37 protein-coding genes, 6 tRNA genes and 5 pseudogenes are annotated in these 42,372 nt (G+C 41.8%); 7 read left to right on the forward strand and 41 right to left on the reverse strand.

The window, feature by feature from the left end; translation table 11 throughout:
* From A3GS_RS0103720 to A3GS_RS0103765, 10 genes and pseudogenes are all read right to left on the reverse strand, one after another.
* A partial coding sequence (locus A3GS_RS0103720) for an LXG domain-containing protein (RefSeq protein ID WP_018364080.1) occupies positions 1 to 1,173 on the reverse strand: 1,173 nt, incomplete at its 3' end.
* A 2-nt stretch (positions 1,174 to 1,175) separates the two neighbouring features.
* Positions 1,176 to 1,538 carry a DUF3958 family protein gene (locus A3GS_RS0103725; protein ID WP_018364081.1) on the reverse strand — a complete coding sequence of 121 codons (363 nt, stop codon included), beginning with the start codon at positions 1,536 to 1,538 and terminating at the stop codon, positions 1,176 to 1,178.
* Positions 1,532 to 1,813: a TIGR04197 family type VII secretion effector gene (locus A3GS_RS0103730; protein ID WP_018364082.1), complete on the reverse strand. Its 282-nt coding sequence runs from the start codon at positions 1,811 to 1,813 to the stop codon at positions 1,532 to 1,534. The genes A3GS_RS0103725 and A3GS_RS0103730 overlap by 7 nt, the downstream gene beginning before the upstream one ends.
* A 152-nt stretch (positions 1,814 to 1,965) precedes the next feature.
* Entirely contained in the window at positions 1,966 to 3,276 is a 1,311-nt protein-coding gene (locus A3GS_RS0103735; RefSeq protein ID WP_026216259.1) for an ABC transporter substrate-binding protein, read from the reverse strand.
* Positions 3,269 to 3,955 (reverse strand): response regulator transcription factor, encoded by a 687-nt coding sequence (locus A3GS_RS0103740; RefSeq protein WP_018364084.1) that lies wholly within the window; start codon positions 3,953 to 3,955, stop codon positions 3,269 to 3,271. The genes A3GS_RS0103735 and A3GS_RS0103740 overlap by 8 nt, the downstream gene beginning before the upstream one ends.
* A complete protein-coding gene (locus tag A3GS_RS0103745; protein ID WP_018364085.1) occupies positions 3,952 to 5,274 on the reverse strand; it encodes a sensor histidine kinase in 1,323 nt (440 codons plus the stop codon). Before A3GS_RS0103745 ends, A3GS_RS0103740 begins: the two co-directional genes overlap by 4 nt.
* Positions 5,274 to 6,260, reverse strand: coding sequence for a sugar ABC transporter substrate-binding protein (locus A3GS_RS0103750; RefSeq protein ID WP_205617701.1), 987 nt, complete (start codon positions 6,258 to 6,260; stop codon positions 5,274 to 5,276). The genes A3GS_RS0103745 and A3GS_RS0103750 overlap by 1 nt, the downstream gene beginning before the upstream one ends.
* Positions 6,257 to 7,051, reverse strand: coding sequence for a Cof-type HAD-IIB family hydrolase (locus A3GS_RS0103755; protein WP_026216261.1), 795 nt, complete (start codon positions 7,049 to 7,051; stop codon positions 6,257 to 6,259). Before A3GS_RS0103755 ends, A3GS_RS0103750 begins: the two co-directional genes overlap by 4 nt.
* 586 nt (positions 7,052 to 7,637) lie before the next feature.
* Positions 7,638 to 11,267: pseudogene (locus A3GS_RS0103760) on the reverse strand (GH32 C-terminal domain-containing protein); the annotation flags it as partial.
* Positions 11,268 to 11,547: 280 nt separating this feature from the next.
* Complete coding sequence (locus tag A3GS_RS0103765; protein WP_018364089.1) at positions 11,548 to 11,943, reverse strand: single-stranded DNA-binding protein; 396 nt, start codon at positions 11,941 to 11,943, stop codon at positions 11,548 to 11,550.
* Between the two features lie 76 nt (positions 11,944 to 12,019).
* Between A3GS_RS0103765 and A3GS_RS0103770 the strand changes: the two genes are divergently transcribed.
* The 4 genes from A3GS_RS0103770 (at position 12,020) to A3GS_RS0103790 (ending at position 14,252) form a co-directional block, all read left to right on the forward strand.
* Positions 12,020 to 12,739, forward strand: a complete 720-nt coding sequence (locus tag A3GS_RS0103770) for a class I SAM-dependent methyltransferase (protein WP_018364090.1) — start codon at positions 12,020 to 12,022, stop codon at positions 12,737 to 12,739.
* Positions 12,740 to 12,997: a hypothetical protein gene (locus tag A3GS_RS12005; protein WP_018364091.1), complete on the forward strand. Its 258-nt coding sequence runs from the start codon at positions 12,740 to 12,742 to the stop codon at positions 12,995 to 12,997.
* Positions 12,998 to 13,137: 140 nt separating this feature from the next.
* Positions 13,138 to 13,461 carry a CPBP family glutamic-type intramembrane protease gene (locus tag A3GS_RS12010; protein WP_018364092.1) on the forward strand — a complete coding sequence of 108 codons (324 nt, stop codon included), beginning with the start codon at positions 13,138 to 13,140 and terminating at the stop codon, positions 13,459 to 13,461.
* Positions 13,462 to 13,664: 203 nt separating this feature from the next.
* Positions 13,665 to 14,252: a DUF2785 domain-containing protein gene (locus A3GS_RS0103790; protein WP_018364094.1), complete on the forward strand. Its 588-nt coding sequence runs from the start codon at positions 13,665 to 13,667 to the stop codon at positions 14,250 to 14,252.
* 25 nt (positions 14,253 to 14,277) lie between these two features.
* Here the strand turns inward: A3GS_RS0103790 and A3GS_RS0103795 are convergent, their stop codons facing one another.
* The 5 genes and pseudogenes from A3GS_RS0103795 to A3GS_RS0103815 form a co-directional block, all read right to left on the reverse strand.
* On the reverse strand, positions 14,278 to 14,634 hold the full coding sequence (locus A3GS_RS0103795) for a rhodanese-like domain-containing protein (protein WP_018364095.1): 357 nt from the start codon (positions 14,632 to 14,634) through the stop codon (positions 14,278 to 14,280).
* Positions 14,627 to 15,049 (reverse strand): MarR family winged helix-turn-helix transcriptional regulator, encoded by a 423-nt coding sequence (locus A3GS_RS0103800; RefSeq protein ID WP_018364096.1) that lies wholly within the window; start codon positions 15,047 to 15,049, stop codon positions 14,627 to 14,629. Before A3GS_RS0103800 ends, A3GS_RS0103795 begins: the two co-directional genes overlap by 8 nt.
* A 93-nt stretch (positions 15,050 to 15,142) precedes the next feature.
* A pseudogene (ytpR, locus tag A3GS_RS11465) lies at positions 15,143 to 15,767 on the reverse strand (YtpR family tRNA-binding protein).
* 49 nt (positions 15,768 to 15,816) lie between these two features.
* Positions 15,817 to 16,140 (reverse strand): thioredoxin family protein, encoded by a 324-nt coding sequence (locus tag A3GS_RS0103810; RefSeq protein ID WP_018364097.1) that lies wholly within the window; start codon positions 16,138 to 16,140, stop codon positions 15,817 to 15,819.
* The gene (locus tag A3GS_RS0103815) at positions 16,137 to 16,427 is read right to left on the reverse strand and encodes a DUF4651 domain-containing protein (RefSeq protein WP_018364098.1); all 291 of its coding nucleotides are present in this window, start codon (positions 16,425 to 16,427) and stop codon (positions 16,137 to 16,139) included. Before A3GS_RS0103815 ends, A3GS_RS0103810 begins: the two co-directional genes overlap by 4 nt.
* Before the next feature lie 56 nt (positions 16,428 to 16,483).
* Between A3GS_RS0103815 and pepA the strand changes: the two genes are divergently transcribed.
* Positions 16,484 to 17,551 carry a glutamyl aminopeptidase gene (pepA, locus tag A3GS_RS0103820; RefSeq protein ID WP_018364099.1) on the forward strand — a complete coding sequence of 356 codons (1,068 nt, stop codon included), beginning with the start codon at positions 16,484 to 16,486 and terminating at the stop codon, positions 17,549 to 17,551.
* Position 17,552: 1 nt separating this feature from the next.
* Positions 17,553 to 18,323, forward strand: a complete 771-nt coding sequence (proC, locus tag A3GS_RS0103825) for a pyrroline-5-carboxylate reductase (protein WP_018364100.1) — start codon at positions 17,553 to 17,555, stop codon at positions 18,321 to 18,323.
* A 148-nt stretch (positions 18,324 to 18,471) separates the two neighbouring features.
* Here proC and A3GS_RS0103830 read toward each other — a convergent pair whose 3' ends face one another.
* The 13 genes from A3GS_RS0103830 to pbp1b form a co-directional block, all read right to left on the reverse strand.
* On the reverse strand, positions 18,472 to 19,665 hold the full coding sequence (locus A3GS_RS0103830; protein ID WP_018364101.1) for an acetate kinase: 1,194 nt from the start codon (positions 19,663 to 19,665) through the stop codon (positions 18,472 to 18,474).
* 52 nt (positions 19,666 to 19,717) lie between these two features.
* Positions 19,718 to 20,674 carry a class I SAM-dependent methyltransferase gene (locus A3GS_RS0103835; protein WP_018364102.1) on the reverse strand — a complete coding sequence of 319 codons (957 nt, stop codon included), beginning with the start codon at positions 20,672 to 20,674 and terminating at the stop codon, positions 19,718 to 19,720.
* A 303-nt stretch (positions 20,675 to 20,977) separates the two neighbouring features.
* The gene (gene comGG / locus A3GS_RS0103840) at positions 20,978 to 21,391 is read right to left on the reverse strand and encodes a competence type IV pilus minor pilin ComGG (RefSeq protein WP_018364103.1); all 414 of its coding nucleotides are present in this window, start codon (positions 21,389 to 21,391) and stop codon (positions 20,978 to 20,980) included.
* Complete coding sequence (gene comGF / locus A3GS_RS0103845; protein ID WP_040807380.1) at positions 21,369 to 21,815, reverse strand: competence type IV pilus minor pilin ComGF; 447 nt, start codon at positions 21,813 to 21,815, stop codon at positions 21,369 to 21,371. The genes comGG and comGF overlap by 23 nt, the downstream gene beginning before the upstream one ends.
* A 130-nt stretch (positions 21,816 to 21,945) precedes the next feature.
* Positions 21,946 to 22,239 (reverse strand): competence type IV pilus minor pilin ComGE, encoded by a 294-nt coding sequence (gene comGE, locus A3GS_RS0103850; protein WP_026216263.1) that lies wholly within the window; start codon positions 22,237 to 22,239, stop codon positions 21,946 to 21,948.
* Positions 22,193 to 22,648, reverse strand: coding sequence for a competence type IV pilus minor pilin ComGD (gene comGD, locus A3GS_RS0103855; protein ID WP_156808867.1), 456 nt, complete (start codon positions 22,646 to 22,648; stop codon positions 22,193 to 22,195). The genes comGE and comGD overlap by 47 nt, the downstream gene beginning before the upstream one ends.
* Positions 22,599 to 22,925, reverse strand: a complete 327-nt coding sequence (gene comGC, locus A3GS_RS0103860) for a competence type IV pilus major pilin ComGC (RefSeq protein WP_018364107.1) — start codon at positions 22,923 to 22,925, stop codon at positions 22,599 to 22,601. Before comGC ends, comGD begins: the two co-directional genes overlap by 50 nt.
* Positions 22,926 to 23,969 (reverse strand): competence type IV pilus assembly protein ComGB, encoded by a 1,044-nt coding sequence (gene comGB, locus A3GS_RS0103865; protein WP_156808868.1) that lies wholly within the window; start codon positions 23,967 to 23,969, stop codon positions 22,926 to 22,928.
* On the reverse strand, positions 23,893 to 24,834 hold the full coding sequence (comGA, locus tag A3GS_RS0103870; protein WP_018364109.1) for a competence type IV pilus ATPase ComGA: 942 nt from the start codon (positions 24,832 to 24,834) through the stop codon (positions 23,893 to 23,895). The genes comGB and comGA overlap by 77 nt, the downstream gene beginning before the upstream one ends.
* A gap of 98 nt (positions 24,835 to 24,932) precedes the next feature.
* The gene (locus tag A3GS_RS0103875) at positions 24,933 to 25,298 is read right to left on the reverse strand and encodes a DUF1033 family protein (RefSeq protein ID WP_018364110.1); all 366 of its coding nucleotides are present in this window, start codon (positions 25,296 to 25,298) and stop codon (positions 24,933 to 24,935) included.
* 241 nt (positions 25,299 to 25,539) lie between these two features.
* Positions 25,540 to 29,184 (reverse strand): DNA-directed RNA polymerase subunit beta', encoded by a 3,645-nt coding sequence (rpoC, locus tag A3GS_RS0103880; RefSeq protein WP_018364111.1) that lies wholly within the window; start codon positions 29,182 to 29,184, stop codon positions 25,540 to 25,542.
* An 84-nt stretch (positions 29,185 to 29,268) separates the two neighbouring features.
* On the reverse strand, positions 29,269 to 32,829 hold the full coding sequence (gene rpoB / locus A3GS_RS0103885) for a DNA-directed RNA polymerase subunit beta (protein WP_018364112.1): 3,561 nt from the start codon (positions 32,827 to 32,829) through the stop codon (positions 29,269 to 29,271).
* 321 nt (positions 32,830 to 33,150) lie between these two features.
* On the reverse strand, positions 33,151 to 35,451 hold the full coding sequence (gene pbp1b / locus A3GS_RS0103890) for a penicillin-binding protein PBP1B (protein WP_018364113.1): 2,301 nt from the start codon (positions 35,449 to 35,451) through the stop codon (positions 33,151 to 33,153).
* Positions 35,452 to 35,557: 106 nt separating this feature from the next.
* Between pbp1b and tyrS the strand changes: the two genes are divergently transcribed.
* Positions 35,558 to 36,814, forward strand: a complete 1,257-nt coding sequence (gene tyrS / locus A3GS_RS0103895; RefSeq protein WP_018364114.1) for a tyrosine--tRNA ligase — start codon at positions 35,558 to 35,560, stop codon at positions 36,812 to 36,814.
* A 305-nt stretch (positions 36,815 to 37,119) separates the two neighbouring features.
* Here tyrS and A3GS_RS13290 read toward each other — a convergent pair.
* From A3GS_RS13290 to A3GS_RS0103965, 13 genes and pseudogenes are all read right to left on the reverse strand, one after another.
* Positions 37,120 to 37,515, reverse strand: a pseudogene (locus A3GS_RS13290) (transposase); the annotation flags it as partial.
* Between the two features lie 135 nt (positions 37,516 to 37,650).
* Positions 37,651 to 38,466 (reverse strand): metal ABC transporter permease, encoded by an 816-nt coding sequence (locus A3GS_RS0103910; RefSeq protein ID WP_018364117.1) that lies wholly within the window; start codon positions 38,464 to 38,466, stop codon positions 37,651 to 37,653.
* Positions 38,456 to 39,166: a metal ABC transporter ATP-binding protein gene (locus tag A3GS_RS0103915; protein ID WP_018364118.1), complete on the reverse strand. Its 711-nt coding sequence runs from the start codon at positions 39,164 to 39,166 to the stop codon at positions 38,456 to 38,458. Before A3GS_RS0103915 ends, A3GS_RS0103910 begins: the two co-directional genes overlap by 11 nt.
* Positions 39,163 to 39,612, reverse strand: a complete 450-nt coding sequence (locus tag A3GS_RS0103920; RefSeq protein ID WP_018364119.1) for a zinc-dependent MarR family transcriptional regulator — start codon at positions 39,610 to 39,612, stop codon at positions 39,163 to 39,165. Before A3GS_RS0103920 ends, A3GS_RS0103915 begins: the two co-directional genes overlap by 4 nt.
* Positions 39,613 to 39,721: 109 nt before the next feature.
* Positions 39,722 to 39,854: pseudogene (locus A3GS_RS12235) on the reverse strand (IS3 family transposase); the annotation flags it as partial.
* A 34-nt stretch (positions 39,855 to 39,888) separates the two neighbouring features.
* Positions 39,889 to 40,754, reverse strand: a pseudogene (locus tag A3GS_RS13295) (IS630 family transposase).
* Between the two features lie 135 nt (positions 40,755 to 40,889).
* A complete protein-coding gene (gene ispE, locus A3GS_RS0103935) occupies positions 40,890 to 41,738 on the reverse strand; it encodes a 4-(cytidine 5'-diphospho)-2-C-methyl-D-erythritol kinase (RefSeq protein ID WP_018364120.1) in 849 nt (282 codons plus the stop codon).
* Between the two features lie 106 nt (positions 41,739 to 41,844).
* A tRNA-Leu gene (locus A3GS_RS0103940) sits at positions 41,845 to 41,928 on the reverse strand.
* A 12-nt stretch (positions 41,929 to 41,940) separates the two neighbouring features.
* Positions 41,941 to 42,012, reverse strand: a tRNA-Gln gene (locus A3GS_RS0103945).
* A 12-nt stretch (positions 42,013 to 42,024) separates the two neighbouring features.
* A tRNA-His gene (locus A3GS_RS0103950) sits at positions 42,025 to 42,097 on the reverse strand.
* 11 nt (positions 42,098 to 42,108) lie between these two features.
* Positions 42,109 to 42,179, reverse strand: a tRNA-Trp gene (locus A3GS_RS0103955).
* 6 nt (positions 42,180 to 42,185) lie between these two features.
* A tRNA-Tyr gene (locus A3GS_RS0103960) sits at positions 42,186 to 42,266 on the reverse strand.
* A gap of 16 nt (positions 42,267 to 42,282) precedes the next feature.
* Positions 42,283 to 42,355, reverse strand: a tRNA-Phe gene (locus tag A3GS_RS0103965).
* Positions 42,356 to 42,372 lie beyond the last annotated feature (17 nt).

Consider the following 42,372-nt stretch of genomic DNA (forward strand, 5'->3'; position numbering starts at 1 on the left):
CATCGTCTGCGTGCCTTTGTCAACTGCTTTTCCTGTAAAGGGATTAATACCTGTCTCATTGATGCCCTTAACATAATCCCCCATGAAGTCTTGACTGCGGACACTAACAGTTTCTTTGGACTCTAGATCATAATAACACTTGATAATATAGAGTTGCTTCGCCTTGGAGCTTTTGTCAAAATTGAACAAGACCTGATGAGCATAATAAGGATTGTAGCTACTGACATAGGGGTACTTTTCCTTAAGCTCATCAAGGCTCATAGCTTTGATTTTTGCTTGAAAGGCTTTTGATACATGGCTATCATCGGTATGCTGTTTAGCCTCTGCTTCATAGCGAGCAACAATCAGCCGATCGCGCTTGAGGTCATCTGCGCTTGACACCGCATAGCCAGAGCCTGTTTGACGACTTTGCTCTCTTGTTTTTACAATAGCGAGGTAGTTCTGTCTCAACTCAGACCACGGCATTTGCGCCACTTCCGTCTCTACGGTAGAAGCGGAGACATTCTTCACCATCGTGCTTGTTGGCTTTTCGAGGATTGCCTGACGTTTTTGCCAACCATCAGCGATAACCGTCCGCCAAGTAACGTCACAACTTGTTGGACTTGCGTAGGTTTTAGTGGACGACTGCCAGCTTCCTGACATTTCCTTTAACCCTGAACTTAAAGAAGCGTAAAGACTTTGGCTGTTCGTAAAATATCCAGTAGAGCTGGCATTAAAAGCCAGTAGATTGTCCAAAATAGTTTGCAGGGTATTTCTCACCCTTTGGGCGGAAGCTATTTGGCGGGAAAGAGAGTACCGGGTTGATTTCTTGCTAGCCCGCTCGCTCAGGTCAGCTAATTCTCTTAGCAAGGTGTCTTGATTGGCAATTTGTTGCCGCAAATCATCCTCTCGCCAACTCTTACTATCGACATTACTCTCATAAGCTGTTACATATGACTGACAGTCCTGCGCCAGTGCTTCATCAAATAAAATGGCACCTTGAAGCAGAGGAAGAACATAGTTTGTGCAATAGCCTTTGGCAGAAGTATAAGCCCGACCACTCAGACTGTCTTCAGCACAAAAAGCCTCCACCGCAGCAATCATGGCAGTATAAGAGGCTGTGTGAGTGCTGCTACGGGTAGAAACACCAGCGGCCTGTGTCTGGGCATCTCCCAAGTACATATCAATTCCCATCACTAGTCCTCCAAACTTAGTCGACGCTTGTCTAAGATGACTTGGGTAATCTCATCCTCTAGTCTCCCAATGTCTTTTTGCAACTGTTGGTCTTGCTCCGCTAAGGTTTCCATTAAGGTATAGAACTCCCTATGAACAGTTTCTTCTTCGCAAGCTATCTGATTGGCATATTGACTTCCCTGAAAATAGGTTGCGGTTTCTTCTACGTAACGGCAAGTCAATGAACCTGCATAACCATAATCAGCTTCAAATTCCTTTAAAAGTCGGCGCTCATGCCTTAAATCATATTCTTTTTCGGATAATTCTTGCTCCAAACGGTTCAACTCATCCCAACGTTTTTCTTTTTCAGTAGTGCTTCTTACCATTTACTTATTCCTTGAATGCTCTGGCTTAGGCCAGTATCTGTCACCTCAAATTCGGACGCCAGCGAATGGATATTTGCCACCATGTTGGTCAGCTGACTTTCGAGGGTTTGGCAGACGGTTGATTGATTGGCAATCAATGATTTTGCAGTGGCATTACCAACAACAGTGGTATTATCATCTAGTGTAACTGCACCAGATGATAGGCCGGAAATAGCGGCGGCTAAAGCATTGGCCCGTTGAGAAGCAAGGGATACATCACTCTTTATTTCTGTCATAAACATTCTCCTTTTAATCTTATGAGGATTATAAAAAATTTTCTGAAAACAACTAGTCAGAATGGGCTTTGACCATTAGAAATACACATCAAACTGTAGGTTCCTCTGCTTGTATTCACTACTGATTCTTGATGAATAAGTAGATCTATTACTCATTTCAACTGATCCTCGATTTGTCGCTGAATATCAGCCAAATCACTGTCAACTGTTTTGTTGGCCACAGCCCGGCTGATGAGATAATCCGCTTTTTCTAGAACGGCGTTGTAACGCTTAAACTTAGGCTGAACAGTCGCTCCAGACATCATCGAATCTAAAGTATCAACTGTCAAGGCCGTTGAGCCAAAGTCATCATTTTTCAGCAATTCCTTGCTCTCAGAACTCTTCATGACCTTTTTCAAAACAGATGAGCCCTGCGAGGTCTCAAAGAGCGCCTGCTGGGTCTCTTGATTATCCGTTAAAGTTTTTAAAAATTCCCAAGCCAGCTTGCTGTGATGCGTTCTGGAAGACAAGCCATATAGGGAAGTATCAACCTGCGTCGCGTTGATAGATGGACTGGCAGAGGGCATCTGCACACAAGTCCATGAAAAGGAAGAATACTTAGACACATGATAAGGATAAGGTTTGTAAGTTCTGTACTGAGCTAGAGTCATGGGAAGAAAAGCAACCTTGCCTTGGTCAAAATCTTCTGTGGTGACACTGTAATGAGGGTTAAGCTCATTTAACTTGATTAGAAAAGACAAGGCAGCTTTGGTGTTTTCCGTATTAAAGTAAGCCTTACTGCCATAGGTGTCAAATAGCGGAGCATCATAAGCTGCCAGAGCTTGCTGCCAAGAATAACCAACTAAGCCATACTGATCAAGCACACCATCACCATCTGTATCACGCGTTACTTGCTTGCAAATACGATAAAAATCCGACAAGGTCCAGCCTGACTTGGGAATACTGATTCCTTCTTTTTCCAACAAATCCTTATTAATACACATCATAGTTGGATTACTTTCGTAAGGCAGGGCATATTGATGTCCTGCATAAGAGCCTGCTTGATAGGCTGAATGGTAAAAATCCGATATTTTTAAATCAGAGGCAACAAAGCCATCTAATTTTTTTAGAGAACCTGTTGAGGCTAAGAGATTAAAATCATTTTCTGGCAAAACAAAAATATCAGGCTCTTGTCCATTGATCAGAGCATCCGATAACCAAGAGGAATAATCCTCCTTGCCAATACCGCTTTCGTAAACCACCTTGACACGCGGATGCTTTTTTTCAAAGACCTCAATGACCTGATCAATAAGCTTGTACTCATTGCCATTGGGAACACCCCAACTGCTACCTGTGTAAAGTCCCAGCTTGAGCGTGACTTGCCGAAAATAACGATCATAGGTAAACCAGCCAACCAGGCTAATAGCTAGCAAAAGCAGAGCTGACAAGCCTCCTATTTTTTGCCAAGTCCATTTTTTATTCATCATCACTGTCATCACCAAAATTTCTAGTCGTCACACCCGTTTGAACCGCCCATATAGCCAGTTGAGTACGATCACGCAAGCTAAGTTTGGATAGAATAGTTGACAAGTAATTTCTAACTGTCCCTTCAGACAAAAAAAGCTTGGCTGCAATTTCCTTATTTGATAGACCAAAACCAACCTGCTGAATGATTTTCCATTCTACCTTAGATAAATCATCCACATTATTTTCTTCAACTTGAATGGCAAAATTGGACTGAGCCATGCGAGAAAAAATCTTGAAAACCTTTGTAGCAATATCAGGGTTAATCATAGCTCCACCGCCATTAACCGTGTGAATGGCTTGATAGAGCTCATCTGTCGAAATCCCTTTTAGGATATAGCCTGACGCACCATATTTCAGAGCACTAAAAATAAATTCGTCATCATCAAAAGTGGTCAAAATGATGATTTTAATATCTGGATAGTGTTCCTTAACCTGCTTGGTGCAAAGAACGCCATCCATCTTTGGCATACGGATATCCATGAGAATGACATCTGGATGGCAGGATTTCAAGGCTTCCAAAACTTCCTGACCATCACCCACTGTCCCAACCACTTCGATGTCCTTGTAGGCTGATAAGACAATTTGTAAGGACTCACGGATTAAAGCTTGGTCATCTGCAATTAAAATTTTTATCATTCTTCTTCTCCCTTCACTTTTGGAATGGATACAACGGTTTTAAAGCCTTTGTCATTGTAAAATTCAACCCTGCCACCAATGATAGCCAGTCGCTCATTCATCTGTGTCAGCCCATAACCATAATGCAACTTGTCAAAACCAATACCATCGTCTTGAATCAGTAAGTGATAGGCTTTCGCATTATCATTTATCATCTTGATGTCTACATGCCTGGCGTGACCATGGCGAAGTGAATTAGTGATGGATTCCTGAATTACACGGAAAATGATGTCCTCCTTAGTCATGTCCATGTCAATCTCTCCCCAAGCGTAGTCAAAATCAATCTCTAATTTGGACAATTCTTGATAGTCCTTAATCATCTTCTCCAAAGCATCCTTGAGAGTTCGGCCTTCAAGAGCACCAGGCCGCATTTTCTCAAGCGACCGACGAACATCGCGAATACCTTCACGTACAACATTAGAAACACTCTTAAGCTGCTCCTTAGCCCGCTTAGGATCCAAATCAATCAAAACCATCACAGCGTCTATCCCGGCTGAAATCCCTGTTAAGGCATGTCCCAAAGTATCATGGATTTCTCTAGCAATGCGCTTGCGTTCACGATCCTCAACGATTTTCTCAGCTACTGCCACGTAGTTATTAAGTTCCTGATTAGCCCTAGCTGCCATGCGCAGCTCTTCTTCAATCTTATGATTCTCCGAAACAGAATACATAATGTAACTAATCAAGGAAACAATAAAGACCACCATATTCAAAGAAGTGAGGAAGTTCTTGATAAAGAGTGTCATCAACCTAGTGGTCTTTGGATAGAAATTCAGGTAACTATCCAAAGACGGAATCTTAACAACCAAGGATAAAATATCATAGTTAGATACAAGCAGCGCCCCAAAGCTCAGAACTAGAAAAACGAGCCAGTAACGCTTTTTCTGCAGGACATAAAAATCTGTAAAACTATAAAAGACATCCATGAAAACCAGTAGAATCAGGCCATTGTAAGAGGATTGCAGGAAAACAAAGGTCGTTAGGAGTAAAATAATTTCCAGCACCAACAGCCAATTCATGCTTGGAGATGATTTATCAGGGTAATAATTTCGCAAGGTCATAACCAGCAAAAGGCAGGCGAAAGAAAGGATAGAACCCCAGAAGACTAAGGTGGGCGTAGCTGGTAAGGAGCTCAGATTTTCCATGAGAGAATGACTGAGCCTTTTTTCCGTTATATATTTGGTCGCAAATAAATATAAAGAAGCATTGTAAATCACTGCGACAAAATTGATTAAAATCAAAACTCGTCTTAAAAAACGAATCGTTCTCATATTGTTCATTATTGCCACCCCGATAAATCAAATTGACTGATGTTATTCTTGTCAATTAAGGTAACAGGAATTTTGATAACTGTCTTGAACCGTTTACCTTCAAGTAACTGATAAGCAACCTGGATGGCTTTTTTCCCCATCGATACAGGTGACTGAGCGACGGTTGACTGGACATCGCTAGTATTGTTAATGAGGTTCTTCATATCAGGCGATCCGTCCACACCATAGACATAGATTTTATGTATCAGCTTCTTTTCCTTGATAGCAGCCAAAGCTCCGATGGCACTACGGTCATTCAAGGCCATGACCACATCAAATGTTATACCCGCATCAATAACTTTCTCAACCGCAGGCATGGCAATCTCAGTCTGTCCATAAGACTCCTGACGTGATACAACATGATACTTGGGTTGATTGGCAATGGTATCCAAAAATCCCTTAATTCGATCTTCTGCTGACAGGGTCTCCCTGTGCTCCAGCAAAAGAATATTGGCCTTATCTAGGTTAGCTATCATATTTTGAGCTGACAGAACACCTGCCTCATAATTATCTGAGATGATCGTTGCATCTGCTAGTCCCTTTTTCTCCAGCTGACTGTCAACAATCACAACTTTAATACCTTGAGCTTGAGCTTTCTTCAAAGCCGCATTGATACGGGAACTGTGGCTACTGACAGGATTGATGATAATCACGTTGACACCCTTGTCAATAAAATAATCAATCTGTTGACACTGCTTGTCAACACTGAGGGCTGGGTCACGTGTATAAACCACATCCCCACGCGCATCAGCTTCTTTTTCAATCTCTGCATTGACAATCTTGTAAAATGTATTATTCATGGTCATATAAGTCGTTCCGATTTTGACCTGACTGGGTGTCACAGGAGACAGCTTATACTGACCATAGATGCCCAGCACAAGAAAAATCCCCAGAGAAACCATAAGGCAGATTAACTTATGCTCTCTAATAGCTTGCCCTATTTTTCTAATCCTCATAGCACATCTCGCTCTAGTATTTGGGCAATGCCATCATGATCATGGTCTGCTGTCACATGACCGATAGCCTCCTGAACCTCCTTCGGACCATTGCTCATGACATAGGCTTTACCAACGGTCTGCAGCATATCCAAATCATTAAAATTGTCCCCAAAGGCCATAGTATCCGCCAAACTCAGACCCATGTAGGCTGTAAAGACCTCAACTGCATGACCTTTCCTAATACCTCTAGCCATAATTTCAATGAAATAAGGAGCTGATTTGGCGATGGACAGGTCTGGATAGCGTTTTTTCAAGTCAACTTCTAGCGGTCCAATCTTCTCGGGGTCTCCCATGAGCAGCACTTTGTGAACCTCTCCCAAGCCAGTCAAGCTTGAGAGCGCAGCCTCTTTTGCCACGACTCCAACGATGTTTTCCTCCCGCTTAATCCAATAATCCGAACGGTCTTTAGCATACCAATCGTGGTAACTGTAAATGTTCCAAACGATTTCTGGAGTTTCATTTTCAATCAATTGGCAGAGCTCCAAAGCCTGAGCTGTCGTCATCGGACTAGAGGCGATGGTCTCATCATTTTCATCTTGCAGCAGAGCCCCATTATAAGAGATAATGGGACTTGTGATGCCGATGCTGTCTATAATAGGCTTAATAGCCTCAGGCATACGAGCTGAAATCGGAATAAAACAATTTCCCTGGTCAACTACCCGACGAATAGCTTCTTTCGTACGTGGTGTGACAAGAAAGTCACTATTTATCAAAGTCCCATCAATATCGCTAAAAATTAAACGCATCAGCAATCCCTCTCAGTCTGTCATTTTCCTCTACATTATAGCATGTTTTAAGGGACAAAGAAAATCGTTTCCAAAAGCTTTACAGAACAGCAAAAGAGGAGGCAGAAAATGCCTCCTCCATGATGTGATGCCTAGTCATTTATACAAAGACTAAGCGCCTAAATAATTACCACCAATGTCTAGTATTGATGATAGGTGAAACTATCGGCTTTCCTAAAATCTGAATTTGAAGAGCAGAGGGCTGTATTAATTCTTTTAGCTGCATCAATTGATAAGATAAAATAAATATTTTTTGTTGAATTAATAGCTTAGACATTCGAGTTGACCGAGGAAAGGATATATCAATCACAACCTTGGCTGTCAATCTTTTTGATGCCTTGCTATCACCTGTTGCGTGATAGCTAACTTTTAAATTGACAAAGGAAGAAAGTCCTGTTTTATCCAAAATCGAGCGAATGTTTTCTACAAAATCCAGTAATTCCTTTTCCTCTTTCGGAACATCAGGATCTTCTGTCGGATGTAAATTTTTCACGGTAAAGTTTTGAACTTCCAGAGCACCATCCCAAAGACCGAGACCAACAAATGGCTTATTAAAGGAATCATCCACCGCAGTAAAAGTATAATCCATGACTTCTTGATTATCAATAAGAACCTTCACAGCAGAGTTAGTCTTAATCAACTTAATATGGTGGTACTTACCATCATTAAGCGCTGCCGTGAGAGGAGCTTCTGCAATGTTTTCCCCATAGAAACGGTAGAGACGAACTGATTTAGTATCACCAACTTGGATGGCATAAGCATTAGCAGGGTCACTGCTAGCAGAAGCGAGGAAGATATTGACAAGCCCTTTCGTATATTTAACGTCAACATCCATTTCATATTCGTTGAATGCTAGCTTGTCAGATGTCATGTAAGCATCGTTAGCACTTTGATTAGAATCATAAAGCGTTTCTCCGTCAATGTACCAGTTTCCTGATACCGACTTGAGATCTTTCAAATTGGTATTGAAATTATTTTCAAAAACTTCTATGCTAAATTCTTTATAAAGCGATGGGTTTTCTTTGGCTGTCGCCCTAATGATTGTTGTCCCTTTTTTAAGCCCTTTGACTGTTAGGTGATTTCCTTTAGTAACTAATGAAACCAAACTAGGATTGGCAACTGTCCAAAGGACATTCTGCGGTGCAGCCGCTGGCATAATATAGGCCTTCAAGTCCGTTTTGTCACCCACACTTAAACGGATTGTCTTAGGAGAGGATTGGATAACATCCAAAGCATAATTAACCGTGTTTTTGTCCTTCCAGATGCTCTTTAAAGGGTAAACAGCAATGTCTGCTCGGGCACTTGCTCCCTCAGCAAAGACTTTTAAGCCAAGACTACCTGGGGCAGGGAAAATTTGATTGGCTCCCGCAACCGTATTACCCTTAGCAAAAACTTCAACACTAGCTCTATCAACGAAGATATGCAAGTCAATGCTACCATCTGCATTTTTAGTGACTTTTTGACTGTTCACTTGTGAAAATAAATCACTTAAAATAATACCTGATTGACTGCGATCCAGTGACAAGGTCTCTGTTGTCAAATCATAGATAACCTTAGTCACCTCATTATCCCCGACACGAAGGTCAAATCCTACCTTGCTTGTCTTGGCTCCTGGTCTGAATGTCGCAACAATTTCATAAGTGTCAGAAGCAAAACCTTTAAATAGTCTATTAGTATTAGAAACCTTGACATTATGATAAACAATCGCATGTTTAACATCTCGTAAATCTTTATAAGCTTCGATTGGTGTTTGTGTCAACACATACTTGTTGCCTTCTTTGACCAAACCTAGAGTCAAGTTCAGGTTAAAGGTCCCGTTAAATTTTTGATTAACCGTATCTGCAACAAGATTACAGTAATCATCCCAAGTATTCATCCAGTTCAACTCAACCAACTTAGGCAGTGTCGGATTAGTGCTGTTGCCAAAATCTTGAACATAGTAGGTCATGGCTGCATAAGAATCTTTACCAAAATTCATGATAGCATCACGGTCTTGATAGTCTGCATCCGCAATAAAAGCCCATTTGCCATCAACTTGTTTAAAGTCTCCGACTTTATAGTATCGACCGCCGCGGGACAGCACCCATTTCACAGCGCCATCACTAGCCTTTATCGGGTAAAGATCTGGACATTCCGTATGCAAATCAGAATAGGTTGTCTCAACCGTCCAATCCTTCAAATTATCTGATGAATAAATGCGGAGCGGTCCACCAGCAACAACCATAAACCACTTATCTTCCCAACGAAAGACTTTCGGATCACGGAAGTCGCGGTTGTTGAGAGGATCATTTGACCAATCTGCCGCAATCTTGTCAGATTTAGTCCAAGTTTTACCTTCATCCGTGCTATAGGCCAATTTAATCCGTTGACCTTCACCGTCAGCAGTAATCAGAGCAACAAGGCCACCCTTGCCTTCCTCAAAGAAACCAGATGTGTTTTTGTCGTCTACCACAATACAGCCAGAGAACATGGCACCATTTTCATCTGGATAAAAAGCAATCGGTTCTTCTTTCCAAGTAACCAAATCTTTACTAGTTGCATGAGCCCAATGCATTGGACCCCATTTGGTATCATCGTAGAATTGATAGAACATATGGTAGGTACCATTGTAATAAACGAGGCCATTAGGGTCATTAGCCCAGCCATCCTTAACAGAATAGTGGTATTGGTCGCGGTAAAGTTCATTATAGTAAATATTATCGGCTTGTCTTCTATGAATATTGAGACGATAAGTTACGGTTACGACTTCTCCGCTAGCCGTTGGCAATTGGCTTGTAACAGTCAGATAGTTAGCGCCAACAGCCAAAGGAATATTTGAAAAGTCTTTGTAGATATTGCCCGCAGTATCCGTCACTGTGATGACCGCCCCCGGATTGCGAGTGGCAAAAGTCAAATCAACAGTTGTCGCATTATTTTTGACATACTGGATATGTGTTGCTTCTTTAGGGAAGAATTGTCCTTTTTGTTCTACTGTTCCTGTCTTAGACGTAACTGTAACATCATCAATAAGCGGTGTTTCTGTATCCTTGATTGGGGTATAGAAGGTATTTTGGAAAACCATTTCCCCATTCCAGTTGAGTAGGCCAAAGTAACCTTCTGGAATATAGGTAGTTTGTCCCCTGTCATTACGTTGCATGGTGTAATCGCTCAAATTAGCTACCAAAACATCGTTAACATAATATGAAATCCACTCATCTATGGCAATAACTTTTAGTTGGTAATGATTATCCTTAGTCGGAGCGATGTCTTTTTCGTCAATCAGATTAGCTTCTGCCCAACGCCATAGCTTGACTTTATGACTGCTAGCATCCACATTAACCGTATAATTTTTGAGGTCGTTAGGGTCATTATTAGAACGGAAGGTCAGAGAAGCTGCCCCTTCATTTTTTAAGAAGGTAACATCTGTTTGGAAAATAAAGTTCTTTCCCTTGGTCTGAGAATATAAGAAGTTATCCCCTTTTCCCACTGCATTGCTGTACAAGCCATCAGCTTGTGATTGCCATACAGCCTTATCATAGGATAAACCTTCAAGATTAGTCTTGTAACCTTCTGTCGCAGGGGTGACCTCCTTTTGTTCACGGACCTCATTTTTCAATAGATGAGGCTGATTTTCAGTAGGCTTTGCTAAAGAGGGCCCTGCCTCTGTTGACGTTGCCTCATTAGTAGGCTCTTCCTTGGCTGACATAGCTTCTACCTCTTTACTTGCTAAATCGGCAGTGGCAGTTTCCGCCATTTCATCACTGACTGCCATTTCTGACTCTGCTAGAGTGTCTGGGACTGCTTCTGCCGTGGTTACATCTTGCTCTTCCCCCTGAACTACTTCTGGCTGACTGGCTACGGTTTCTTCTTCAACAGGTTGGGATTCAGCCTGAACAGTGCTCTCTTGGGCACCTGACCTTGCTGCGGTTTCTACAAGAGGGTCTGCTAACTCTTCAGTCTTTGCAGAAAGATTGGACTCTGTAGAGCTAGACTGATTAGGGATAGCCTCCTCTGTTGGCGTCGTTTGAGTGCTATCTGCTACTATGACTGTCGAAGATACTGAGCCATCCTCTGCTTGGACGTCTTGCATCGCCCCCCCTAAGAAAAGACCTAGTAGAACCACCGAGCAACCAAAAATCCACTTCTTGCCGCTTTTTCGCATGTACCAATTGGTACAGTTTGTTTCCTCTGCTTGTTTCATAATAGCCTCCTTTTATTTTGTATCCTATAGTTTCTATTTATCGTTACCCTCGTTCCTCATTTGATAAAAAATCATCTGATCAAGACTCCCTCAAGCACCTCATCTCTAATACTAATTCTATTCTCAAACTTCTTGCTCTCATTTAAATTTATTATATAAAATTTAAAACCGCTTTCAAACTAACAAATGTAACCTCATTCAATGACATTCATCACCAAAATAAAAGACAGAAACAACCGTCTCTGTCTTTTAACATTAATATCAGAAATGAATAGCTACTTTAGAAGGGCAATTCTTCCTCATCTAAAACCAAATCTGTCAGGTCACCTGACACATTATTTTCACGCATGGCACGCTGGGCTCGGCTCTCCAAAAGTTGGAAAGACTGGGCTAAAACTTCGGTCACATAGTGAGTCTTCCCATCCTTTTCGTACTTACGGGTGCGCAATTCTCCGTCTAAAGAAATAAGGCTGCCCTTGCTACCATAGGACGCTAGGGTCTCAGCCAAGCGCCCCCAGACGACAACATTAACAAAATCTGCTTCACGCTCGCCATTTTGGTTCTTAAATCTGCGGTTGACCGCGACGGTCACGCGCGTGACTGACTTGTCGTTGGGTGTCTTGACCATCTCAGGCGTTGCTGTAAGGCGTCCGATAATAATAACTTTATTGTACATTTTTGTACCTCCTTATCTCTACTATTCGCAAGGCCTGTGAAAAATGTTACAATAAAGAAAAAATTTGGAGGTTATCATGACGATTGATTTGAAGGCTTATAGGGAAATGCTGGCGCAGCCTTGGGGAAAAATCATGTACGAGTTGATTTTTGCGCAACTCTCCCACGTCCAAAACCAAACCGTGCTAGACTTCGGTGCTGGTTTTGGCATCACTGCGCAGCATTTATCCCAAAACAATACCGTTACCGCCATTGAGCCAAATGCAGATCTGCTCTTTGCGGATGACACACAGAGTTTCACCAAAATCCAAGGCAGTCTTGAAACACTCAAAGCCTTGCCAGAGCAAACCTTTGATACCATCATCTGCCACAATGTGCTAGAATACATCCCAAAAACTGAGCATGCTGATTATCTATCCGAATTTGAGCGCCTCCTGAAAGTTGGCGGCGAGCTGTCGCTCATCAAGCACCACTCTGTCGGAAAAGTCCTTCACAGCGTGGTCTTTAATAATGACATCCCCACCGCTTTAGATACCTTAGCAGGAAAAGATAGCTACCAAAGCGCAGCTTTTACCCAAGGCGACACCTACTCCTTAGAAGAATTAGCCGCCCACACTGACCTCACCATTAAAAACTATCAAGGCATCCGAACACTCTACGCTCTACAGCCCAATAGTTTCAAGACCCAAGAAGGCTGGCTGGAAAATCTCACCAAGTTTGAGCTTGCTGTTGCCAACCAGAAACCTTACAAAGACATCGCCTTTTTCCACCACGTGACCTTGCGAAAGGAGTGTTAAATGGAAAAGCTACGACACTTCCTAATCAGCACCTTTACCTTCACTTGGATCTTCTGCTTGCTTACCTCTCTGCTAACACATGCTACAACCCTGAAGCGAGCTGACCTTCTGCCTACAAACCTTTTTTATATTGGCGGTTTCGGACCAGTAGTTGGCTTTTGGACTGTCGAAAAACCTTGCTTAGCAATATTGACTCAGAAATTATTTTCTTTGAAAAATGGCGGAGCTGCTTATACCTCATCAGCTTTCTTCTACTAGAATTAGCATTTATCGCGGTTTCATCTAGGCAGCTCAACCCAAGTCTTCCCCTCTCCTTAATACCACTCAGCCTTTTTCGTGCCCTTATTTGCGATGGAGGGCAGGAAGAAATCGGCTGGCGAGGTAGTCTGTAGCCACTCATGCAGCAAAAATACTCTCCCGTGCTAACTACCTTCCTATCAGGCTGTATCTGGGCTGTCTATCATATTCCTCTTTGGTTTATTGAAGGCAACTCACATCAGGAAACTTCCTTCTTGGCTTTTGCTATGCTAGCCATCGTCGTCTACTTTTGGAACACAGGCGTTTACAGTCGCACCAAGTCAATCTTTGCCAGCATGGTTTTCCATGCTAGTAATAACATCCTCATGTCAGCCTTAGTCATCAAGCTAAATCTGCTCTTCTTGTTAGGAATTATTGTACTGCTGGCAATAGCTATTAAGATGATAAGAACGGAGAAATTATGAAAGATCTCTTAAGCAAAAAATTAGAAGGCACTCAAGCCTACAACTGAAAAGAACTGCTCTGGCTGATTGACCACATTGGCGATACCAATCCTGCTGTCCGAGACCAACTCGTTTACAGTAGCTTTTGTCACGCGCTTTTGGATCATCTCATAGAGCCTGAACTTTTTTCTTATCTCTTTGACGAACTGAAGCAAAGAAACATCTTGTTCTACAAGATAGAGGAAAAGGGCGCAGCAACTTTGACTCGCTCTTTTACAGCCTTGGTCTTTGCCCTCATCCTTGATAGGGATGCCACAGTCAATAGTCCCTACTATCACTTATTATCCGAAAATGACCGGCAAACTCTTTTTGACGCTGCTTTTAATTACCTTGTCGCAGAAACTGACATAACTGACTGGCATACTGAATACGGCTGGGTCCATGCCCTAGCACATGGGTCAGAGTTACTACTCTCCGTTGGTCTGCATGACTGCTTTCCAAAAGAAAGAATAGTAGAAATCCTAGACACCCTCACTCACGTGCTGAAAAAACAGACCCAAGTTTTCACAGCAGGTGAAGACCGCAGAATAGCCATCCTGCTAGCTCAGCTCATTTTACAAAAAAAGCTCACACAAGAGCAGATCGCAGACTGGATAGAAGACCTAGACTTTCTAGACCAAAGTCCAGAAACCTATTTTACCTCTCTTAATTTCGAAAACGTCCTGATGTGCCTGTATTTCTCCTTGGAGAAAGAAAATATGCTGACAGCCAGATTAAAAGAAATACTTCTAAACAGCTGGAAAGGCTATTAAAAAAGACGGTTGCCCGTCTTTTTTCTTAACAAGTTTCTGTTGGTAAGCTCATCCCTTTCCAACCTTCAAAAGCTCCTGCTAACTCATAGGCTTTGAAACCAGCTTTTAGTAAGATAAACAAGGCTTGCTTGCCTAAAATTGTACCGCCATTCCAGTCATAAACGACATACGTTTTGCTTTTATCAAGATCAGCCAAGTGGTTTGCTAAATCCTTGGCTGGCAAAGCGATAGCTCCCTTAATTTGTTCTTTTTTCATCTGAGCAGGTGCATTGCGGATATCCAAAACAACGATATCTGATGCTTCCTTCTTCATTTCTTCTAACACCACAAAATGGTTCATATATAAGTCTAAGTACATTTCCAAAAAATCAAGTTTATTCATGTTCATTTTCCTTTAGCCTTTCTACTATGCTTAAAAGTGTTTCTTTTTGTCTATCGGGTAGTGTCTGGATAACCTCTACCTCAACAGCTTGCATCTTGTGCCACATCTCCCTGACCAAGTTTTGCCCTGCTTCAGTCAACTCCAACAGATTTTGGCGCCTATCCTTTGGATTTTTCTGCCTTTGCAAAAAACCTTTGGCTTCTAAATGATCAACAAGCTGACCAATGGTCGTGCGATCCAACTTATTTAACTCACCAATTTTCAGTTGTGTCAGTAAAGTCTGCTCATGTATTGTCAGTAGTACACCATACTCTCTAGAGCTTATAGCATAAGGTTCTAAGATTTTAGAAAATCGCCTGTCCATTTCCTGACCAATTTTACTAATTTGAAAGCCCCAAGACTCTTCTAGCCTCATTTAATCACCTCCTCTGATAATCAGTCGACTTGATTATATAACAAAAAATGATCTTTAGCAAGAAAAAACGACTTTTTCAAGCCGTTTAGTCTATTATGCTGTCCAGTGTTTTTTTGGAATCAAAGATATCACCAACAGTCGCGCTGTCAGCCAATTCAATAATGCCACGAACTTGCGGAGCGTTTGGCAATTCAAGCTCACGAGCCGAGCAAAGCATCCCAAAACTGTCTTCCCCGCGCAGTTTACCTGGAAAGATAAGGCTACCGTTTGGCATCATAGCTCCTGGCAGGGCTGCAACCGTTTTGAGCCCCTGCGCTGCATTTGGCGCACCACAAACGATTTGAACACATTGACCACCATTGATTTCCACTTGGCAAATATGTAAGTGGTCACTGTCTGGGTGGTCAACCATTTCGATAATCTGTCCGACAACAAATTTTGGAGTGTTATCATTTTCTAGTTGTTCTGCAAAGCCTTCTTTAGCCAACTCAGCATTGAGCGTAGCTACTTGGTAGTCTGTCAAGAAGACTTGACCACTGCCTGTCAGGTCAATCAAGCTTGACACATCAAAAATATTCCAAGCCAAGGTAGTGCCCTTTTCATCGAAAACACGTGCTACCTTCCCTTTGCGTTCAACATCGCGCTTGATGTCCTTAGTGTCTTGCAAAATCACCATGAGGACATCGCCAACATATTCTTTATTGTATGCAAAAATCATCTTCTTTTTCCCTCTTTATCAATAGTTAATTTTAAGCTTTTTTAGGCAATCAGTGGACATCACAGCCTGCTAAAAAACTGTTAATCTCCGTTTTAGTCTTACGTTGTTTATTGACCAAACGACCAATCTCCTTACCATTTTCCACTACAACAAAACTTGGAATACCAAAAATATTCCAACGCTGGGCAACCTCCATAAAATCATCGCGGTCCACGCGCACAAAGGTCAATTCTGGATTGTCAGCCTCAATCTCTGGCATAGCTGGATAGATAAACTGGCAATCAGGGCACCAATCGGCAGTGAAAAAGAAGACAACCTTGCCATCTCTCTCAAGATAGGATGCCAAATCTTCGTAAGTTTTCGGCTCAATCATACTTTCTCCTCCTCATAGGCAATCTGACCCTTTTCATAGCTGAATTGGTAGACTCTACCATCAGTCATAACCACGCCACCACGGGTGACCTGCGTGTCAGACTCTGTCTCATTCACGTAGAGGACTGCAATCTCTCCCAGTTGGTCAAAAAACTGGCGAAGCGTAGCCTTGATTTTTTCTGCTTTTCTTTCTGCTAGCTCTTTTTTAATAACCAGACTCAGGGCAAGCGCACCGCTGATCCCCACAATCCCTAAACCTAAGGCTAGCCGACTCTTTTTGTTTTTCATAAGCTTTATTTTACCATAAAACGTGCTAAAATAGGAGATATAGAATTGAGGTATTTATGACGGATTTATTTAGTAAAATCAAAGAAGTGACCGAACTAGACGGCATCGCTGGCTACGAGCACAATGTGCGCAACTACCTGCGCGGTAAAATCACGCCTTTGGTAGATGAGGTTCAAACAGATGGTCTTGGCGGTATTTTCGGTATCAAACACAGTCAAGCAAAAGAGGCTCCGCATGTCATGGTAGCTGCTCATATGGACGAAGTTGGCTTTATGATTAGCGAAATTAAGCCTGATGGCACTCTACGCGTGGTCGGAATCGGTGGATGGAACCCACTAGTTGTCAGCTCACAGCGCTTCACCCTCTACACGCGCACAGGTACTGCCATCCCAGTCATCTCTGGCTCTGTACCTCCCCACTTCTTACGCGGGAACAATGGCGGAGCCTCTTTACCAAAAGTGGAAGATATTGTATTTGACGGAGGTTTTGCGGACAAGGCAGAAGCTGAAAGCTTTGGTGTGCGTCCAGGTGACATCATCGTGCCAAAATCAGAGGCTATCCTGACCGCCAACCAAAAAAATGTTATTTCTAAAGCTTGGGATAACCGCTATGGTATTCTCATGGTCGCAGAACTCCTGCAAAGCCTACAAAATGAACAACTAGGCAACACTTTGATTGCTGGTGCCAATGTCCAAGAAGAAGTTGGCCTACGTGGTGCTCATGTGTCAACAACCAAGTTTGACCCAGAAATCTTTTTAGCAGTTGACTGTTCACCTGCTGGTGATGTTTACGGCAACCAAGGACATATCGGAGATGGCACTCTTATCCGTTTCTATGACCCAGGTCACATCATGCTCAAAGACATGCGCGACTTCTTACTGACAACTGCAGAGGAAGCTGGTGTCAAGTATCAATATTACGCAGCAAAAGGTGGCACAGATGCTGGTGCTGCTCATCTCAAGAATGGCGGTGTTCCTTCAACAACTATTGGAGTCTGTGCTCGCTACATTCATTCTCACCAAACACTCTACGCTATGGACGATTTTCTCCAAGCACAAGCTTTCTTACAAGCTATCGTTAAGAAATTGGATCGTTCGACCGTTGACTTGATTAAGGGGTACTAATATGAAAATTGGATTTATCGGTGTTGGTAAGATGGCGACTGCCATTATCAACGGCCTAAACAGCACAACACATGACATCATCATCTCAGGTTCATCTCTCGCTCGTTCTAGAGAAATAGCAGAGCAGTTAGAAGTTGAGGCTGCCCATTCTCATCAAGAACTCATTGAAGAAGCTGATTTGGTTATTCTTGGCATTAAACCACAGATGTTTGACAAGGTTCTCTCTGAGCTGACCTTCAAACAACCCATCCTATCCATGGCTGCTGGTGTGACCTTGGAACGTTTAGCAGATTTGACCAGCTCAAACCTGCCACTCATCCGTATTATGCCTAACCTAAATGCTCAAATTCTTAAGAGTACAACAGCTATCTGCACCAATGACAAGGTATCAGCAGAGCTATTGGCCACTGCTAAGGAAATCACGGATAGCTTCGGCTCGACCTTTGAAATCGCAGAAAAAGATTTTGACACCTTCACTGCTCTTGCAGGTTCTAGCCCAGCCTACATCGCACTCTTCATTGAATCCTTGGCTAAGTCTGGCGTCAAGCATGGTCTGACCAAGCAACAAGCGCTCGACATCGCCAGCCAAACAGTACTTGCCACCGCTGAAAATCTCTTGATAGGCAGCGACAGTCCCCACGATATGATTGATATGGTCTGCAGCCCTGGTGGCACAACTATAGCTGGCCTTCTGGATTTAGAAAAAACAGGTTTAACAGCCTCTGTCGTCTCAGCCATTGACGTAACAATTGACAGAGCAAAAGAGCTCTAAAAATCATTAATCCTAAAATCAAAACAAATGTTGCCATTGCCATCATTTGTTTTTTTTATTTTCTACACAAACTTCATTTTTCGAAACACACAAAAAAGCTGACCGATTGCTCAGTCAACTTTTCTGGTCTTATCAATTTTTTGATAACTTATTTAGTTTTAAGGCGTTCTACATCACGCGCGATGACAAGCTCTTCATCGGTTGGGATAACTAGAACCTTAACCTTAGCTGCATCTGTTGAGATAATACCGTTAGCGCCTGGAACATTCTTTTCAGGGTCGAGGTCAACACCAAACCATGTCAAGCCAGAAATCACCGCCTCACGTACCACGTCTGAATTTTCACCAATACCAGCAGTAAAGACAATGGCGTCAACACCATTCAACACGGCAACATATTGACCAATATACTTCTTGAGGCGATCAATAAACATGTTGAAGGCCAAAGTCGAATTATGGTCACCTTCATGCATACCTGCGATGATGTCACGCATATCGCTTGATTTTTCAGAAATACCTAGGAGACCAGATTCGCGATTGAAAACATTACGAATTTTTTCAGCGTCAGCTAGTTCTGGTTCGCGGTCTATCAAGAATGGGATAATAGCTGGATCAAGATCCCCAGAACGCGTTCCCATCATAACACCACCAAGTGGTGTCAAGCCCATTGAGGTATCCACTGATTTACCACCATCAACCGCAGTGATAGAAGCACCATTACCGATATGGCAAGTAATTAATTTCAGCTCTTCAAGCGGTTTATCTAAAATTTTAGCGGCTTCGCCCGCAACGTATTGATGGCTTGTACCGTGAGCTCCGTACTTGCGCACCTTGTAGTCTTCGTAGTAGCGGTTAGCAATTGGGTAACGGTAAGCTACTTCTGGCATAGACGTGTGGAAAGCCGTATCAAAGACAACTACACTGGTAATGTCCGGTAGCAACTCTTTAAAAGCACGGATGCCCAAGGCAGCGCCAGGATTATGTAGAGGTGCCAAGAGAGACAATTCCTCAACTTGCTCAATAACTTTTTCATCAACTAAAGCTGATTCCTTGAAATACTCGCCACCAGCTACGATACGGTGACCAACTCCTGTGATTTCTTCATAATTTGCAATAATATTGAGACGAATCAAATCGTCCAACAAGATTTTTACAGCTGCTTTGTGGTCTGGAATATCTGTTGTTTCTGATTCTGTTTGACCATTAAACTTAACAGTTGAAACACCATCCTCAAGCCCAATGCGCTCAATCAACCCCTTAGCAATCACCTCTTCTTGAGGCATTTTATATAGTTGCCATTTAAGGCTTGAACTGCCCGCATTAATTGAAATTGTTTTTGACATATATCCCCCTCTAAAGCGTTTTCAGAATATACCCCTATTCTATCATAAAATTTCACAAATGCCTATCTTCAGATTTCCATTTTGTGAAATTTTCAATGAAATCTGCCAAAACAGCCTTGTCTTGGAGATCCGTCAAAGGATAGACAAAAGCTTCAGGCTTGTGGTCGCTCTGCTTTTTCAGAACGAAAATAGACTTGGCATTAGCAGGATTACCAAAGATTTTATCTGGCAAGGTGATGACAGCGATAATATCCGCATAGCCTTGCAACCATTTTTTCAAGAGGGGACTTTGCTGGCTGGTCAAGAGGTTTGCTGGTGCTAGCAAGATAGCTAGGCCGTCCTTTTTGAGGTATTTAAGTGATTGTTCCATGAGCAGATGATGGGCATAAGTATGACCTTCTGAACTAGCCACCTGATAACGCTTTGCAATGTCATCATTGGGATAAAAACCAACTGGTAAATCACTGAGGATAACATCACTTTCCTTCAAAATCTGCGGGCGTACTGCATCTTCTTGTAGAAATTGAGCATTAGAACCCATGACCTCTGCAATACTAGCCGACAAGTCAATTAACAAGTCATCCACTTCAATTCCCAAATAATCCAACTGCTTGGAACTATTGTTCAGAAGTGTATAAGCCAGATTTCCAGTTCCACTACCAATTTCCAGAATGTCTAGCTTATCTGAATTGGTCAGCTGTTCCATGAGGTAAAGGAGGATAAAGCCGATAGCATCTGGGGTGAATTGATGATTTGCCTGAAGCTGTTCCGTTTGCGCAGCCTTGATAAAAAGAAATTGAAAGGCTCGACGCCATTCTTCCTTGGTCAAATCAAGCTGCCGCAGTTTATCATTATTGGCTTTTACTCTATCATCTGCACCGTCAGCCCCCAGATAAAAAGAATTCTGCTCAATCAAGGCGTCATAAATATGGGTTTTTAACTTATTTTCAATCAGCTGGCTATTTTCTAAAATTAATTCATAAGCCGCTTCAATTTTTTCAAAATTCATACCTAACCATTAAAGAAAGCTTTACTTTTCAAAAACTTTCTTCCTTTCCGCAACCTATCATATCAAAAATTGAGAAGAATGAAAAGCTAAGCCATTTCCAATCTGACTAAAAAAGTAGAGGCTTGAAGTCAAATCAGCATTATGAAAAGTGATGATTGCATCGCCTGAGAAAATTAAGAAGGCACATCAGAAAAGGAAAATTAACCTTTACGTTTTTGCGCAACATCGCTAAAATTTGGAAGCACACAAAGTAAACCACCCCAAGTGTATCACCTTGGAAATGGTTTACTTTTTTAGCTCTCTTCAATTTTCGCTTTCTAACAACAAATCATCATTTTTTTGTGAACCAGTATCACTAGGCTTACTTGCTTGAGATGTGGAATCTTGATTATTGACAGTTTGAGCTTGTCTTTGGGAAAGGAAAGTATAGTTGTAAACCTGACCATGTTTAAGTCTAACCTTGACTAGAAGATGCTCACCTTGCTTATGATAAGAGCTGCTCCCTTGGACAAAGGACAGCTGCCCATCTACCTGCTCTGCCATTTCCCGCGTCATCTGTGCCATGAGCTGAGCTTGACTAGAAAGCAGCTGAGCCTGACTTTGCCTTTGGGTAGCCAGCACTCGCCCCAGATAAAATTGTAAGAGTAAGGCAAAGATAGCTGACATCAATAGGGCATAGAGGAGCACACCAGCCTTAACTTTTTTGGTCAAAAGCATAGATAAATGTCCTCTCTAAACCATTATCGAATTGCAGCTGAATACGGACTTTTCCCTTTTCTTGAGAAATAGCAGAGCTCTTTAGGCCGTAAAGCATGGGCTGATAGCCTCGCCCATCTGCACTAGTTTTACGAAAATCATCACTCCTAGATTGCCCAAAAGCCAAAGCCTGACCAGCCTTAGTAACATAAAGTTTGCCGTCCTCAACCTTGTCCAACTGGCTGCCAGCTAGTTCAGCACTTAACTGCTGAGAAAAAAGGAGCCAATTATTCTGACGCGAATCCGACAAATAATGAACATTGCCAACTAAAGAACGACTCAAACCATTATAAACCAAAACCGAACCCGAAATAACTAGCAGAGCCATTAAACATTCCAAAAGTGTAAAGGCTGGCAGTCGTTTTTTAGGATCTAAGCTATCCATAAGTGCCTGATGTCCACTATATCTTCGTTTCCAATTTTTCATTGTCATTACCCAGCTGCACAAAGTCACCTGGACCTTTTGGGCAATCCGCATCTTGACAGCTCGTCTCTTTCTGATACCCATTGAGAATTTATTCCTTTTCAGCCTGCAGTAGTAGCTTCTCATTGTCATAAACGCTAATTTGTCCTCCCTTTTTTACTACTCTGACGCTGACACCATTCAAGGTCAAACTGTCTTGCCCGGTCTGCACTGCCATATTGGCCACATTTAAAACCTCCTGCCTGTGCAGGTTAGCTTGCAAGTCTTTGCGATTTAGATTAATTTCTGATAAAACCAGACTAACAATACTAGCCAAGATTCCTAAAGCAACTAGACTCTCAAGGAGAATGTAGGCTTTCACTTTCTTTTTTCTTATAGTTACCACTCCCCAAATATAATTGATAAGTCACCAACTTTTGCTTGGTTCGAAAACTGATCTTAGCTAGAGATGAATTTCCACCAGCCTTGTCAAAAACAATTTTATTGCTGTCTAGCACCTCAACGCTAGCAGGAACAGGTAGGCTAGTTGTAGTATTACTAATAGCCTTATCCGAAATAACCAAGGTTTGCTCCGACTGTTGTAAAATGCTCAACTTTTGGCTATCACGGTAAAGCGATTCAAAAGTCAGAAAAAAAATATTTTCTTCCATCCTGTCAAAGATTTGTTTGACTGAACCTGTCAAGCTTAGGGCTAGAAAAGATGTCACCAGTAGAACCAATAGACTTTCTAAAAGCGTAAATGCTCTAGTTGGACACTTGGCGTGCTTCATCTGGATGCTTGATGTAGTAGTCATTATAAGCCTTTTGCTGCTTAGCTGTGATGTTCCCTTCTTTTACCAGTTTATCCAGGGTAGCCTTCGAATTACCGTTTACTTCGTAAAGTTCTGCCTGACTTTCCACCACTTTGACTACAGCTGCATTACCTGTTTCTGTGATTTTCTCCTTCTGTTTGGCTAGATTAGGTATGAAGAGCAGCATCAGTACGCTGATAATAAGCAAAACAACTAGCATCTCAATTAGCGTAAAAGCTTTAACCCTAGTTTTCTGTAGTTTTTTCAACAATTTTTTCATTTATAGATTAACCTCCATATTTTGGTACATAGGCAAAAGCATTGCCGCATAAATCATCACAATAACCAGAGCAACGAGTAGAAAAATAATCGGTTGTATGAACTGGGTTGCTCGGTTTAAACGACTGAAAAAGGTCTCCCACGTTTCTGCCGCATAAATTTCCAACTCGCTGCCGAGTTTTGATTTTACTTCTCCGTACTCAATCATCAGGCTCAGCTCTCGGAGAAAAAATGGATAAGCTAAGACCTGTTGGTGAAAAGCTTGTCCTTTCATCAAGCCTTTTTCCATATCTCGACCAATTTCCTGAAATAGACTGGCCTTCTGATCCTGCATCAATTTAACAATCTGCGCTAATTCTACACCCTGTCCTAGTAGATTTCCCCATTCACGAGCATAGTAGGCCGTCAAATAGAGCTGAACAAACTTTCCAAATAGAGGAATCTGGCTGAGTTTACCGGCCAAGACAAGAGCAGGCACTCGCTTAGAAATCAGGTAAAGACCGCCACCTACCAATACATTGATAACAAGCCCTAGCAAGAAAAGGCTTGGAAAATGATTGATAAGCTGGGTAGCTAAATTGCCTTTTTCCAACTGAGGCAGTAAATAATTTTTCAGCCCCAACATGATAAAGACCAGAAAACTTAAAAGAATTATTGGATAGGTCGCCACTTCAATCAACTTTTTCTTGACAATCGCCATCTGAGCCAAATACTTCTCGATTTTTAAGAGACACTTTTGTGTATTGCCATGCACATCAGCTAAAGAAATTTGCGTCACAATAGCATCTGAGAAACCAATACCAGCCATCATGTCGGGCAAACCACGCCCACTAAGCAGGCTCGCTCGCATTTGTTCAGTATAATGATCCGCCAAAAGTTGACTCCGCTTGAGAAAATCAACCATTTCAGTCAATGTAAAACCACTCTGCATGAGATTGTTAAAGAGTTGAATGACCTTTCTTTGCTGCTTAAGCCCTAATTTTTTCGATTTTGGCTTGCTCAGCACTGATATATCCGTCTTGAGCCAAACCATCAATCTGTTCATTCCATGATGTGGGATCATATCTTTGGAAGTCTCTTTCGACAAAATCAATCACACCTCCTCCCCCAATCAAACGCTGATAACCTATCAAGCGCAAGCTATTATCCAACTCCTGCGGACTAACTCCAAGCTCAATCAAACGTGCATAGACACCCGAGATACTCTTAGCGTGAATTGTCGAAAAGACCATAGCTCCTGTTAAGCTAGCTCGAATAACTGCTCGCGCTGTTTCAGTATCACGAATCTCCCCTATAATGAGAATATCTGGCCGGTGCCGCAAGGAAAGCTTGATAAGATTGTCATAGGTCATGCCAATGCTCTCATTAAGTTGCAACTGCAACATGCTGTCCTGTTTAATTTCAACAGGATCTTCAATGCTGATAACCTGTTTGTCAGGAAATTTTTCCGCAATAAGCTGGTACATGAGAGTGGTCTTACCACTCCCAACTGGTCCCGAAAAAAGGTAAAGTCCTCTTCCGCCAATCACTTTCAGAATATTTTTCATTCCGTCAAAATAGTAACGCAACTCATGTCGCCTTTTATGGAGAACACGGATAACTAAACTCTCGCGACCACGATAGTCACCTACACTAGACAAGCGAAGCGATACTTTTTTACCATCCGCAAGAGCATAATCACATGATCCAAGCTGACTACGTCGTTTCTCTCCAACATTCATTCCCGCAACGAACTTAAAGTGGCTAATAAGACTAGACATATAGTCATTATCAAAAACATTAATAAACCTCCTTTCGTCACCAATCCGCATAAAAAGCTCATAGCGATCACCCTTGGGAATCACATAAATATCCTGGGCACTCACCTCCACGGCATCTGAAATCATTTTTCTGGCTAAGTCCTGAACCATATTTACCTCCTCACCTTAAATATTCGCAGGTAAAGAAAAAAACTCTACAAATTTGTAAAGTTTTTTTACATTATTTTAAAAATAGCTGCACTAAAAGATTAGCGATTCAAAGCACAGCTAGACGGAGTGATACTTTCATCATTACAACTTTCAAAGGAACTGATTCCATTTTGCCTTGAAAGCTCCTGCCAATCTTCCAATAACAAGAGAGAATGATACTGCTGCAAATGCTCATCACACTCTTCACACCACCTCTGATCCTCCTTGTCCCAAAAAGCCGCCAATAAATTTTGCTTACTCTGATAACTTGGATAAGCTTCCTTGAGCTTATCCCATTCCATTGAATAATAATCCAAAGCCTCCTCAAATTGATTAAAGGAGGAAACTTCCTGGATGCTTTCTTTCCAATCGTCTAAGAACCACCAAGGCTCCCAATCCCCATACATTTTAATTACCTGATACATAATATTAAATCCTCTTTGTGCACTATTATATACAAAATAAATGGATTTTTAAAAAATTTTGCTTGCTTATAATTATTATAAAGGAGATAATAACCGAAACATGTAAATCTAGGCTAGATAACTTATTTCTTAAATTCACAGGTCCTTCATTTTATGGTACCAATGTACTAAGCTTTACTTGCAAGGATGATTGGTCTGATATTAGCAAAAAAGCCTGAGATTACTCTCAGACTTTCAATGCTTATTCAACGTCAGTTGTGACAATTTCTTCACTTGTTCCAACTTCAGCTTCTTCTTGTGTTTCTACTTCATTAACGGCCAATGGTTCAATGTTACGGTAGCGAGCCATACCCGTACCAGCTGGGATGATTTTACCAATGATAACATTTTCTTTAAGACCAAGAAGGTGATCTTTCTTACCGCGGATAGCAGCATCAGTGAGGACACGAGTTGTTTCCTGGAAGGACGCAGCTGACAAGAATGAATTAGTTTCAAGGGAAGCTTTAGTGATCCCCATAAGTACTGGACGTGATGTTGCAGGAATACCACCAGCGATAACAATTTCCTTGTTAGCATCTGTAAAATCTGCGATATCCATAAGAGTACCTGGAAGAAGATCCGTATCACCTGGATCCATGATACGAACTTTACGAAGCATTTGGCGGACCATCACTTCAACGTGCTTATCACCAATTTCTACCCCTTGGCTACGGTAAACTTTTTGCACTTCAGCAAGGAGATAAGTTTCGACTGACAAGGTGTCACGAACTTCAAGGAGACGTTTAGGTTGAATGGAGCCTTCTGTCAAAGCATCTCCGCGATGCACTTCATCGCCAACTTCAACTTTCATACGTGCTGTAAATGGTACTACGTATTCGCCCATACCAGTCTTCCCTTGAACGAAGACTTTCTTAGTACGAGTTGCTGCATCTTCTTCAACCTCAATAACGCGTCCTTTAACCTCAGTAATAACCGCTTCCCCTTTAGGGTTACGTGCTTCAAAGATTTCTTGGATACGAGGAAGACCTTGTGTGATGTCAGTATTTGAAGCAACACCACCCGTGTGGAAAGTACGCATGGTCAACTGTGTACCAGGTTCACCGATAGATTGAGCGGCGATAGTACCGACTGCTTCACCGACTTCAACAGCATCACCAGTTGCCAAGTTGATACCATAACAGTGACGGCAAACCCCGTGACGTGTATTACATGTGAAGACTGAGCGGATAGTTACCTCTTCCACTCCAGCAGCTACAATCTTAGCAGCCATATCTTCGGTAATCAAGGTATCAGGACCAACGATAAGGTCACCAGTTTCTGGGTGTTTGACAGATTTCTTAGTATAACGTCCAACAAGGCGTTCTTCAAGTGTCTCAGTCACTTCTTTACCATCAGTGATAGCTGTGATAACTAAACCACGGTCTGTACCACAGTCGTCTTCACGAATGATAACATCTTGAGCAACGTCAACCAAACGACGAGTCAGGTAACCCGAATCGGCTGTCTTAAGGGCTGTATCGGTCATACCTTTACGCGCACCATGAGTTGAGAAGAACATTTCCAATACTGAGAGACCTTCACGGAAGTTTGAAAGGATTGGAAGTTCCATGATGCGTCCATTAGGCGCAGCCATCAAACCACGCATACCGGCAAGTTGAGAGAAGTTTGAAATGTTACCACGCGCTCCTGAGTCCATCATCATAACGATTGGGTTCTTAGGATCTTGTGTCTCAATCAGACGTTTTTCAAGTTCTTCCTTAGCTTCACGCCAAGTTGTTGTTACAGCAACATAACGGTCATCATCGGTCATGAGACCTCGACGGAAGGCTTTGTTGATATCCTCAACCTTGTGGTGAGCTGCATCAATAATTTCTTGTTTGTTATCGATGACTGGGATATCGGCGATACCCACTGTCAAACCAGCAAGTGTTGAATGGTAGTAACCAAGGTCTTTCAAGCGGTCAAGGAAGGCCGATGTTTCAGTCGTGCGGAAACGTTTGAAGGTTTCAGCAATGATGTTACCAAGATTTTTCTTTTTGAATGGAATATTGAGGTCCAAGCTGTCAATAACAGTTTGAATATCTTGTCCTGGTGCCAAGAAGTACTTATCTGGCGTTTTTTCAGTCAAGTTGGCGTTATTTGGCTCTTGAAGATATGGGAGATCTTCTGGCATAATGTCGTTGAAGAGAATCTTACCAACAGTTGTGACCATGATTTTATGGCGTTGTTCATCCGTCCAAGGTTTGTTTGGCATGCTGTCAACAGCGATACCAACGCGTGAATGCAGGTGAACGTAACCATTGCGATAAGCCATAACAGCTTCATCACGGTCTTTGAAGATCATACCTTCACCTTCACGGCCAGCATCTTCCATTGTCAAGTAGTAGTTACCAAGAACCATATCCTGAGAAGGGGTTACGACCGGTTTACCATCTTTAGGGTTAAGGATGTGTTCAGCGGCAAGCATAAGAAGACGAGCTTCTGCTTGTGCTTCTTCTGACAGTGGCACATGGATGGCCATTTGGTCACCATCAAAGTCCGCATTATATGCTTCACAAACAAGTGGGTGAAGACGAAGCGCCTTACCATCAATCAGAACTGGCTCAAAGGCTTGAATACCGAGACGGTGAAGAGTCGGTGCGCGGTTAAGAAGAACTGGGTGTTCTTTGATGACTTCTTCTAGGATATCCCAAATGCGTTCGTCTCCACGTTCAACCATACGTTTAGCAGCTTTGACATTTCCAGCATATTCGCGGGCAACGATTTCGCGCATAACAAATGGTTTAAAGAGCTCAATAGCCATCTCACGTGGCACACCGCATTGGTACATCTTAAGTGTTGGACCTACGGCGATAACAGAACGTCCTGAGAAGTCAACACGTTTACCAAGTAAGTTTTGACGGAAACGTCCTTGTTTACCTTTTAGCATTTGGCTAAGAGATTTAAGCGGACGGCTGCCTGGTCCTGTAATCGGACGACCACGACGACCATTATCAATAAGAGCATCAACCGCTTCTTGCAACATACGTTTTTCATTTTGCACAATAATGCCGGGGGCATTGAGTTCAAGCAAACGAGCCAAACGATTGTTACGGTTAATAACGCGACGGTAGAGGTCGTTCAAATCAGATGTTGCAAAGCGCCCACCATCCAATTGTAGCATCGGACGAAGATCTGGTGGAATAACTGGCAAGATATTCAATACCATCCACTCAGGTTTATTTCCTGATTTTTTAAAGGCATCTAAAATATCCAAACGACGGACGGCTTTGACACGTTTTTGACCAGTTGCAGATTTAAGCTCATCTTTAAGCTCTGCAATTTCTTGATCAAGGTCAACTTGCTTCAAGAGGTCTTGAATCGCTTCAGCACCCATTTTTGCAACAAATGAACCGTAACCGTATTCTTGAATTTTTTCGCGATATTCGCGTTCAGTCAAAAGTGATTTTGGTTCAAGCGGAGTATCTTTTGGATCGATAACTACGTAAGCAGCAAAATAGATAACTTCTTCAAGAGCACGCGGACTCATATCAAGGGTAAGCCCCATGCGGGATGGAATACCTTTGAAGTACCAAATGTGTGACACTGGAGCTTTTAATTCAATGTGTCCCATGCGTTCACGACGCACTTTAGCACGAGTAACTTCTACACCACAACGGTCACAAATAATTCCTTTGTAACGGATACGTTTATATTTACCACAAGCACATTCCCAGTCTTTTGTTGGTCCAAAAATGACTTCATCAAAAAGACCTTCACGTTCTGGTTTGAGCGTACGATAGTTGATTGTTTCAGGTTTTTTAACTTCACCATAAGACCATGAACGGACCTTACTTGGTGAGGCTAATGTGATTTGCATACTTTTAAAACGATTTACGTCAACCACTAGTTTTACCTTTCTTAGATTTATCTTTAGGCTAGCACTGCTGGGGGAAAGCCCCAGCACTAGCACAGCTTATTTATCAAATTTTTATTCTTCGGAGGAAGCCGCTTCCGCTGTTTCAACAGCTTGTTGTTCACGGACTTTTTCAAGCTCATCAACATGCATAACATCATCATCTTCGCCTTCATCAAGATCACGAAGCTCTACTTCATTGTCGTCTTCATCAAGAACACGCATGTCAAGGCCAAGTGATTGCAATTCTTTAACAAGAACGCGGAAGGATTCTGGCACACCTGGTTTTGGAATTGGTTTACCTTTAGTGATAGCTTCATAGGCTTTCAAACGACCAGTCACATCATCTGACTTGTAAGTCAAAATTTCTTGAAGAACGTTTGAAGCACCATAAGCTTCAAGAGCCCAAACTTCCATTTCACCGAAACGTTGTCCACCGAATTGCGCTTTACCACCAAGCGGTTGTTGAGTGATTGTTGAGTAAGGACCAACTGAACGAGCATGCAATTTATCATCAACCATGTGGTGAAGTTTGATCATGTACATGACCCCAACGGATACACGGTTATCAAATGGTTCACCGGTACGACCATCATAAAGGACTGTCTTAGCATCTGAGTCCATACCAGCTTCTTGAACAGTTGACCATAGGTCATCTGAAGTTGCTCCGTCAAAGACTGGTGTCGCAATGTGGATACCCAAGTTACGCGCAGCCATACCAAGGTGGAGTTCCATAACTTGTCCGATATTCATACGAGATGGCACCCCAAGTGGGTTCAGCATGATATCAACTGGTGTCCCGTCTGGAAGGTATGGCATGTCCTCAACAGGAACGATACGAGAAACAACCCCTTTGTTTCCGTGACGACCGGCCATTTTATCTCCGACTTTGATTTTACGTTTTTGTGCGATGTAAACACGAACAAGCATGTTAACACCTGATTGCAGTTCATCACCATTGGCACGTGTAAAGATTTTCACGTCACGAACGATACCATCTCCACCGTGAGGTACACGAAGTGATGTATCACGTACTTCACGTGACTTATCACCAAAGATAGCATGCAAGAGACGTTCTTCCGCAGAAAGGTCTTTTTCACCCTTAGGTGTTACCTTACCGACAAGGATGTCACCTTCTTTAACTTCAGCACCAATACGAATGATACCCATTTCGTCAAGATCTTTGAGGGCTTCTTCACCAACGTTCGGAATTTCACGAGTAATTTCTTCAGGACCAAGCTTTGTATCGCGCGTTTCTGATTCAAATTCTTCCAAGTGAACAGAGGTGTAGACATCCTCTTTCACAAGACGTTCAGACATGATAACAGCGTCCTCGAAGTTGTAGCCTTCCCAAGTCATGTAAGCGACGATTGGGTTCTGACCAAGAGCCATTTCTCCACCTTCCATAGAAGGTCCATCGGCAATGAAATCACCTTTTTCAACAATATCACCAACTTTAACGAGTGTACGTTGGTTGTATGCTGTACCTGAGTTTGAACGACGGAATTTAGTAATATGATAAACATCAAGGGAGCCATCTTCGCGACGAACTTCAACTTTTTCAGCATCTGAAAAGATAACGCGTCCGTCATGCTTAGCAATGACCGCAGCACCGGAATCATGCGCAGCTTGATATTCCATACCAGTACCAACGTATGGGGCATGTGGGTCAATCAATGGCACAGCCTGACGCTGCATGTTGGCACCCATGAGGGCACGGTTAGAGTCATCATTTTCCAAGAAAGGAATACATGCAGTCGCAACGGCAACTACTTGTTTAGGAGAAACATCCATGAAGTCAGCAAGACTTGCAGGGTACTCTTGGTTGACACCTTGGTGACGTCCCATAACGATTTCATTAGCAAATTTACCATCTTCAGTTAATGGTGAGTTTGCTTGGGCTACTGTGTATTCATCTTCTTCATCGGCTGTCAGCCAAACAATCTCGTTAGTTACAACACCAGTTGTACGATCAACTTTACGGTATGGTGTTTGGATGAATCCGTATTTATTCAGGTGACCATATGATGACAAGTTATTAATCAAACCGATGTTTGGTCCTTCAGGTGTTTCAATAGGACACATACGGCCATAGTGCGTGTAGTGCACGTCACGAACTTCATAACCAGCACGGTCACGTGTCAAACCACCAGGTCCTAAGGCTGACAAACGGCGTTTGTGTGACAATTCAGAAAGTGGGTTGTGTTGGTCCATGAACTGTGACAACTGAGAAGACCCAAAGAATTCTTTAACAGCAGCTGTTACAGGACGAATATTGATGATTTGTTGCGGTGTTAGGACTTCGTTGTCTTGAACAGACATACGTTCGCGAACATTACGTTCCATACGTGCTAAACCAATACGGAATTGATTTGCAAGTAATTCACCAACCGCACGGATACGACGGTTACCAAGGTGGTCGATATCGTCAACTTTACCGATACCTTCTGCAAGGTTGAGGAAGTAAGACATTTCAGCCAAGATATCAGCTGGAGTAAGAGCGCGTGCCTTATCATCTGGATTAGCATTACCAACAATAGTGACAACTCGATCTGGATCATTTGGTGCAACAACCTTGAATTTTTGCAAAACAACTGGTTCTGTTACCACCGCATAGTCGTTTGGGGTGTAAACAAACTTGTTGAGGTCGCCGTCAATATATTCAGCGATTGAATCAATGACATCACGTGTCATCTCAGTACCAGCTTCAACAAGGATTTCACCTGTTTCACCATCAACCAAATTTTCTGCAATCGTTTGACCTAGAAGACGTGTTTTAAGGTTGAGTTTTTTGTTGATTTTATAACGACCAACAGCTGCTAAGTCGTAACGACGTGGGTCAAAGAAGCGAGCTACAAGCAAGCTACGTGAGCTGTCAGCTGTTTTTGGTTCACCTGGACGAAGACGTTCGTAAATTTCCTTGAGCGCTTCATCAGTACGTGAATCATTTGGATTCTTATGAATATCTTTTTCGATAGTGTTACGAACAAGTTCGCTGTCTCCAAAGATATCCACGATTTCATCATCACCTGAGAAACCAAGTGCACGCACAAGTGTTGTAAATGGAATTTTACGTGTACGGTCAATACGTGTGTAAGCAATATCTTTTGAATCTGTTTCTAATTCAAGCCAAGCTCCACGATTAGGAATCACAGTTGAACCGTAACCAACTTTACCATTTTTATCAACTTTATCATTGAAATAAACACCAGGAGAACGAACCAACTGAGAAACGATAATACGCTCACCACCATTGATGATGAAGGTCCCCATTTCCGTCATGATTGGAAAATCACCGAAGAAAACTTCTTGAGTTTTGATTTCGCCAGTTTCCTTGTTAACTAGACGGAAAGTAACGAAAATTGGTGCAGAGTATGAAGCATCGTGTATACGAGCTTCTTCCAAAGTGTACTTAGGTTCTTTCAATTCATAGCCGACAAACTCAAGTTCCATAGTGTCGGTAAAGTTTGAAATGGGAAGTACATCTTCAAAAACTTCCTTCAGACCATTATCTAAGAAATCTTGAAATGAGTCTGTTTGAATTTCAATCAAATTTGGTAAATCAAGAACTTCTTTGATTCTTGAAAAGCTACGACGGGTACGATGTTTCCCGTATTGAACGTCATGTCCTGCCAAGTTATTACTCCTTTATATAAGATAGAGCGACTAAAGAGTTGTTCTTCAAGGCAGCTATTTAAAAGGCCTTTCAGATTACGCTCAAGTCATGGTTTATTGTCAATCTGTCTAGTTGAATATATCATTTATGATAATTTTTAGAATCTTTAAATATAGGTTACAAACTATATAAAATACTAAAAATGGGCACAAAAAGAGCAGCTAAATCTGACTTAAAAAGTATGATTTAACTGCTGTAAGCCTAGTTGGACAATATTTCAACTAGATCAGACGACAAATAGTTATTAAAATTATAACCTATTTGTCTCTAAAAATCAAGACTTATCTTCCACCTAGAAGACTTGCCCAAGCTTTTTGATAATCACTATCCGTTCCACCAATAGCAAACTTGTAAGTCATGGTTCCTGGACCGTTTTTGGCCCAATAACTAGTCGTGGTTTCCCCATTCAAGGTAATATTACGTCCGTTAACCGAAACCGAACCTGGCTGCAAGCCTGTTGATTTAAGTACATTAGCTTTGATAACACTAGAATCCAAACTGAATCGCGGCGCCGTATCAAAAAGGCTGGCGTCAGCTTGACTGATGGTATTGACTAAATTGGCCATGTAGTCGGCATTATTATTATATCCTGTCAAAGATTGCAAAGACGTGTTGTCATCGTGTCCTGCCCAACCACCCAAAGTGACCTTTGGAGTTGCCAACATGAGCCAGACATCAGATGTGGAGTTAGTTGTCCCAGTTTTACCAATCCAATCAGCATTAGCCAGATTACCATTGATAGATTGGAGGCGAGCCTTGAAGGTTGTTGTCTGACCTGAACTGATTGGTCCCCTCAGTAAATCTTGCAAAATACTTGCTGTCGCCTTTGAGAAGACACGCACAGGTTTAGATTCATGCTTGTAAATAACCTCACCGTTACCGCTGGTAATACTTTCCACGATGTATTGCTTTTGATAAACGCCACCATTTGCAATCATTTGGTATGCATTGGTCTGTTGAGCTACAGAAATATCAATACCACCACCCAGAGGCAGACTTTCAATACCGTACTCAGGGATGTCATACCCCATCTTCGTCATATAGCTTTCAACATCAACACCTTTTTCGTTTAATAGCTTGTAGGTCCAAAAAGCTGGGATATTCCAAGAAACATTCAAGGCTTCTGAAAGTGAAATCATGGTTGTTCCTTCGTCAGATGCATGCATGATTTTTTCGCCGCTTGAGAATGTTGTCGGATAATTTGACAGGACACTTGCGCTTCCTAAATAGCCCTGATCAATTGCGATACCGTAAGGCAAAATGGGTTTAATACTTGAACCTGGCGAACGTTTCGTATCAAAAGCATGGTTGTTTTGATTGGTACGGAAATCACGGCCTCCAACAAAGCCTAGGATAGCCCCTGTTGAATTGTCAGTGAGGACATTACCCATCTGCACCGTACCAGTTCCATCATCAAGACGGCTGCCAAACTGAGCGGCTGCCTGTTGCATCGCATTATAAACCCTTTTGTTGATAGTTGATTTAACCGTATAACCGCCGCGCTGTAGCTCTTCTTGAGCCTTTTGTTCATACAGTTGCTTAGTCGTGTCATTTTTCAAATCTTGTTCAGATACCTTGTCGCGTTTTATCAAGTAATCATACATGATATCTTGAGCTTCTGATAAAACCGAATAATAAAGGTAATCATGCGTACCAGTTACAACCGTCTCAGGTTCCAAAAAGTCCTGTTTGATATCGTAAGACTTATAGGCGTTGTATTCTTTCTTAGTCAAAACACCTGTGCGGTACATGTTGTAGAGCACATTGTGCTGACGCTTAATTCCATAGGCCATATCTTCGTCAGACTTAAGCTTAGCATCAGCCGTGTAGGGTGAGTACACAATTGGACTCTGTGGCAAGCCCGCCAAAAAGGCAGCTTGTGGAATCGTCAAATCCTTAGCTGATACGCCAAATATTCCTTTGGCAGCCTCTTCAATACCAGCAATATTCTGCCCGTGATTATTACGTCCAAAGGGAGAGACATTTAAATAGTCCGATAAAATCTCATCCTTATCAATATAGCGCTCCAAAGCCAAGGCGTAGATAATCTCTTTAGATTTCCGCTTAAATGTCGGATCATCTCCTAAAATCTGCTGCTTAATCAGCTGCTGAGTTAGAGTAGAACCACCGCTGGATTCCCCTAAACCTAAAATAGAAGCCAAGGTGGCACGAAAAACAGCCTTAGGGACAACACCCTTGTGTTTGTTGAAATTTTCATCCTCAGTTGCCACTATAGCTTGTTTGACATTATCTGAAATAGCCTCCTTACTAACAGGTGTACGCAGCAAGTCCGTATTTATCTTAGAAATCAAACTCTTATCTGAATAAGTCAACTGAGAAATCATGCTTACCGACTCGACCTGACTCACCATACTGTCCTTGCTAGGAACCTTCACTGATTCAACCTGACTGGCCAAGTAACCAAAAGCTAAGCCTGTACCTAACATGGCAAAGAGCAAAATAACCACATAGAAAAAGTCTGTCATCAATTTAATGGTCCTAAAAAAGACAGAACCTATACCGATGATATCTAATGATTGTTCTTTTTTTCTCTCTCGTTTGTTCTTTTTTTCTCTAGACATTTACATACCTCGTTCTATATTATATCAAACTTTGATAAAGCTTGCATAGCGACAGCCATTTTTGATATAATATCCTATAAACTATATAGAAAATGGAGAAAGCCTTATGAATATTTTTGAAGAACTTAAAGCCCGCGGCTTGGTCTTTCAGACGACTGACGAAGAAGCCTTAGTAAAAGCATTAACAGAAGGGCAAGTTTCTTATTACACAGGCTATGATCCAACAGCAGACAGTCTTCACCTTGGTCACCTGGTTGCCATTTTGACATCACGCCGTTTGCAATTGGCTGGCCACAAACCATACGCTCTCGTTGGAGGAGCTACTGGACTAATCGGCGATCCATCCTTTAAAGATGCTGAGCGTAGCCTCCAAACCAAAGATACCGTTGACGGTTGGGTGACTAAGATCCAGAATCAGCTCTCTCGTTTCCTCGATTTTGAAAATGGTGATAATAAAGCTGAAATGGTCAACAATTATGACTGGTTTGGCTCTATCAGCTTTATTGATTTCTTGCGCGACGTTGGAAAGTATTTTACTGTTAACTACATGATGAGCAAGGATTCTGTTAAAAAGCGTATCGAAACTGGAATTTCTTATACTGAGTTTGCTTACCAAATCATGCAGGGCTATGATTTCTATGAACTTAATGACAAACACAATGTCACCCTGCAAATCGGCGGTTCTGACCAGTGGGGAAATATGACAGCGGGAACTGAGTTACTACGCCGTAAAGCTGACAAGATCGGACATGTTATGACAGTGCCTCTTATTACAGATGCTACTGGTAAAAAATTTGGTAAGTCAGAGGGAAATGCCGTTTGGCTTGATGCCGATAAGACTTCTCCTTATGAAATGTATCAATTTTGGCTTAATGTTATGGATGATGACGCCGTGCGTTTCTTGAAAATCTTCACTTTCCTATCACTGGAAGAAATTGCTGAAATCGAAAAAGAATTCAACTCAGCTCGCCATGAACGCTTAGCACAAAAGATTCTAGCTCGCGAAGTTGTTACACTTGTTCACGGTGAGAAAGCCTACCAACAAGCCCTCAACATTACTGAACAGCTTTTTGCTGGTAACATTAAAAATCTCTCAGCTAAAGAACTCAAACAAGGTCTTAGCAATGTGCCTAACTACGCGGTTAGCACAGACGACAATCTCAACATCGTAGAAATCCTGGTCGCTGCTAAAATTTCACCATCAAAACGGCAAGCTCGTGAAGATGTACAAAATGGGGCCATCTATATCAATGGCGAACGTGTGCAAGATTTGGATTACAGCCTATCAGCTAACGATAAAATTGATGGCGAACTCACTGTCATCCGTCGCGGCAAGAAAAAATATTTTGTTTTAACTTACTGATACTCTGACCACTTAAATGAGTCTGAGACAAAAGTCCCTTGACTAGTCAAAAAAGTAGAGCTCCATTTTAATGGGAGCTCTACTTTTTAGTTTTTACTTGTTCTCTTGTTATATTTTAGAAGCTTGTTTGCCATATGAACAAAGCTCATAGAAAGCTGTCTTTTACCTCTCAGGCACATCTCTTGGACCCCAAGCAAGCCTATACCTGACCAAAAACAACTTCCACATCAACTTGGCGTTTGTCAAAGATGCGACTGCCCGCTTCAGATGAGAGCGCTTTGCATTCTTTTTCGCTTTAATACCTGATACCCCTCATATTTCTCGGTCCGCACTGAAAAATCATCCTTTACTTTGACTAATTCTTCTTCAATATATTGGATCAGATCTGCCAATTTTTCTTCAAGCATCTGTGTCTGTTTTTGGAGTATGACGGGAAACTTATTCGCCGCTTTCTTCCAAACGAAGCTGTATTTGTTGGTATTAGCTTCAATCTTGCGCCCAGAGAAGATACCTTGTGAATAGCAAAGAGAAGAGCTGATAGAAGGAGTTTTTGGGGGATGAAGGGCAAATGGATAGACCGAAAGTAATGCTCCTTTGGTGTATTGACAACCCGTTCGATTGTAAAGACAATATGGTCTTTAGGCAAGATATAAGCAAGTTCTAATAGTAAAGTAGTCGGATTTGTGTTAGTGAATGTGCATGAGATAGTCTTTCTAAAAGGTTTATGGGACAATTCTGGTTTAACAAGACTGTCTATCACAACTACGCAAAAAGCAACGGCGCAAAACCGTTGCTTTTTTTGATCAGACAAAGGACTTTTGTCCCAGACTCTTTTACTACGCACGCTTTTTCAGCAGACTAAAAATGCTGATTATCAGGAAAATTCCAATGAAAATGATGGTTATAGTTGCGCTTGCTGGCGTTTCCCACCAATAAGACAGGAAGATTCCTGCAACCATGCCCAAGAAACCAATCAGAATTCCGATAAAGATAACAGAAGTGAAATTTTTTCCCAATCGCATGGCAATACTCGCTGGCAGAACCATGATGGTCGAGACCAAGAGAGCCCCAGCAGCAGGAATTGTCAAAGCAATCGCAATTCCAGTCACGACATTAAACAAAATGGACATGAGACGAACAGGCAGTCCATCCACAAAGGCTGTATCCTCATCGAAAGTCAAAATATACATAGGACGAATAAAGAGCATAGTCAAGACTAAGATAATCACAGCAATAGCAAACAGTGCAATGACCTGCTCCTTACTAATTGTGATAATAGAGCCAAACAAATACTGATCTAAGCTAACACCACTAGCATTATTAGATTTACTCATAATCATCAAAGAAACTGCCAATCCCAAGGACATCAAAATCGCTGTTGAAATCTCCATATAGTTCTTATAGACTGTTCTGAGATATTCTAAAATAACCGCTGCAACAGTGACCACTAATATGGTTGACCAAGTCGGTGATATACCAAGAAGAACACCCAAAGCCACCCCAGCCAAGGATACATGACTCAGAGTATCACTCATCAAACTCTGACGCCGCAAAATTAAGAAAATGCCTAAAATCGGTGCAAAAATACTAATGGCCACAACAGCTAGCAACGCACGTTGCATAAAATCATAGGATAGTATTTCAGTGAACATGGCTACCTCCATCTACATCAGACTCATGAACATTAAAACATCGCCAAGGAAGTTCTTGATTGCGCACCAAATGAATGTTCCTGTCTGCATATTGTCTGACCTCTTCAGGATCATGCGTGATCATGAGAACAGACTTGCCATGCTTATGAGCACTGTGATGCATCAGCTCATAGAATGTTTGAGTAGCTCCAGAATCCATCCCAGTGGTAGGCTCATCCAAGACAAAAATATCAGGATCCGAAGCAAACATTCGCGCAATAACTGTTCTTTGCTTTTGACCACCAGACAAACTGCCAATTCGCTTATGACGGCTTTCCCACATACCAACAGACTCTAGACTAGCCTTGATATGTTCATCATCATGCTTGGTTAAGCGCCGAAACCAACCATTCCGTGGATAGCGGCCTGATTTAACAAACTCATAAACTGTTGATGGAAAGCCAGCATTGAAACTAGCGATTTGCTGAGGCAAGTAGGCAAGACGTAGCTTCTTTCTATTCTTATTGAATTTTGAAAATTCAACCTTTCCTACTTTAGGTGTCAAGATACCTAGTGTTGCTTTAATCAAAGTTGACTTAGCAGCACCATTTTCACCAGTCAGAGTGACAAACTCACCACTGTCCAAATAATAATTAACTCCTTCCAAAACAGGCTCATTATCGTACTGATAGGAAAGATTTTCAACCGTTATATATCTCATTTCATTCCTTCTAACTGATCCGAAAAAGCGATTAAAAATCGCTCAATAACTTGCTTTTCCTCATCAGAAAATTGATTGACTAGTTCATCGTAGACAGCTAAGGTCGCCTTATGATGATGTGTATGTTCCTCGGCCACAGGTTTTGCTAAATCCGTTAACTCAAAAAAGGTAACTCGCGCATCATCTACTTTTTTGACCGGCGCCAACATATCTTGCTTGACCAAACTCTTAATAGCCTTTGTTATTGCTGCCTGACTGACATTCAAACGCTTGGATAAATCAGAGTTAGTCAGCCTCTCCTGAGACAAGAGCATCAAAATATGTTCCTGTGTATTGGTCAGGTTGACCCCACTTTGACAAGCACCAAAAAGTAACTCATGCTGATTTTCAGCCTTCAACAAAATGTGATTAACCAAATCGTCTAATTGTTTATTCAAATTTGTCATAAAAGCACCTCACTTAATTAACCAGTTAATTATACCATGAAGAAAAAAAAGAATCAAATTTTGTACTGCCCCCAAAAAGTTATAAAAAACATTAGAGAAAGGATTTAGTTCAGTACTCTACAGGACTAAGTCCTTTTAGTTTGACTTTAATGCGTTTGTTGTTGTAGTAAAAAAATATAATCAGTGATAGCTTGTTCGAGTTGGTTAAGGAAATTAAAACTCTTCTCATAGCCTTCGGACATATCATACTCAATTAAAATAAAAAATAGCCGAAGTTCAATGTCTATGTACAATTGATTTTAGTTGACAAGAAGACGCGGTTTGAATAATCTCCTGAAGTCTATCAATTACCTCGTTCAATGTTCTAAATACTTTATTCTTGAAACCACGTTTGCGAATCTCTGCCCATACTTGCTCAATAGGGGTCATTTCAGGTGTATAGGGGGGAACGAAGGTACATTCGATATTCTCAGGGATATTTTACATCTGAGATTTATGCCAGACGGCATTATCCACGACTAAAATAATATAGTCTTCTGGATAAGCGGCCGATAGCTGGCGTAAAAACTCATTCATCCAAGCACTATTACATCCACCTGCTATGATGAAAAATGAGTCACCTGTATAGGCATTGACAGCCCCATCACAATAACGATACTCACGAATATGATGGCTAGCAACATGAGGACAATACCCCTTTGGAGACCAAGCACGAACCAAGCTTACTAGTATGACCAAAACCCGCCTCAAAGAATCTCTTGATTCTTTGACCCGACCATAGCGTTTCAATAAGGCATAGAAACCTTCGCTTCCCACATGCTCTTGATAGGCTTCATGAAGCTCTGCAATTGCGATAAATTGTCCTGAGGGCTAGTAAACTGTTCTTGTAAAAAGCTTCTTTCTTCCTCATATGTTAAATAAGAACGATAACGGTCACCTCGCGTATCTTGAATAAGCAAAGAAAGGCCTTCTTGTCCATATTTCTTCACCAAACGCCAGATGGTGTCATGAGAGAAACCAATGCTCTCAGGAATAGTTTTGTAAGTCATCTTTTGGGAGCGGAAATACACAACTTGAATCCGTTTGTGATAAGGAGCCAATGTTTTATCTTTTGGAGCTGATTTGAGTTCTCTTATTGGGATTGTGTAAAGTTCATATCATCACTGTAATTCAGAATTTAATTTTTATTAAGTATAAAATAAGATCCCAAATGTTAGATTTTTTCTATCTAACTTTTGGGATGCGGTTCATTTTCATGATTCCTTTCATCTACAATTCTACAAAATTCGAACTTTGTAAACTTCCTTACAAAAACCCTTCATACTATTTACAATTCTATCAGCCTTTTTCTCAGTTTTACAAAGTGCAAAAACTGTTGGCCCACTTCCTGTCATCAGAGCAACATCAGCTCCGCATTTCACCATGCGATCCTTAATCTTTCGAATGAAAGGTTTTCTAGCAATCGTCACATCCTCCAGAGAATTCCCCATGTGAGCAATCATTGACTCATAATCGTCAGCTAAAATAGCATCCTTCAAAGCCTCAATATTGACTCGACTGATGGTATCACAATCAATTTCTTGAAAAACTGTTCTTGTCGAAATACCAAAATCAGGCTTGACTAAAACTACCCAAGAAGACACTTTGGCATTCAAACATTCCACCTGCTCACCTTTTCCCGAAATTAACGAACAGCCTGCTTTTAAACAATAAGGTACATCACTTCCAATAGTAAAACCAATTTCAATCATCTCTTCTTGAGACATCTCAAGTTGCCAAAGTTTATTCAAAGCTCTAATTGTCGCCGCAGCGTCAGAAGAACCACCACCTAAACCAGCACAAACTGGAATCCTTTTTTCCAAAAAGATAGAGACCCCTGATCTAATTGAATATCGCTCCTTAATCAGATAAGCAGCTTTATAAACATCGTTCCTCTTATTTAAAGGCATCATATTATTGTCTGAAACAATTTTAATCACATCCTCCGAACAAGCTTCAACCGTCACATAATCATTCAGATCAATGCTCACCATAACCATAGATAATTTATGATAACCATCCGAACACTTACCAGCAATATCCAACCCTAAGTTAATCTTTGCTGGCGCTTTCTCAATAATAACCATGTACTTAGTACTTACCCTTCATTGCAATTAAAACTATTATAACAAAATAAATATTAAAAGCTAAAAAAAGCCTCAATAAACAAGGCTTTAGTACTTCTTTAAGCTATACCGGCGGCCGGGGTCGAACCGGCACGTCCGTGAGGACACTGGATTTTGAGTCCAGCGCGTCTGCCAATTCCGCCACGCCGGCTTAAAAGTATAACTGGGGTAGCTGGATTCGAACCAACGCATGAGGGAGTCAAAGTCCCTTGCCTTACCGCTTGGCTATACCCCAATAATATAAATAGGCGAGTGATGGGGATCGAACCCACGCATGCCAGAGCCACAATCTGGTGTGTTAACCACTTCACCACACCCGCCATTTCCAAAACACGGGCAGTAGGAATTGAACCCACACTGAAGGTTTTGGAGACCTTAGTTCTACCTTTAAACTATGCCCGTTTAAGATGGAAGGGGAGGGATTCGAACCCCCGAACCCGAAGGAGCGGATTTACAGTCCGCCGCGTTTAGCCTCTTCGCTACCCTTCCTAAATATTAATAATAATGGCGCGAGACGGAATCGAACCGCCGACACATGGAGCTTCAATCCATTGCTCTACCAACTGAGCTACCGAGCCAAACTAATATACATTAT

Source organism: Streptococcus caballi DSM 19004, from assembly GCF_000379985.1.
Taxonomy (GTDB): Bacteria; Bacillota; Bacilli; order Lactobacillales; family Streptococcaceae; genus Streptococcus; species Streptococcus caballi.

Coding starts and splice junctions, on each gene's coding strand:
- A3GS_RS0103910 (WP_018364117.1), bottom strand. CDS start 38,466: ATGTTCACTGAAATACTATCCTATGATTTTATGCAACGTGCGTTGCTA.
- A3GS_RS0103810 (WP_018364097.1), bottom strand. CDS start 16,140: ATGATTGAGCCGAAAACTTACGAAGATTTGGCATCCTATCTTGAGAGA.
- pbp1b (WP_018364113.1), bottom strand. CDS start 35,451: ATGTCTAGAGAAAAAAAGAACAAACGAGAGAGAAAAAAAGAACAATCA.
- A3GS_RS12010 (WP_018364092.1), top strand. CDS start 13,138: ATGCAGCAAAAATACTCTCCCGTGCTAACTACCTTCCTATCAGGCTGT.
- A3GS_RS0103830 (WP_018364101.1), bottom strand. CDS start 19,665: ATGTCAAAAACAATTTCAATTAATGCGGGCAGTTCAAGCCTTAAATGG.
- A3GS_RS0103915 (WP_018364118.1), bottom strand. CDS start 39,166: ATGAGATATATAACGGTTGAAAATCTTTCCTATCAGTACGATAATGAG.
- proC (WP_018364100.1), top strand. CDS start 17,553: ATGAAAATTGGATTTATCGGTGTTGGTAAGATGGCGACTGCCATTATC.
- A3GS_RS0103730 (WP_018364082.1), bottom strand. CDS start 1,813: ATGACAGAAATAAAGAGTGATGTATCCCTTGCTTCTCAACGGGCCAAT.
- A3GS_RS0103745 (WP_018364085.1), bottom strand. CDS start 5,274: ATGAACAATATGAGAACGATTCGTTTTTTAAGACGAGTTTTGATTTTA.
- A3GS_RS0103920 (WP_018364119.1), bottom strand. CDS start 39,612: ATGACAAATTTGAATAAACAATTAGACGATTTGGTTAATCACATTTTG.
- A3GS_RS0103800 (WP_018364096.1), bottom strand. CDS start 15,049: ATGAGGCTAGAAGAGTCTTGGGGCTTTCAAATTAGTAAAATTGGTCAG.
- comGG (WP_018364103.1), bottom strand. CDS start 21,391: ATGCTTTTGACCAAAAAAGTTAAGGCTGGTGTGCTCCTCTATGCCCTA.
- ispE (WP_018364120.1), bottom strand. CDS start 41,738: ATGGTTATTATTGAGAAAGCGCCAGCAAAGATTAACTTAGGGTTGGAT.
- A3GS_RS0103725 (WP_018364081.1), bottom strand. CDS start 1,538: ATGGTAAGAAGCACTACTGAAAAAGAAAAACGTTGGGATGAGTTGAAC.
- A3GS_RS0103795 (WP_018364095.1), bottom strand. CDS start 14,634: ATGAATAAACTTGATTTTTTGGAAATGTACTTAGACTTATATATGAAC.
- comGF (WP_040807380.1), bottom strand. CDS start 21,815: ATGGATAGCTTAGATCCTAAAAAACGACTGCCAGCCTTTACACTTTTG.
- comGA (WP_018364109.1), bottom strand. CDS start 24,834: ATGGTTCAGGACTTAGCCAGAAAAATGATTTCAGATGCCGTGGAGGTG.
- A3GS_RS0103765 (WP_018364089.1), bottom strand. CDS start 11,943: ATGTACAATAAAGTTATTATTATCGGACGCCTTACAGCAACGCCTGAG.
- A3GS_RS0103815 (WP_018364098.1), bottom strand. CDS start 16,427: ATGAAAAACAAAAAGAGTCGGCTAGCCTTAGGTTTAGGGATTGTGGGG.
- pepA (WP_018364099.1), top strand. CDS start 16,484: ATGACGGATTTATTTAGTAAAATCAAAGAAGTGACCGAACTAGACGGC.
- A3GS_RS12005 (WP_018364091.1), top strand. CDS start 12,740: ATGGAAAAGCTACGACACTTCCTAATCAGCACCTTTACCTTCACTTGG.
- comGC (WP_018364107.1), bottom strand. CDS start 22,925: ATGAAAAAATTGTTGAAAAAACTACAGAAAACTAGGGTTAAAGCTTTT.
- A3GS_RS0103750 (WP_205617701.1), bottom strand. CDS start 6,260: ATGAGGATTAGAAAAATAGGGCAAGCTATTAGAGAGCATAAGTTAATC.
- A3GS_RS0103740 (WP_018364084.1), bottom strand. CDS start 3,955: ATGATAAAAATTTTAATTGCAGATGACCAAGCTTTAATCCGTGAGTCC.
- A3GS_RS0103735 (WP_026216259.1), bottom strand. CDS start 3,276: ATGAATAAAAAATGGACTTGGCAAAAAATAGGAGGCTTGTCAGCTCTG.
- comGB (WP_156808868.1), bottom strand. CDS start 23,969: ATGAACAGATTGATGGTTTGGCTCAAGACGGATATATCAGTGCTGAGC.
- A3GS_RS0103875 (WP_018364110.1), bottom strand. CDS start 25,298: ATGTATCAGGTAATTAAAATGTATGGGGATTGGGAGCCTTGGTGGTTC.
- tyrS (WP_018364114.1), top strand. CDS start 35,558: ATGAATATTTTTGAAGAACTTAAAGCCCGCGGCTTGGTCTTTCAGACG.
- comGD (WP_156808867.1), bottom strand. CDS start 22,648: ATGACTACTACATCAAGCATCCAGATGAAGCACGCCAAGTGTCCAACT.
- A3GS_RS0103770 (WP_018364090.1), top strand. CDS start 12,020: ATGACGATTGATTTGAAGGCTTATAGGGAAATGCTGGCGCAGCCTTGG.
- A3GS_RS0103835 (WP_018364102.1), bottom strand. CDS start 20,674: ATGAATTTTGAAAAAATTGAAGCGGCTTATGAATTAATTTTAGAAAAT.